The organism is Jiangella sp. DSM 45060 (assembly GCF_900105175.1).
Taxonomy (GTDB): domain Bacteria; phylum Actinomycetota; class Actinomycetes; order Jiangellales; family Jiangellaceae; genus Jiangella.
On the sequence record NZ_LT629771.1, the window covers coordinates 908,353 to 964,640 of the forward strand.

The 56,288-nt window shown below is 73.3% G+C and carries 51 protein-coding genes (2 of these 51 only partly in view); 29 read left to right on the top strand and 22 right to left on the bottom strand.

Annotated elements, in window-relative coordinates:
* The 4 genes from BLU82_RS04070 to BLU82_RS04085 all read right to left on the bottom strand — a co-directional run.
* Positions 1-255, bottom strand: the 5' portion of a protein-coding gene (locus BLU82_RS04070; protein WP_092615951.1) for a carbohydrate ABC transporter permease. It extends 678 nt beyond the left edge of the window; the window shows 255 of its 933 coding nt (coding positions 1-255); the start codon lies at positions 253-255; the stop codon falls past the left edge of the window.
* Positions 239-1,117: a carbohydrate ABC transporter permease gene (locus BLU82_RS04075; protein ID WP_092615954.1), complete on the bottom strand. Its 879-nt coding sequence runs from the start codon at positions 1,115-1,117 to the stop codon at positions 239-241. The genes BLU82_RS04070 and BLU82_RS04075 overlap by 17 nt, the downstream gene beginning before the upstream one ends.
* A gap of 33 nt (positions 1,118-1,150) precedes the next feature.
* On the bottom strand, positions 1,151-2,494 hold the full coding sequence (locus BLU82_RS04080; protein ID WP_092615957.1) for an ABC transporter substrate-binding protein: 1,344 nt from the start codon (positions 2,492-2,494) through the stop codon (positions 1,151-1,153).
* A gap of 69 nt (positions 2,495-2,563) precedes the next feature.
* Positions 2,564-3,535: a dihydrodipicolinate synthase family protein gene (locus BLU82_RS04085; RefSeq protein ID WP_092615960.1), complete on the bottom strand. Its 972-nt coding sequence runs from the start codon at positions 3,533-3,535 to the stop codon at positions 2,564-2,566.
* A 133-nt stretch (positions 3,536-3,668) separates the two neighbouring features.
* Between BLU82_RS04085 and BLU82_RS04090 the strand changes: the two genes are divergently transcribed.
* Positions 3,669-4,103: a VOC family protein gene (locus BLU82_RS04090; protein ID WP_092615963.1), complete on the top strand. Its 435-nt coding sequence runs from the start codon at positions 3,669-3,671 to the stop codon at positions 4,101-4,103.
* 21 nt (positions 4,104-4,124) lie between these two features.
* On the opposite strand, the gene BLU82_RS04095 is transcribed toward BLU82_RS04090, so the two are convergent.
* The 7 genes from BLU82_RS04095 to BLU82_RS04125 form a co-directional block, all read right to left on the bottom strand.
* On the bottom strand, positions 4,125-4,856 hold the full coding sequence (locus BLU82_RS04095; RefSeq protein ID WP_092615966.1) for an amidohydrolase family protein: 732 nt from the start codon (positions 4,854-4,856) through the stop codon (positions 4,125-4,127).
* Positions 4,853-5,734 (bottom strand): amidohydrolase family protein, encoded by an 882-nt coding sequence (locus tag BLU82_RS04100; RefSeq protein WP_092615969.1) that lies wholly within the window; start codon positions 5,732-5,734, stop codon positions 4,853-4,855. Before BLU82_RS04100 ends, BLU82_RS04095 begins: the two co-directional genes overlap by 4 nt.
* The gene (locus BLU82_RS04105; protein ID WP_092615972.1) at positions 5,731-6,834 is read right to left on the bottom strand and encodes a mandelate racemase/muconate lactonizing enzyme family protein; all 1,104 of its coding nucleotides are present in this window, start codon (positions 6,832-6,834) and stop codon (positions 5,731-5,733) included. Before BLU82_RS04105 ends, BLU82_RS04100 begins: the two co-directional genes overlap by 4 nt.
* Positions 6,831-7,589, bottom strand: coding sequence for an amidohydrolase family protein (locus tag BLU82_RS04110; protein ID WP_092615975.1), 759 nt, complete (start codon positions 7,587-7,589; stop codon positions 6,831-6,833). The genes BLU82_RS04105 and BLU82_RS04110 overlap by 4 nt, the downstream gene beginning before the upstream one ends.
* 7 nt (positions 7,590-7,596) lie before the next feature.
* A complete protein-coding gene (locus BLU82_RS04115; protein ID WP_092615978.1) occupies positions 7,597-8,325 on the bottom strand; it encodes a creatininase family protein in 729 nt (242 codons plus the stop codon).
* Positions 8,322-9,308, bottom strand: coding sequence for a Gfo/Idh/MocA family protein (locus BLU82_RS04120; RefSeq protein WP_092615981.1), 987 nt, complete (start codon positions 9,306-9,308; stop codon positions 8,322-8,324). Before BLU82_RS04120 ends, BLU82_RS04115 begins: the two co-directional genes overlap by 4 nt.
* An 87-nt stretch (positions 9,309-9,395) precedes the next feature.
* Entirely contained in the window at positions 9,396-10,208 is an 813-nt protein-coding gene (locus BLU82_RS04125) for an IclR family transcriptional regulator (protein WP_092615984.1), read from the bottom strand.
* A gap of 103 nt (positions 10,209-10,311) precedes the next feature.
* Between BLU82_RS04125 and BLU82_RS04130 the strand changes: the two genes are divergently transcribed.
* The 3 genes from BLU82_RS04130 (at position 10,312) to BLU82_RS04140 (ending at position 15,153) form a co-directional block, all read left to right on the top strand.
* Positions 10,312-10,776: a RidA family protein gene (locus BLU82_RS04130; protein ID WP_157740555.1), complete on the top strand. Its 465-nt coding sequence runs from the start codon at positions 10,312-10,314 to the stop codon at positions 10,774-10,776.
* A gap of 99 nt (positions 10,777-10,875) precedes the next feature.
* Complete coding sequence (locus BLU82_RS04135; RefSeq protein WP_092615990.1) at positions 10,876-13,377, top strand: hypothetical protein; 2,502 nt, start codon at positions 10,876-10,878, stop codon at positions 13,375-13,377.
* A gap of 9 nt (positions 13,378-13,386) precedes the next feature.
* Positions 13,387-15,153 (top strand): FG-GAP-like repeat-containing protein, encoded by a 1,767-nt coding sequence (locus BLU82_RS04140; protein WP_092615992.1) that lies wholly within the window; start codon positions 13,387-13,389, stop codon positions 15,151-15,153.
* A gap of 73 nt (positions 15,154-15,226) precedes the next feature.
* Here BLU82_RS04140 and BLU82_RS04145 read toward each other — a convergent pair whose 3' ends face one another.
* Positions 15,227-16,498: a cellulose-binding protein gene (locus tag BLU82_RS04145; RefSeq protein ID WP_157740557.1), complete on the bottom strand. Its 1,272-nt coding sequence runs from the start codon at positions 16,496-16,498 to the stop codon at positions 15,227-15,229.
* 348 nt (positions 16,499-16,846) lie between these two features.
* Between BLU82_RS04145 and mce the strand changes: the two genes are divergently transcribed.
* From mce to BLU82_RS04170, 6 genes are all read left to right on the top strand, one after another.
* A complete protein-coding gene (mce, locus tag BLU82_RS04150) occupies positions 16,847-17,281 on the top strand; it encodes a methylmalonyl-CoA epimerase (RefSeq protein WP_092615996.1) in 435 nt (144 codons plus the stop codon).
* A 19-nt stretch (positions 17,282-17,300) separates the two neighbouring features.
* Positions 17,301-18,470, top strand: coding sequence for an acetyl-CoA C-acetyltransferase (locus BLU82_RS04155; RefSeq protein WP_092615998.1), 1,170 nt, complete (start codon positions 17,301-17,303; stop codon positions 18,468-18,470).
* A complete protein-coding gene (meaB, locus tag BLU82_RS04160; RefSeq protein ID WP_231947705.1) occupies positions 18,467-19,423 on the top strand; it encodes a methylmalonyl Co-A mutase-associated GTPase MeaB in 957 nt (318 codons plus the stop codon). The genes BLU82_RS04155 and meaB overlap by 4 nt, the downstream gene beginning before the upstream one ends.
* Before the next feature lie 104 nt (positions 19,424-19,527).
* Positions 19,528-19,680 carry a hypothetical protein gene (locus BLU82_RS33985; RefSeq protein ID WP_157574795.1) on the top strand — a complete coding sequence of 51 codons (153 nt, stop codon included), beginning with the start codon at positions 19,528-19,530 and terminating at the stop codon, positions 19,678-19,680.
* Between the two features lie 10 nt (positions 19,681-19,690).
* Positions 19,691-20,389: a PH domain-containing protein gene (locus BLU82_RS04165; RefSeq protein WP_092616000.1), complete on the top strand. Its 699-nt coding sequence runs from the start codon at positions 19,691-19,693 to the stop codon at positions 20,387-20,389.
* Positions 20,390-20,400: 11 nt separating this feature from the next.
* On the top strand, positions 20,401-20,907 hold the full coding sequence (locus BLU82_RS04170) for a MarR family winged helix-turn-helix transcriptional regulator (protein ID WP_053205122.1): 507 nt from the start codon (positions 20,401-20,403) through the stop codon (positions 20,905-20,907).
* On the opposite strand, the gene BLU82_RS04175 is transcribed toward BLU82_RS04170, so the two are convergent.
* Positions 20,897-21,487 (bottom strand): TetR/AcrR family transcriptional regulator, encoded by a 591-nt coding sequence (locus BLU82_RS04175; RefSeq protein ID WP_157740559.1) that lies wholly within the window; start codon positions 21,485-21,487, stop codon positions 20,897-20,899. The two genes, BLU82_RS04170 and BLU82_RS04175, sit on opposite strands and share 11 nt — an antisense overlap.
* A 104-nt stretch (positions 21,488-21,591) precedes the next feature.
* Here BLU82_RS04175 and BLU82_RS04180 point away from each other — a divergent pair, with 104 nt between their 5' ends.
* On the top strand, positions 21,592-22,578 hold the full coding sequence (locus tag BLU82_RS04180; RefSeq protein ID WP_092616004.1) for an ABC transporter permease: 987 nt from the start codon (positions 21,592-21,594) through the stop codon (positions 22,576-22,578).
* Positions 22,579-22,969: 391 nt separating this feature from the next.
* On the opposite strand, the gene BLU82_RS04185 is transcribed toward BLU82_RS04180, so the two are convergent.
* Entirely contained in the window at positions 22,970-23,425 is a 456-nt protein-coding gene (locus tag BLU82_RS04185) for an Rrf2 family transcriptional regulator (protein WP_092625425.1), read from the bottom strand.
* A gap of 72 nt (positions 23,426-23,497) precedes the next feature.
* Here BLU82_RS04185 and BLU82_RS04190 point away from each other — a divergent pair, with 72 nt between their 5' ends.
* The 3 genes from BLU82_RS04190 to BLU82_RS04195 all read left to right on the top strand — a co-directional run bounded on the left by BLU82_RS04190 (position 23,498) and on the right by BLU82_RS04195 (position 26,434).
* Positions 23,498-25,207, top strand: a complete 1,710-nt coding sequence (locus BLU82_RS04190) for a methylmalonyl-CoA mutase (RefSeq protein WP_092616006.1) — start codon at positions 23,498-23,500, stop codon at positions 25,205-25,207.
* A 65-nt stretch (positions 25,208-25,272) separates the two neighbouring features.
* Positions 25,273-25,449 carry a hypothetical protein gene (locus tag BLU82_RS33990; protein ID WP_157740561.1) on the top strand — a complete coding sequence of 59 codons (177 nt, stop codon included), beginning with the start codon at positions 25,273-25,275 and terminating at the stop codon, positions 25,447-25,449.
* 46 nt (positions 25,450-25,495) lie between these two features.
* Entirely contained in the window at positions 25,496-26,434 is a 939-nt protein-coding gene (locus BLU82_RS04195) for a tetratricopeptide repeat protein (RefSeq protein WP_092616009.1), read from the top strand.
* Here BLU82_RS04195 and BLU82_RS04200 read toward each other — a convergent pair.
* The gene (locus BLU82_RS04200; protein WP_092616012.1) at positions 26,431-28,560 is read right to left on the bottom strand and encodes an alpha/beta hydrolase-fold protein; all 2,130 of its coding nucleotides are present in this window, start codon (positions 28,558-28,560) and stop codon (positions 26,431-26,433) included. The two genes, BLU82_RS04195 and BLU82_RS04200, sit on opposite strands and share 4 nt — an antisense overlap.
* Before the next feature lie 671 nt (positions 28,561-29,231).
* Here BLU82_RS04200 and BLU82_RS04205 point away from each other — a divergent pair.
* The 13 genes from BLU82_RS04205 to BLU82_RS04265 all read left to right on the top strand — a co-directional run bounded on the left by BLU82_RS04205 (position 29,232) and on the right by BLU82_RS04265 (position 43,869).
* Positions 29,232-30,203 carry a LacI family DNA-binding transcriptional regulator gene (locus BLU82_RS04205; RefSeq protein WP_197682734.1) on the top strand — a complete coding sequence of 324 codons (972 nt, stop codon included), beginning with the start codon at positions 29,232-29,234 and terminating at the stop codon, positions 30,201-30,203.
* Positions 30,200-31,135 carry a carbohydrate ABC transporter permease gene (locus tag BLU82_RS04210; protein WP_092616015.1) on the top strand — a complete coding sequence of 312 codons (936 nt, stop codon included), beginning with the start codon at positions 30,200-30,202 and terminating at the stop codon, positions 31,133-31,135. Before BLU82_RS04205 ends, BLU82_RS04210 begins: the two co-directional genes overlap by 4 nt.
* A gap of 2 nt (positions 31,136-31,137) precedes the next feature.
* On the top strand, positions 31,138-31,974 hold the full coding sequence (locus BLU82_RS04215) for a carbohydrate ABC transporter permease (RefSeq protein ID WP_092616017.1): 837 nt from the start codon (positions 31,138-31,140) through the stop codon (positions 31,972-31,974).
* A 29-nt stretch (positions 31,975-32,003) separates the two neighbouring features.
* Positions 32,004-33,308 carry a sugar ABC transporter substrate-binding protein gene (locus BLU82_RS04220; protein WP_197682735.1) on the top strand — a complete coding sequence of 435 codons (1,305 nt, stop codon included), beginning with the start codon at positions 32,004-32,006 and terminating at the stop codon, positions 33,306-33,308.
* Positions 33,309-33,341: 33 nt separating this feature from the next.
* Positions 33,342-34,298: an ADP-ribosylglycohydrolase family protein gene (locus BLU82_RS04225; protein WP_092625429.1), complete on the top strand. Its 957-nt coding sequence runs from the start codon at positions 33,342-33,344 to the stop codon at positions 34,296-34,298.
* Between the two features lie 493 nt (positions 34,299-34,791).
* Positions 34,792-35,832, top strand: a complete 1,041-nt coding sequence (locus BLU82_RS04230) for an ADP-ribosylglycohydrolase family protein (RefSeq protein ID WP_092616021.1) — start codon at positions 34,792-34,794, stop codon at positions 35,830-35,832.
* Between the two features lie 35 nt (positions 35,833-35,867).
* Positions 35,868-36,974 carry an ADP-ribosylglycohydrolase family protein gene (locus tag BLU82_RS04235; protein WP_092625431.1) on the top strand — a complete coding sequence of 369 codons (1,107 nt, stop codon included), beginning with the start codon at positions 35,868-35,870 and terminating at the stop codon, positions 36,972-36,974.
* Positions 36,974-38,311 (top strand): ADP-ribosylglycohydrolase family protein, encoded by a 1,338-nt coding sequence (locus BLU82_RS04240; RefSeq protein ID WP_092616024.1) that lies wholly within the window; start codon positions 36,974-36,976, stop codon positions 38,309-38,311. The genes BLU82_RS04235 and BLU82_RS04240 overlap by 1 nt, the downstream gene beginning before the upstream one ends.
* On the top strand, positions 38,308-39,195 hold the full coding sequence (gene rbsK, locus BLU82_RS04245; RefSeq protein ID WP_092616027.1) for a ribokinase: 888 nt from the start codon (positions 38,308-38,310) through the stop codon (positions 39,193-39,195). Before BLU82_RS04240 ends, rbsK begins: the two co-directional genes overlap by 4 nt.
* Positions 39,195-41,111 (top strand): SUMF1/EgtB/PvdO family nonheme iron enzyme, encoded by a 1,917-nt coding sequence (locus tag BLU82_RS04250; protein WP_092616030.1) that lies wholly within the window; start codon positions 39,195-39,197, stop codon positions 41,109-41,111. The genes rbsK and BLU82_RS04250 overlap by 1 nt, the downstream gene beginning before the upstream one ends.
* Positions 41,108-42,295 (top strand): CaiB/BaiF CoA-transferase family protein, encoded by a 1,188-nt coding sequence (locus BLU82_RS04255; protein WP_092616033.1) that lies wholly within the window; start codon positions 41,108-41,110, stop codon positions 42,293-42,295. The genes BLU82_RS04250 and BLU82_RS04255 overlap by 4 nt, the downstream gene beginning before the upstream one ends.
* The gene (locus tag BLU82_RS04260; RefSeq protein ID WP_092616036.1) at positions 42,292-43,104 is read left to right on the top strand and encodes a CoA ester lyase; all 813 of its coding nucleotides are present in this window, start codon (positions 42,292-42,294) and stop codon (positions 43,102-43,104) included. Before BLU82_RS04255 ends, BLU82_RS04260 begins: the two co-directional genes overlap by 4 nt.
* A 9-nt stretch (positions 43,105-43,113) precedes the next feature.
* A complete protein-coding gene (locus BLU82_RS04265; RefSeq protein WP_197682736.1) occupies positions 43,114-43,869 on the top strand; it encodes a putative protein N(5)-glutamine methyltransferase in 756 nt (251 codons plus the stop codon).
* A 126-nt stretch (positions 43,870-43,995) separates the two neighbouring features.
* Here the strand turns inward: BLU82_RS04265 and BLU82_RS04270 are convergent, their stop codons facing one another.
* The 3 genes from BLU82_RS04270 to BLU82_RS04280 form a co-directional block, all read right to left on the bottom strand.
* Entirely contained in the window at positions 43,996-44,586 is a 591-nt protein-coding gene (locus BLU82_RS04270) for a TetR/AcrR family transcriptional regulator (RefSeq protein ID WP_172885527.1), read from the bottom strand.
* A gap of 22 nt (positions 44,587-44,608) precedes the next feature.
* Positions 44,609-45,487 carry an oxidoreductase gene (locus BLU82_RS04275; RefSeq protein WP_092616042.1) on the bottom strand — a complete coding sequence of 293 codons (879 nt, stop codon included), beginning with the start codon at positions 45,485-45,487 and terminating at the stop codon, positions 44,609-44,611.
* 75 nt (positions 45,488-45,562) lie between these two features.
* Positions 45,563-48,091: a M14 family zinc carboxypeptidase gene (locus tag BLU82_RS04280; RefSeq protein WP_092616045.1), complete on the bottom strand. Its 2,529-nt coding sequence runs from the start codon at positions 48,089-48,091 to the stop codon at positions 45,563-45,565.
* 238 nt (positions 48,092-48,329) lie between these two features.
* Here BLU82_RS04280 and BLU82_RS04285 point away from each other — a divergent pair, with 238 nt between their 5' ends.
* Complete coding sequence (locus BLU82_RS04285; RefSeq protein ID WP_092616049.1) at positions 48,330-51,086, top strand: S8 family serine peptidase; 2,757 nt, start codon at positions 48,330-48,332, stop codon at positions 51,084-51,086.
* A 219-nt stretch (positions 51,087-51,305) separates the two neighbouring features.
* Here BLU82_RS04285 and BLU82_RS04290 read toward each other — a convergent pair whose 3' ends face one another.
* The 4 genes from BLU82_RS04290 to BLU82_RS04305 form a co-directional block, all read right to left on the bottom strand.
* Positions 51,306-51,689 carry a hypothetical protein gene (locus BLU82_RS04290; protein WP_092616052.1) on the bottom strand — a complete coding sequence of 128 codons (384 nt, stop codon included), beginning with the start codon at positions 51,687-51,689 and terminating at the stop codon, positions 51,306-51,308.
* A gap of 190 nt (positions 51,690-51,879) precedes the next feature.
* Positions 51,880-52,086 (bottom strand): hypothetical protein, encoded by a 207-nt coding sequence (locus tag BLU82_RS04295; protein WP_092616055.1) that lies wholly within the window; start codon positions 52,084-52,086, stop codon positions 51,880-51,882.
* 17 nt (positions 52,087-52,103) lie between these two features.
* The gene (gene glgB, locus BLU82_RS04300) at positions 52,104-53,981 is read right to left on the bottom strand and encodes a 1,4-alpha-glucan branching protein GlgB (protein WP_092616058.1); all 1,878 of its coding nucleotides are present in this window, start codon (positions 53,979-53,981) and stop codon (positions 52,104-52,106) included.
* Positions 53,982-54,007: 26 nt separating this feature from the next.
* Positions 54,008-54,856: a MurR/RpiR family transcriptional regulator gene (locus tag BLU82_RS04305; protein WP_172885528.1), complete on the bottom strand. Its 849-nt coding sequence runs from the start codon at positions 54,854-54,856 to the stop codon at positions 54,008-54,010.
* A gap of 160 nt (positions 54,857-55,016) precedes the next feature.
* Between BLU82_RS04305 and BLU82_RS04310 the strand changes: the two genes are divergently transcribed.
* Positions 55,017-56,288: the 5' portion of an Ig-like domain-containing protein gene (locus tag BLU82_RS04310; protein WP_092616064.1), read on the top strand. 1,230 nt of this gene lie beyond the right edge of the window; the window shows 1,272 of its 2,502 coding nt (coding positions 1-1,272); its start codon is at positions 55,017-55,019; its stop codon lies off the right edge, out of view.

Sequence of the window (56,288 nt, forward strand, 5' to 3'; positions counted from 1 at the left end):
GCGCCAGTCCTCGGCGATCGTCCACGGGCGGGTGCCGATGAACTCGCTGTTGGTCTTCATCGACACGTTGAAGACCCAGGCGAACGCGCCCGCCGTCGAGAACGCGAACGCGCCGAGCAGCAGGTAGATGATCAGGTGGAACCGGCGGAACGGCGCGCGGTCGCTGCCGCGGCGGCCCCCGCGACGACGACGCGACGACGGCGGCGTGGGCGGGCCGGCGGACGGCGCCGGGCGGACGTCAGTACTGGAGCTCATCGCGCTTCATCACCTTGTTGACGATCTGGGTCACGACCAGCATGATCACGATGAGGGCGACGCCCATGGCGGCCGCGTAGCCGAACTCGTAGCGTTCGAACGCGACCCTGTACATCAGTGTCCCGACGATGTCGGTCGACCCGTACGGCCCGCCGTTGGTCATGATGAACACGAACGCGAACGCCTGCATCGTCTGCACGATCCACAGCACGACCAGGATGCGGAACAGGTCGCGCAGCATCGGCAGCATGACGCTGCGGAACAGCCGCCACTCGCCGGCGCCGTCGATGCGCCCGGCCTCCAGCACGTCGGGTGGCAGCCGCTCGAACCCGGCCGACAGCAGCACCACCCAGATGCCGATGCCGTGCCAGACGGTCGTGAACGCGACCGCCGGCAGCGCCGTCGACGCGTCGCCGAGCCAGGTGCGGGCCAGCGCGCCGAGGCCGAGACCCTCCAGCGCCGGGTTGATCAGCCCGAGCGTCGGGTGGTAGATGAACTTCCACATCAGCGCGACGACGGCCGCGCTCAGCACCACCGGCGCGAACACCACGAACCGGAAGAACTTCTCCCCGTGGATGCGCTGGTTCAGCGCCCACGCGATGGCGATCGCCACCGGGAACAGCATGCAGCCGCCGACCAGTGTGAACAGGAACGCGTTCTTCAGCGCGTTCACATAGCCGGGGTCGTCGAACAACCGCGTGTAGTTCTCGATGCCGACGTAGCTGGAGTTGCCCGTGCGGGTCCACTCGGTGAACGAGATGTCGATCGTGCGCACCAGCGGATAGAGGAAGAACACCCCCAGCAACAGGAGCGCGGGCAGCAGGAACGGGATGATGATGCGGCGTTGTGCGGCTCGGTGCATCGTGACTCCTCTCGTCCTGCCGCCCGCGAAACCCTAGTTGCCGTGCACCCGGCGCAGTCCCTCGTCGAGCCGCTCCAGCGTTTGCTGGGCGTCCTGCTCGCCGAAGAGGAGCCGGGCGATCTCCGGGTAGATCACGTCCATGGCCGGGCTCTGCGTGATGCCGTAGTCGCGCGGCTCCAGCGCCTCGGCCTCGGAGATGACCTGGTCGATGCCGGGGATGCCGGGCGGGCTGGGGACGTCGACGACCGCGGAGACCTCGCCGATCTCCTCCGCCCGCCGGGTCTGGGTGTCGACGCTGGTCAGCCGGCGCGACCACTCCAGCGCGAGCGGGATGTTCTCGCTCTCGGCGGCGATGGAGATCTCCTGCAGCGCCGCCATGACGGCGCCCTGGTCGCCCGCGCCGCCCTCGACGGCCGGGAACGGGACGACGCCGAGCTGGAAGTCAGGCGGGATGACGTCGGCCATCTCGCTGACCAGCCAGGTGCCCATGAGGATCATGCCGGCGTCGCCCTGGAAGAACTGCGCCTGGGCGGCGGTGAAGTCGGTGCCCTCGAAGCCGGTGAGGAACGCGCCCTGGTCGCGCAACTCCTGCAGCTTCTCCAGGCCCTCCAGGAAGCCGGGATCCTCGGTGATGTGGCCCTCGCCGCCGGTGAGCACGGCCCGCGCCTTGTCGTAGCCGACGGTGCGCAGCCACAGGTGGTCGCTCCACATGCCCATGTACGGCTCGAACAGCCCGGTGACGGCGATCGGGTCGACGCCGGCGGCCTTCAGGGCCGTGTTGGCGGCGAGGAGGTCGTCCCAGGTGCGCGGCGGCTCGATGCCGAGCTCGGTGAACAGGCCCGCGTTGTAGAACAGCACGTGCAGCGACAGCTCGGACGGGATGCCGTAGATGCCGCCGTCGGACGGGTTCTCCATGAACTCGCGGACGGTCGGGCTGAAGCGGTCCAGCCACGGCTCGCCGGTCTCGGGGTCGTCCTGCTCGAGGTACGGGCGCAGGTCGAGCAGCGCGCCGTCGTCGGCCCAGACCGTCAGCGCCGGGTTGGTGCCGTCGAACATGCCGTAGTCGACGTCGAGGGGGTCGCCGGAGCGCCAGCGCTGCTCGATGCCGGGGCGGGCGTCGGTGTTGGCGAACGTCAGGGTGACGTCGGCGCCGTCGTAGTCGGCCTCGAGGCCGTCGGCCAGCTCCCGCAGGATCGCCAGGCCCGGCGTGCCTTCGGCCGACAGCACGCCGACCTCCAGCGGGGACCCCTCGATCTCCTCGTGCCAGCTGCCCGCCTCGGGCCCGGTGTTCGCGGTGTCGTCGTCGCCGCCACCACTGCACGCGGCGAGCGCAAGGCACCCGGCGGCGAGCGGGGCGACGAATCGCATCGTCTTCATGTGCCTGCCTTCCGTGGGTAACTTCAATATTTCGAAGATAGTTGCGTCAATTCGGAGAATTTACTCCGGTCAGCCGAGATGCGGAAGCATGGCGTCGAACTCGGTGAGGAACCGGTCGACCATGCGGATCTCCTCGGCATCGAGCCGGTGACCCGGCTCGCGGCAGTACGGGTCGGCGAACAACCCGCGGCGCGCCGAGATGAGCTTCTCGGCCGCGATGATCAGCTCGGTGTCGAGCATCCAGTACGAGATGAAGGGCAGCAGGCGGCGGTGCAGCTCGTCGCCGCCCGCGTGGTCGCCGGCCTCGTAGCGGCGCCAGATCTCCACGTAGATCTCGGTGAACGAGCAGCCCGGCTGGGTGCCGACGGCGCCGCGGCGGAACGCGTCGGGCAACTGGACGCCGGCGTAGCCCTCGACCGACGGCAGCGGGGGCTCCGCGGCGGCCAGCTCGGCGATGAGCTGTCCGGGCGGGCTCGACTCCACCTTGACCAGCCGCAGGTTCGGGTGCTCTCCGGCCAGCTCGCGCAGGGTCGCCGCGTCGAGGCTGGTGCCGGTCTCCGACGGCGCGTACTGCAGCACCACCGGGGTCGGCGCGACGGCGGCCAGGACGGCGCCGACGTGCTGGTGGATCGCCCGCCGCGACGGCGACAGGTAGTGCGGCGGGAGCAGGTTGATGAGGTCCGCCCCCGCGTCGACGGCGGACCGGGCGCGCTGCGCGGCCAGCCGGGTCGCGTGGTCCTGCACGGCGACGATCGCCGCGACGTCGGCGCGGTCGCGGGTGCGCGACAGCAGCACGTCGGTCAGTTCGGCCCGCTCGCCCTCGGAGAGCTTGTGGTACTCCGAGGCGAAGCCCGGGAACATCACGCTGCTGACGCCGGTGCCCAGCACGTAGTCGACGACGCGGCCGAAGCCGGCCACGTCGACCGCGCCGTCGGCGTGGAACGGCACCTCCAGCACCGGCGAGACGCCACGCACCAGCTGTGCCGCATCGGCGGTCGTGGTGCCTCCGTCCGGTGTCGGCCGAGTGTCCAGTGCTGCCATGCCGCCCCTCCGGGTCCGCTTAAGTTTCGACATTTCGAAATCATCTTCTGAATATAGAGAGTAGTTGACGCGGGTGTGGCTGTCGAGACCGGCGGCCACCCGATCGGGCCCCGACGCCCGCTAGGGTGGGCCGATGGCATCGGTCAGGCAGGTCCAGGTCACCTTCGACTGCGCTGAGCCCGAGCGCGTCGCCCGCTTCTGGTGCGAGGTCCTGGGGTACGTCATGGCGCCGCCACCTGCCGGGTTCGCCGGCTGGGACGAGTTCAACGCCACGCTGCCGCCCGAGCAGCGCGGCGAGGCGTCGGCCTGCGTCGATCCCACCGGTGTGGGCCCGCGGCTGTTCTTCCAGCGCGTTCCCGAGGGCAAGGTCGTGAAGAACCGGGTGCACCTCGACGTGCGGGTCGGCACCGGGCTCGTGGGTGCGGAACGCCTCGCCACCCTCCAGGCCGAGTGCGACCGCCTGGTCGCGCTCGGCGCGGTACTCGTGCGCGTTCTGCCCGCCGACGAGGTGAACGAATCGTGCATCGTCATGCAGGACATCGAGGGGAACGAGTTCGATCTCGACTGAGCGGCCGCGACGGGCATGCGGCTAGCCGAGCAGGCCGGCCAGCGTGCCGCCGAGCACGGCCGCGCGGTCGTCGTCCGGGATCGGCCAGCCGGTGATCCGGGCCAGCTCCGCCTCCGGCGCCGTGTAGGGCGCGTCGGTCGAGAACACCAGCCGTCCGGCGCCGATCTCCGGGTCGCGGGCGAACTCCGAGAGCACGGTGTCCCACGGCGCGTAGCAGGTGTCGCCGTACAGATTCGGCGCGTGGCGCAGCGCCGGAGCGGCGTCGATCCAGAAGTCGGTCGCGCCGCTGCGGCCCATGACGAACGAGAGCTCCGGCCAGCGCCGGGCCAGCGACGCCAGCGGCAGCGGAACCGCGTGCGGCGGCGTCCCCGTGCGCACGTAGACGAGCCAGCCGGACTCCTGGGCGAACGCCAGCAGCGGGTCGATCAGCCCGTCCAGCAGCTCGAACCCCTGCAGGGCGGCGTCGACGGCGAGCGCGCGGGCGCCGAGGTCACGGGCCCGGGCCAGCTCGGCGACGGCGTCGGCGCCGGCCCACGGGTTGGCGACGGCGTACGCGACCAGCCGGCCGTCCGAGGCCGCGGCCGCCGCCGTCGTGAGGTCGTTGCCGGCGCGGTTGTCCCAGGCAGTGGCGTACTCGCCGGGCGCGACCAGCGCACGGTCGATGCCGAGCCGGTCCATCGTGGCCGTCAGCCCGGCGACGTCGAGCGAGGCGGACCGGCCGGGTCCGAGCCGCACGTGCGCGTCGATGATCACGAGGTCTCCTCGAGGGACAGGCCCAGCGCGCCCAGCGCGTCGGCGTGGATGATCTGCTCGATCACCTCGTCGGGGATCCGCGGCAGCGCGGTGCCCTCGGTGATCGCGTTGACCCGGCGCAGCCCGGCCATCGCCTCGCCGGTGTTGGCGATCGGGAAGTCCGAGCCGAGCAGCAGCTTGTGCGCCGCGCCCCACTCGACGGCGGCCAGCAGCGACTCGTAGCAGACCCACGGGCGCAGGTAGATCGACGAGACGTCGGCGTACACGTGCGGGTGCTTGCGGATCGTCACCACCGTCTCCTTGCCCCACGGGTGGCCCATGTGCGCCATGACGATGCGCAGCTCCGGGAAGGCCAGCGCGATCTCGTCGGTGACCAGCGGGTACGTGTAGCGCAGCGGCGCGTGCCTGATGGGGGAGGCGCCCTGGTGGAACAGGATCGGCAGCCCTTCGCGCTGGCAGTAGCCGTAGAACGCGGTGGCGCGCGGCGAGAGCGGGTCGAAGTCCTGGTAGTTCGGGCCGAGCTTGACGCCGACGAGGCCCAGCTCGCGGCACCGCTCGGCCTCGTCGACGGCGTCGGCGGCGGTCGGGTCGACGGACATGAAGCCGATGCGCCGGGCCGGGTCGGCGGCGACGAACGCCGCGGTGGACGTGTTGGTGTCCTCCGGCCGGTACGGCAGCCCGGTGGCCGCCTCGGGGTCGTCGACGGCGATGTTGAAGACGATCGAGACGTCGGCGTCGGCCATCGCCTCGTCGTAGTCGGCCCACGAGTTCGTCGTCGTGACCGGCCGGTCGGTGCGCCAGCCGGTGTAGACGCGCCGCTCGTCGTCGGGGACGGCGTCGCGGTGCGTGGGGGTGTGCGCGTGCACGTCGACGATCATCGGAACTCCCGCAGCAGGTCGTCTCGGAGGGTGACGCCGAGGCCCGGCTCGGCGCCGAGCCGCACGACGGCGCCGTCGCCGGCCAGCGGCTCGGCCAGGATGTCCTCGGCGTAGTAGTGCGCGCCGATGACGTCCGACGGGATCGCCGACAGCCGCGGCAGCGCGGCCGCGACGTGCAGCTGCGCGGCCGCGCCGAGGCCCAGCTCGCCGTTCGACCCGATCAGCACGTCCAGCCCGGCCGCGTCGGCCTGCGCCGCCATCGCGACCGCCCGGCCCGGGCCGCCGCTCTTGCCGACGTAGAGGCTGACGACGTCCGCGGCGCCCGCCTCGACGACCCGCGTGAGGTCGGCGGTGCCGAACACCGACTCGTCCGCGACGACCGGCAGCCCGAGGTCGCGCAGCGAGCGCATCCCGGCGAGGTCGTCGGGGCGCACCGGTTGCTCGGCGAAGGCGGGGCCGTACGGCGTCAGCGCGCGGATCGCCCGCGCCGCGTCGGACCGCGACCAGCCGCCGTTCGCGTCCATGCCGAGGAACGCCTGGTCGCCCACCAGGGACCGCGCGTGCGCGAACCGTTCGACGTCGCCGTCGACGCCCAGCCCGACCTTGACCTTGAAGGCACCGAACCCGGCGGCGACGGCGGCCGCGTGCGCCCGCTCGAGCTTCTCGCCGTCGCCGGACAGCGACAGCTTGACCGGCACCTCCGTCCGGTACGGCCCACCCAGCGCGACCGCGAGCGGGACGCCGAGCGTGCGCGCCCACGCGTCCCACAGCGCGATCGAGACGCCGGCCTTGGTGAACGGGTTCTGCGCGAGCGCGACGTCCATCAGCCGCTCGAGCCCTCCGACCGGCGTCAGCGGCCGGCCCACCAGCGCCGGCGCGAGGATCGTCTCGACGAAGTGCCGCGCGGTGACACCGTCCTCGCCGCTCCAGATCGGGGTGGCGCTGACCTCGCCGAAGCCCTCGACGCCGTCGCTCGTGACGACCTTCACCAGCAGGAAGTCGGAGCGGTCGTGCGCGCCGCGGGCGCCGTGGACCACGAGGTCCGGGTGTGCGGCCAGGCTGACGGCCGCCGTCTGCACGGCCGCGACGGTCGCCGTCATGCGGCGTCCAGCAGCCGCGCGGGGTTCTCGACCAGCATCGCCTGCCGCTGCTGCGGCGTGATGCCCCAGCCGTCGATCTCGCGCACCCGCGCGACCGCGTAGTCCTGGCTGGCCTTGTCGGACAGTCCGGCGTCGGTGCCGAACAGCACCTTGTGCGCCGGCGCCTCGGCCAGGATGTTCCGGGCGGCGTACGGCGGCGTGCCACAGATGCACAGGTACAGGTTCGGCGTCTCCTGGATCATCGCCAGCGCCTCACGCCACAGGTCGTGCAGGCCGCCGTGGCCGAGCACCACCGGCAGCCGCGGGTGCCGCCGGGCCAGCGCCGCGATCTGCGACGGCGTCGAGTACGGCGGGGTGCCGTCGTGGCTGAGCAGGACGCCGCCGGCGCCCTGGACGATCTCGCAGATCGGGTCCAGCGCCGGTTCGTGCAGGCTGAATCCCTGCAGCCACGGATGCAGCTTCATCCCTCGAAGGCCCAGCTCGCCGAACATCCGCTCGGTCTCGGCGACGGCGTTCCGGTCGCGCGGGGTGACGGTGCCGAAGCCGGTCAGCCGGTCCGGGTACGCGCGGACGAACGCCGCGAGGTCGTCGTTCGCGGCGGGCGTCGGGTTGAACAGGCCGTCGTGGCTGAGCACGACCGCGCGGTCGATGCCGGACGCGTCCATGAACGCGACGAACTCGTCCGCGCCGAAGGTCGCGCCGCCCAGCCAGCTGACGGTGTTCCAGGCCGGCGTGTGGGTGTGGAAGTCGATCACACGGTCCTCACAGGGTCTCGGTCAGGTCGGCGAGGCAGGCGGCCAGACCGGCGACGACTGTGTCGAGGCGCGCGGCGCCGTCGTCGGCGGTGGCCCGCTCGGGGTGGTCGGTGTAGCCGTCGATGGACGTCCAGAGCGCGGCGTCGTGGACGGTGGCGCCGGAGGTCGAGCTGATGTCGGGCAGTGGGTAGGCCCGCGGCGGGACGGGGCCGGCGGCGTCCGGGCGGACCGCGCTGACCAGGGAGGTCTCGAACTCGCCGGCGTGCCCGGGGACCGTGGCGGCGGCGTCGGCGAACCGCCAGTAGTCGACGTGCGCGACGGCCAGCCGGTGCCGGGTCGACGCGGCCGCCGCGGCGGCGTGGCAGACACCGACGTTGCCGCCGTGCCCGTTGACCAGCACCACCCGGCGCCCGCCGTCGGCCGCGACCGACCGCAGCAGGTCGAGCAGCACCGCCAGCAGTGTCTCGGGCGTCAGCGACAGCGTGCCGCCGAACGGCAGGTGGTGGTCGGACGCCCCGAACTGGAGGGTGGGCGCGAGGACGAGCGGGCGCCCGGCCCGCTCGGCGGCGAGGGTCGCGGCCCGCTCGGCCGCCGTCGCCGCCAGCAGCGCGTCGGTGCCGGTGGCGAGGTGCCGGCCGTGCTGCTCGATGGCGCCGACCGGGAGGACGACGAGCGCCTCCGGCAGCACCTCGTTCAGCGTCTCGCGCGACACGTCGGCCCAGTGGATGAGGGTCATGCGGTGACTCCTTGCGTCGCGACCTGCTCGGCGAGGGCCAGTGCGGCGAGGCCGGCGGCGAGGTCGGGGTCCGGCCGGTCCGCGGCGCCGCGGACGAGGGCGGCGAAGCGGGCCACCTGCAGGTCGAAGTCGCGGGTCGTCCGGTCGCCGGGGAACTCGGCGGTCTCCTCGCCGGCGGCGGTCGCGAGCCGCAGCGCGAACGTCGACCCGTCCAGGGTGGCCAGCCCGCGCGGCCCGAGGAAGGTCAGCTCGCACCGCGGCAGCGCGTCGGTCAACCAGCCGAACTCCACCAGCACCTGGTGCCCGCCGGGGTGCCGCAGCCGTGCGCCGGTGAGGTTCGGCGCCGGCAGGCCGGGGTCGGTGCGCAGCGACCACGCGTCGTCGACGGTGAGGGCGCCGGGTCCGAGCAGGTGCGCCAGCCAGTCGAAGACGTGCGCGCCCTCGTGCACGACCGGCGTCCCGTGCTCCAGCGTGCGCCGCATCCGGGCCAGGTGCTCGGCGTCGCCGGCCACCCGGGGCTCGTCGTACACGTGCGCGCGCACCAGCAGCGGCCCGCCGAGCACGCCGTCGTCGATCCATGTCTTGAGCCGCGCGAGCGCGGGGTCGTGCCGGTAGGTGAGGCCGATCTGCAGCCGCCCGCGCTCGGCGTCGGTGAGCGCCGAGTACACCGCGGCGGCTGCCACCGACGTCGCGACGGGCTTCTCGGCGAGGACGAACCGGCCGGCCCGCAGCGCGGCGATGGCCAGCTCCGGCGTCGCCCACGGCGGGGTCGCCAGCACGACGCCGTCCGGCCCGGCGCCCAGCGCGTCGTCCAGGCTCGCCCCGACGACCACGTCGGCGCCCACCAGGGCCTCGACCGCCTCGCGGTGGGCCGCGACCGGGTCGGCGACGGCGACCAGGCGGACGTCGGGGGAGCGCAGCAGGGCGGGCAGGTGCGCGCCACGGCCGATGTCACCGAGGCCGACCAGCGCGACCGCGACCATCCCGTCCCCCAAGTTTCGTTATATCGAAATTAGAAACGCGAATACGAAGATAAGGCACGGCGTCGCGCCCCGCAAGAGGCCGCGGCGTCAGCGCAGGTCGTCGAAGCCCAGCTTCCGCGAGACCGTCTTGCCGATCTCGACGACACCGGCGATGGCCTCTTTGCGACGCTGGCCGGTGAGGTCGCGGGAGAACCCGGTGACGCCGACGGCGCCGGCCACCAGGCCGCCGGCGTCGAAGAACGGCGCGGCGACGCAGGCGATCTCGGCCTGCTCCTCCTCGTCCTCGAGCGCGTAGCCGCGCTTGCGCACGCCGGCCAGCTCGGCGAGGAACGCCTCGCGCGTCGGCTCGGCGGCGCGCGGGCCGCGGCCCGGCGTGAGGTGGCCCAGCAGCGGCTCGAGGTCGCGCTCGGGCAGGTGGGCGGCGATGGCCTTGCCCAGCGCGGTGAGGTTGTACGGCGCCACCTTGCCGGGATAGGTGTCGAACTGGATGAACCCGGGCGTGGCCGCCTTCGCGACGTAGACCACGGAGTCGCCGGTGAGGACGCCGATGTGCACCGGCATGCCGACGAGGTCGGCGAGGTCACGCAGCTCGCGCTGCGCCACCGAGGAGAGGTCGACCTTGCGCACCAGCTGCGTGGCCAGGCCGTAGAGGCGCAGCGTCGGCCGCCAGAAGTGGCTGCGCCCGACCACCCGCCGCTGCGCGTAGCCGCGCTGCTCCAGCGTGTAGACGATGGAGGCGCACGTGGCCAGCGGGATGTTCGTGCGCTTGGCCAGCGCGGTGAGGGTCATGCCGTCGTCGGACTCGACCAGTGTCTCCAGCACGGTCAGCGCCCGCGCGACGGCCGGCGACGGTGCGCGGTCCTGGCCCGCCGTGCCCTCGTTGACGTCTTTGCCCGGCATTCGTGCTCCCTGCATCCGAGGCCCCGAGCCTACGGGATCTCACCTGTGTCACTCTATCTTCTGTTTGCCGTAGTCAAGTTCGATAGTCCGAAGGAGATGTCACGTGACCAGCGACGACCGTCACGCGTCCGCGCCCGCCGTCCCGCCGCCGGCCGGGCCGCAGCGCCCGTCCATCGCCCGCGCCCGGCAGATCGGCGACCTGCTCGCCACGTCCGGCCAGACGGCCGTCGGCCCCGGCGGCGCGCTGATCGCGTCCGGCCGGCTCGGCGACCAGGTCGACCTCGAGACCGGACGGCAGTGCGCGTGGCAGTGCGCCGCCAACGTGCTCGAGGCCGTCCGTGCCGAACTCGGCAGCTTGGAGCGGGTGGCGGAGGTCGTCAAGCTGACGGTCTTCGTGGCCAGCGCGCCGGGCTTCATCGAGCAGCACCTCGTGGCCGACGCCGCCACCGCCTACGTCCAGCACGTGCTCGGCCCGGACGCCGGCGTGCACGCCCGCTCGGCCATCGGCGTCGCCGAGCTGCCCACCGGCAGCCCGGTGGAGGTGGAGGCGCTGGTCCGCGTGCGCTGACCGCCGACCTCTTGTCGGGTTCATGGGTTCACCGCTATCGTCTCGGTTATTCAGAAGATAACTTCGAAATATCGAAAAATCAACTTCTGAGGAGACGCCGTGGCGCCACACCTGACCCGAAGAACGGCACTGACCCTCGGCGGCGCTCTCGCCGGTGGGCTGATCGCGAATCCGGGTGCGGCCGCGGCCGCACCCGGACCGGCCGTCCGGACGGCCGCAGCAGCAGCCGCCGGGCCGCACGGCTCCGGCGAGCCGACCGCCGAGGAGGCGAAGACCTGGTGGACGCCGCAGCGTCAGGTCTGGACGCCGATCGGCTGGAAGGGGCACCTCTTCCGGTTCGACCAGTTCTACAACGGCACGACGGTGTGCCAGCCGGCCATCGCGCTGCCGCCCAGCGGCGCGGCCACGCTGAAGCCGTACCTCGCGCAGTACCGCGGCATGGACTTCCAGGTCACGCCGGTCATGCCGCAGGGCGGCGGCTTCCCGCCGCTGGGCGAGGAGCCGTACTACCTGCACCGCTCCGACTTCGGTGTCGGCATCCAGGGCTGGCGTGAGGACGTCGAGACGCCGGTCCTGTGGACCGAGTGGCGCCGCCAGGAGGGCCTGGTGCTGCGTCAGTACGCGTTCGCGCACGTGCCGGGCGGGCAGCCGATCGACGAGCCCGGCGGGCCGATCTACGCGTGGCAGCGCTACGCCGTCGAGTGGGTCGACGCGCACGACAAGCCGGACACCTTCCAGTTCGTGCTGCGGCTGAGCCGCGTCTACCTGCAGCACCACATCGGGCCGCCGGAGCAGCAGGAGGCGTTCGTCACGATCCAGGCGACGCCGGCCGCCGCGCCGCTGGCCGGGTCGCTGCGCACCGACCGCATCTGGAACCCGGACGGCCGCCCGCTCACCGTCCGCGTCTACGACGAGACCGGCGCCGTCCGGATGGTCGTCGGGACGCCGGCCGGCGCCACCATCGCGCTGGTCGAGGCCGAGAACCACCCCGGCGTCTACGACCTGCGCCTCGCCGTCCCCGCGGTGGAGGGCACGCACCTCGACCTGCTGCTGCCGATGCTGGCGCAGCCGGTCGCCGACGCGGACGCCGAGTGGGCGCTGGGCTGGGACGGCGCGCTGGCCGAGTGCGAGGAGTTCTGGTCGCCGCAGCCGGAGACGGCGTCGGTCATCTCGACCGGTGAGCACCAGGTCGACCAGTTCTTCCGGCGCAGCGTCCAGCTGGCCGAGATCATCGCCGAGAAGAGCCCCGACAGTGGGCAATTCACGTTCCTCACCGGGTCGTTCGGCTACGACCTGCTGTGGAGCACGCCGACGTCGATGGTCAGCCACATGTTCCTCGACCTGCTCGGGCGGCACGAGGTGGTCGACCGCCACACCGACCTGTTCCGCGCGGCGCAGGGCGTGCGGCAGCCGCCGGGCGCGGCGTACCGCAACTTCAGCGCCGACGGGTTCTTCGCGACGCCGCTGTCGCTGCAGTCCTTCGACTGGCTCGGCGACCACGGCGCGATCCTGGAGGGCGCCGCCCGGCACGCGCTGCTCAGCCACGACGACGCGTTCCTGGAACGCTGGCTGGACCCGATCATCGCCGGCTGCGACTTCATCAAGCGGGCCTGTGAGTACACCGACCACGAGGGCGTGCCCGGGCTGATGCCGGCGGCGGCGTCCAACGACACCGGCGTCGAGCAGCAGTCGATCTGGATCCAGGTGTGGAACTACAAGGCGCTGGCCAGTTCCGTCCAGCTGCTGCGGCGGATCGGGCACCCGCGGGCGGACGAGTTCGGCGCCGTCGCCGACCGGTTCCGGACGGCGTTCGGCGACGCACTGCGGGCCGCCGCCGCGGAGGCGCCGACCTGGACCGACCCGGACGGCGACGAGCACCCCGTCCTGCCCACCAAGTTCCACGGGCCGGCCAGCCCGTGGCCGTTCCTGGAGGCGTTCGACACCGGCGCGCTGACGGCGGTGTGGGCCGGCCTGCTCCCCGCCGACGACCCGCTGATGCGCTCGTACGCCGACTTCTTCCGGGTCGGCCCGAACACCCGCCTCTTCGACCCGCACCACCACACCGCGCTCGACCGCGTCGTCCTCGACCACGAGCAGAGCAGCGGCGAGCCCTGCTACAGCTGGAACCTGTTCCACAGCTGGCAGCTCGGCGACCGCGACCGCTACCTCGAAGGCATGTACGGGCTGATCAGCGGCGCCGTCTCGCCGGACACCTACATCGCCTGCGAGCACCGCAACGCGATGTACGGGTCGCTGTTCGTGCAGCCGCTGATCACCTGGACCGCGCGGCACGCCGTCATCGACGACAGCCTGGTCGACGACGAGATCCACCTGCTGCGGCTGTGCCCGCTCGCGTGGGTGAGCGCGGAGCACGAGACCACGTTCGAGCGGATGCCGACGCTGCACGGCCCGGTGTCGTTGCGGTTCCGGCTGTCCGAGGACGGGAAGTCGCTCACCGTCAGCTACGACGGCGACTGGGCGAACCGCGGTCCGCGCCGGACGCTGCTGCACCCGCCGGCGTTGCCCGGCCTGAAGTGGGTCCTGGTCAATCGGCAGCGCTACGCCGCCGATGACGTCATCGTTCTCAAACCCGGCCGATAGGAGCTCCCGATGAGACGTTCCCTCCCGTTAGCCCTCGCCGCGGTCCTGGTCGCCGGCCTCGGCGCCGCCGCCGTGCCGTCGTCCGCCGCGCCCCGCCCGAAGCCGCACCGGGTGGCCGACCTGGACGTCGCGTGGAAGGCGCCGCTGCGCGCGCAGTCGTCGCGGACCTTCGCCGCCACCGTCCCCGGTGACGTCACCGGCGACGGCCTGGCCGACGCCGTCGTCCGCGACCCCGGCCCGGACAGCGGCAGCCTGCGCCTCTACGCCCACGACGGCAGCGCCGCCGGCACCAACCCGTGGCCGTCGTTCACCGTGACGTCCGGCGACTGGGACTTCGCCGACGTCCTGCAGCTGGCCGACGTCACCGGCGACGGGCTGCTCGACGTCGTCGCCCGCGATCCTGACGTGGGCAACGGCACGCTCTGGATCTACCCGAACGACGGCTCCGGCGGCGACGACCCGTGGCCGACGCGGGTGTCGGCCGGGCGCAACTGGAACACCTACGACCAGATCCTGCTCGGCGACGTCACCGGCGACGGCCGGCCGGACCTGCTCACCCGCGAGCCCGGCGCCGCAGCTGGCACGTTGTGGCTGCACCCGCACAACGGCGCGGCCACCGGGAACCCGTGGACCCGGCCGCGGTACTGGGCTGGCACCGGCTGGAATCTCGCCAACGTCATGACCTCGGCCGACATCACCGGCGACGGCAACGCCGACATCGTGGTGCGCGACGGCGGGGGAGCGCTCTGGGTCTACCCGCACAACGGCAACACCAGCACCAACCCGTACACCTCGCGCTACGGCGCCGGCACCGGCTGGAACCTGGCGACGCTGCTGATCACCGCCGACGCGACCGGCGACGGGCGGCCGGACGTCGTCGCGCGCAACGCCGGCGGCGGGCTGCTGGTGTACCCGCACAACGGCGCGGGCGCCGGGAGCAACCCGTACACCGTCGCCCCGTACTCCGCCGGGACCGGCTGGGACGCGTCCGACGCGCTGCTGGCCGGCGACGTCACCGGCGACGGCCGCGACGACGTGCTCGGCCGGGCGAAGGCGGGCGACCTGTGGGTCTACCCGACGGGCGCCGGCGAGCCGTGGTCGGAGCGGTTCGCGGCCGGTTCGACGTGGGCGTTCGAGAACGCGCTGCTGCTCGGCGACGTCAACGGGGACGGGCGGCCGGACCTGGTGGCGCGGGACCGCGCCGCGACCAACGGCACCCTCTGGGTCTACCCGAACACCGGCGCGACGACGTCGAACCCGTGGACGGCGCCGCGGTACTTCGGCGGGACCGGCTGGAACACCGTCACCCAGCTGGCGCTGGGCGACCTCACCGGCGACGGCTGGCCGGACATCCTGGCCCGTGACCGCCGCGGCGAACTGTGGATCTACCAGCACAACGGCAGTTCGGCGGCGGTGAACCCATGGACCGCGGGGCGCCACTGGGCCGGTAGCGGCTGGACCACCGCGACGACCCTGAAGCTGGCCGACGTCGACGGCGACGGCCGCCCCGACCTCGTCGACCACGAGCAGGACGGCACGCTGTGGGTCTACCCGACCAACGGCGCGGCGCCGATCCGGATCGGCGGCGACTGGTCGGTCGCGGACGTGCTCGCCACCGGCGACGTCACCGGTGACGGCCGTCCCGACCTCGTCAGCCGCGACGCCGCCGGCGACCTGTGGCTGCACCCGCACGACGGCTCGACGACGTCCGACCCGTGGACGACCCGCGAGCCGGCCGGCGCCGGCTTCGACTGGGCCTCGGCGCTGCTGCTCTGACCCACGCACGACGACGGCCGGCCGGCGCCCTGCCTCGAGGAGGGCGCCGACCGGCCGTCGGTGTCTGTGCCGGTTACTTGTCCGAGCCGGGGTCGTCGACCAGTTCGGCGTCGACGACGTCGTCGGACTTGCTGGAGCCGCCGACCGCGGGGGTCGGGTCGACCGGGGCCAGGCCGCCCAGCAGGCTACGCAGCTGGCTGAGGTGCGCGGTGATGCTGTCGCGCTGGCGGTTCAGCTCGGCCACCTCGCGCTTGGCAGCGGTCAGCGTGGACGTCGCCTCGGACTTGGCCTCGCCGACGGTGTTCTCGGCGTGCGCCTTGGCCTCGGCGACCAGCTGCTCGGCGTTGCGCTTGGCGCCGGCCACCAGGGCCTTGGCCTGCTCGTCGGCCTCGCGGCGGACCTTCTCGGCGCGCTCGTGCGCGGCGGCCGCACGGGCCTCGGCGTCGGTGGCGCGGTTCTCGGCGTCGTGCACCAGCTTCTGCGTCTCGGCGACGGACGCCTCGTACCGCTCGTTGATCTCGCGCTCGAGCTCTTCGCGCTTGGCGACCAGGCGCAGCTCGTGCTCGGTGTTCTCCTTCTCGGCCTTCAGCTGCGCCTCGTCGAGGATCGCCTGGGCCTTGGCGCGCATGGCCTCGGCCTCGCGCTTGGCGGTGGTGCGCTGGTCGTCGACCTCGCGCTTCGCCGTGGCGCGCAGCTCGGTGACCTCGCGCTCGGCGACCGCACGCAGACGGCTCAGCTCGCGCTCGGCCTGCGCCCGGCGCTCGCTGGTCTCGTGCTCGATGGCCGAGCGGACCTTGGCGGCCTCGCGCTTGGCGGTCTCGACGAGGTTCGAGGCCTCGCGGTTGGCGGCCGAGCGGACCTCCTCGGCCTCGATGCGGGCCTCGTCGATGAGCTCGTCGGCGGACCGCTTGGCGTTGGCCTGCAGCTCGCTGGCCTCGTTCTCGGCCGCGGTGCGCAGCTCGGTGGCGATGACCTGCGCCTCGGCGCGGGTCTCGCTGGCCTCGGCGTCGGCCTGGGCGATGAGCTCGCTGGCCTGCTCTTCGGCGAGACGCAGCAGCTGCTCGATGCGGGCGCCGAGGCCGGAGTAGGTCGGCCGCTCGACCTCGCGGAGCTCGGTGCTGGCCTCGGCCAGCTCCTGGCGGAGCCGGACGACCTGCTTGTCGAGATCGTTGGCGCGGCCGCGCGTCTGCGCGAGCGTCGCCTCCAGTTGCCGTACGTGCTGCTCGACCTGGACACGGTCGTAGCCACGCATCGCGATCGTGAACCCGCCCGTCGGCGAGCCGTCGAAGATCGACAGGCCGTCCGCGCCCGTCTCCCTGACCGCCACTTCCCTTACCTCGCTCATGTTCTCCCTCATCGGGGGTGCCACCCCGCGGGGCAGGCACACGTCATTGGTAGTCGAAATCCGTCGAGGTGCTTGCCCGGGTCTTCCCCGTCACGGACGCCGAGCCCCTCAGATAGCAACGCAGAGTACTCCGAAACTGCGTCGGTGCCGATGGCGGTGGAGCGTCCGCACACCGCGGGCTGACGGCTTCGAGGGTTCGGTGGGGGTGGTCGGGCTGGGGCATCCCTCCGGAGGTCGACATCTGGCCTCCAAGGTGGACACGTTAGTTGTCCAAATGCGAACTCACCACCGGTTGGGGCAGATCCGCCGAATTCTCGTCCGGCCGTCTCAGCGCCGTAATGTTCAGGCATGGGGCTGTTCACGACGATCGACCACGTCGGGGTGGCCGTCGCCGACCTCGACGCCGCCGTCGAGTGGTACCGCGAGCACTTCGGCATGGTGCTCGAGCACGAGGAGCGCAACGAGGAACAAGGTGTGCGCGAGGCGATGCTGCGGGTGTCCGACGGCGACGACGGGCCGCGGCTGCAACTGCTGGCGCCGCTGACACCCGACTCCGCCATCGCGCGGTTCCTCGACACCCGCGGGCCCGGCATCCAGCAGCTGGCCTACCGCGTCGACGACGTCGAGGCGGCGGCCGCGACGCTGCGTGAGCGAGGGCTGCGGCTGCTCTACGACACCGCCCGCCGCGGCACGTCCGGGTCGCTGGTGAACTTCGTGCACCCGAAGGACGCCGGCGGGGTGCTCGTCGAGTTGGTCCAGTTAGGCTCGAAGCAAGCGGAGTGACCTGAGTCGAGGAGGACGCATGGCCGTCATCGCCGGTGGAGCACGTACGCCGATCGGGAAGCTGCTGGGCTCGCTGTCCGGGTTCTCCGGCGCCAACCTCGGCGGGCTCGCCATCGAGGCGGCGCTGGCGCGCTCCGGCGTCGCTCCGAGCCAGGTCGACTACGTCATCATGGGCCAGGTGCTGCAGGCCGGCGCCGGCCAGATCCCGGCCCGCCAGGCCGCGGTCAAGGGCGGCATCCCGATGACCGTGCCCGCGCTCACCGTCAACAAGGTGTGCCTGTCCGGGCTCGACGCCATCGCGCTGGCGGCGCAGCTGATCAAGGCCGGCGAGTTCGACGTCGTCGTCGCCGGCGGCATGGAGTCCATGACGAACGCGCCGCACCTGCTGCCGAAGTCGCGGCAGGGCTACAAGTTCGGCGACGTCACGCTGCTCGACCACATGCAGTACGACGGCCTGTACGACGTCTTCACCGAGCAGGCCATGGGCGCGCTGACGGAGACGGCGAACCGCACGCTGACCCGTGAGGAGCAGGACGAGTTCGCCGCCGCGTCGCACCAGCGGGCGGCCGCCGCCTGGAAGAACGGCGTGTTCGACGACGAGGTCGTGCCGGTCGAGGTGCCGCAGCGCAAGGGCGACCCTGTCGTCTTCGGCCGCGACGAAGGCATCCGCGCCGACACCACGGCCGAGACGCTGGCCCGGCTGAAGCCGAGCTTCCGGCCCGACGGCACCATCACCGCCGGCTCGGCGTCCCAGCTGTCCGACGGCGCCGCCGCGGTTGTCGTCATGAGCGAGGAGAAGGCGGCCGAGCTGGGCGTCACGCCGCTCGCGACCATCGGCGCGCACGGCGTCGTCGCCGGCCCCGACTCCACGCTGCAGAGCCAGCCGGCCAACGCCATCCGGGCCGCGTGCGCCAAGGAGGGCATCGACCCGGCCGGCCTCGACGTCGTCGAGATCAACGAGGCGTTCGCGGCCGTCGGCATCGCCAGCACCCGCGAGCTGGGCGTCGACCCCGCGAAGGTCAACGTCAACGGCGGCGCCATCGCCATGGGCCACCCCATCGGCATGTCCGGCGCCCGGCTGGTGCTGCACCTGGCGCTCGAGCTGGGCCGTCGCGGCGGCGGCGTGGGCGCGGCGGGGCTGTGCGGAGGCGGCGGCCAGGGCGACGCGCTGGTGCTGCGGGTGCCGTGACACCGCCCCTGGCCGGGGCCGGCCTGGTCGAGCGGGCGGCCGGCGGCGACCCCCGCGCCGTCGCCCGGCTGGTCACGCTGGTCGAGAACGGCGCGCCCGACCTGCGCGAGCTGACCGCCGAGCTCGTCGCGCACGCCGGTTCCGCGGCCGTCGTCGGCATCACCGGGTCGCCCGGCGTCGGCAAGTCCACCGTCACGTCGGCGCTGGTCGGGGCGTACCGCGCGCAGGGCCTGCGGGTCGGCGTGCTGGCCGTCGACCCGTCCTCCCCGTTCACCGGCGGCGCGCTGCTCGGCGACCGCGTGCGCATGCAGGACCACGCCACCGACCGCGGCGTGTTCATCCGGTCCATGGCCACGCGCGGGCACCTCGGCGGGCTGGCGTGGGCCACACCGCAGGCGGTGCGCGTGCTCGACGCCGCCGGCTGCGACGTCGTGCTGGTCGAGACCGTCGGTGTCGGGCAGTCCGAGGTCGACGTCGCCGCGCTGGCCGACACCACACTGGTGCTGCTCGCGCCCGGCATGGGCGACGGCGTCCAGGCGGCCAAGGCCGGCATCCTCGAGGTCGGCGACGTGTTCGTCGTCAACAAGGCCGACCGCGACGGCGCCGACCAGGTCGTCCGCGACCTCCGCGGCATGGTCCGGCTGGCCGAGCGCGCGCCGGGCGACTGGCGCCAGCCGATCGTCAGCACCGTCGCCGCCCGCGGCGAGGGCATCGACGACGTCGTCGAGGCCATCGCCGCGCACCACACCTGGGCGGCCGGCAGCGGCGAGGCCGAGCGGCGCCGGGTCCGCCGCGCCCGCGACGAGATCGAGGCGATCGCCGTCACCGACCTCCGCCGCCGCTTCGCCGGGGTGCACGGCGACGAACGGCTCGACGACCTCGCCCGCGCCGTGCTGGCCGGCGAGCTGGACCCGTACGCCGCCGCGGAGAAGATCGTCGACGCCGTGTCATGATCCGGCGTGGCGCTGGGGACTTTGGCCCAACGTGAGGTACAAAGTCAGGAAGCAGCGCGCGTGGCGGGCCTCGTCCGCGTGCCCCGGTACGAAAGGATGATGCAGTGAGGAAAGCGCTCATCATCCTGGGTATCGCGTTTCTGGTGTACTTCGTGCTGACCGAGCCCGAGGGCCTGGCCGACCTGCTCGGCGAGATCGGCAACGGCATCGCCGACTTCTTCGACGCCGTGATGACCTTCTTCACCGAGTTGTTCTGAGCCCGGCGCCATGTGGACGCCCAGGAGGACGGTCGACGGGCTGACCGACGGGTTCGTCCGGTGGCTCGACCGCGTCGCCGAGGACGGCCTGATCAGGCTGTTCTGGCGCAACTTCACGTCCTGGTTCGGGCACCGGCTGGTCAAGCGCAAGCTGGTGGCCGGCGAAGAGATCGTCGCCGAGTGCAAGCACAGCGCCATCCTCTACGGCCTGCCGGCGCTGGCCGCGCTGGGCGGCGTGCTGCTGCTCGTCGTCGCGCCGTTCATGCAGGCCCGCACCGCCTGGCTGCCCCTGGCCGGCGCGGCCGGGCTGCTCGGGTACGCGCTGATCAAGTCGTTGTACATCGCCCGCGACCGCTTCGTCGTCACCGACTCCCGGGTGTTCCGCGTGTGGGGGCTGTTCTCCCTCAACGAGGCCGAGATGGAGATCGTCCGGCTGCTCGACATCACCGTCGTGCGGCCGTGGTGGCTGCGGCCGTTCCGTTCCGGCCACCTGGTGCTCGAGAACGCCGCCCAGGAACAGGGCGTGCGCGACATCCACTTCATCCCGCGGCCCAACGACGTCGCCCGGGTCATCCACGCGCTGCGGCGCGAGGCCACCGGCGCGTCGGCGCCCGCGGCCGAGGAGCCCAAGAAGAAGAACCCGCGGCGGCCGGACCATCCGCGCAACCCGGGACCGGCCACCGCCCGCCGCCGCCAGGGCGTCTACTAGGTTGGGTGCCCATGGCCGAGCCATTGGACCTGGATTTCGACCCGATCGAGCGCGCCGCGTCGATCTGGCGGGAGCGGTTCGGCCCGTCCGAGGCCATGGCCGCCGCCACGTCGATCATGCGGGTGCAGCAGCTGCTGATCGGTGAGTTCGACCGCATCTGCCGGCCCTACGGCCTCACCTTCGCCCGCTACGAGGCGCTCGTGCTGCTCAGCTTCAGCCGCACCGGTGCGCTGCCGATGGCGAAGATCGGCGAGCGGCTCATGGTGCATCCCACCAGCGTCACCAACACCATCCAGCGGCTCGAGGGCGCCGGCTTCGTCACCCGCGAACCCAACCCGCGCGACGGCCGCGGCACGCTGGCCCGCATCACGCAGTCCGGCCGCGATGCCGTCGGCCGCGTCACCACCGAGTTGATGGAGGCCGAGTTCGGCCTGCGCGCCCTCGGCGGCGACGACCGCAAGCAGGTGTTCGACATCCTGCGCGGGCTGCGCGTGGCGGCCGGCGACTTCAGCGACTGATCGCGCTGAAGCCGTCGAGGTAGTCGTCGGTGTCGATGCCGAGCAGGTGCCGCTGGGCGACGAAGCCGATCATGACGCCGTACATCGTGCGGGCGACCTGCTGGCTGTCGGCGTCGGCGGCGAGGTAGCCGGCCTCGCGCCAGCGGTCGGCCAGCTCGGCCCACAGGCCGATGATGCGGTCGGCGATGGTGGTGACGATGCCGCGGATCTCCATGTCGCGGACCGCCTCGGACCACACGTGCAGCGCCATCTTCGTGCGGTCGACCTCGCCGGCGGTGACGTGCTCGGTGATGTGGACGAGGGCGCGTCGCAACGCCTCGTCCGGCCGGGGGACCGGATCTTCGCCCAGCAGCTCCTGGAACGCGTCCTCGGCGGTGCCCGCGATGCCCTCGGCCGTCGTGCGCACGAGGTCGGCCTTGCTGGGGAAGTACCGGTACACAGCGCCGGCGGACAAGCCCGACTCGGCGAAGACGTCCTGCATGGACGTGGCGTGGAAGCCCTGGCGGCTGAAGCAGCGCCAGGCGGCTTCGAGGATCTGCAGACGCCGGGCGGCGAGGTGGGCTTCGGAGACACGGGGCATGCCCCCATCGTAAAACGAACGATCGTTCTTGACACCTCGGCGGTTCTGGGAGGAGAGTGGTGCCATTGGAGAACGGTCGTTCGTTTTAGCTTGTTGGAGGAACCATGCGCAGGGTCATCGGCATCGCGCTGGGCCTGTCCATCGCCATCGGAGTTCTGGTCACCGCGTTCGTGTGGCCAAGTTCGGAGATCGCGCCACGCGACGTGCCCATCGCCGTCGCCGGGCCACCCGAGGCGGTCGCCGCGGTGTCCGAGCAACTCGACGAGGCGGTGCCGGACGGCTTCTCGGTCGACGCCGTGTCGTCGGAGGAGGAGGCGCGGTCCGCCATCGCCGACCGGGATGTGTACGGGGCGATCGTCCTGTCGCCGTCCGGCCCGCCGTCCGTCGTGACCGCCTCCGCCGCCAGTCCCGTCGTGGCGCAACTCCTGGAGAGCGTGGCCAGGTCGATGGCGGCCTCGTCCGGGTCGTCGTCCGGGCCGGTGATCGAGGATGCCGCGCCGCTGCCGTCCGACGACGCGCGCGGCACCGGATTCAGTGCGGGCGCGCTGCCCATGGTGTTCGGTGGTATCGCGATCGGCGCCGCGATGAGCTTCGTCGTCTCCGGGGTCTGGCGCCGGGTGGCCGGTGCGACCATGGCGGCGATCGGCGGCGGAGCGATGGCCGTGCTGGTCATGCAGAGCTGGCTCGGCGTGCTCGACGGCAACTGGTTCGCGAACGCGGGTGTGTACGCGTTGATCCTCGGTGCGACCTCGTTCACGCTGATCGGCTTGAACGCGGCGCTGGGTCACCCTGGAGCGGCGCTCGGTGCCGCGGCCATGCTGCTGCTGGGCAACCCGCTGTCCGGCGTGACGTCGGCGCCGGAGCTGCTGCCGTCCGGGTGGGGGACGCTCGGCCAGTTCCTGCCGCCGGGCGCGGGTGGGACGCTGCTGCGGTCGACGGCCTTCTTCGACGGAGCGGGGGCGCTGCAGCCGGTGCTGGTGCTGTCCGGCTGGGTGGTCGTGGGCCTGCTGCTGGCGGCGGTGGGGGCGCGGCGTGGCGCCCCGGTGGCCTCCGATCCTGTTCCCGTCGGGGAGGCCACGTTCGCCAAGTAGCCTGCCGGGTTGCGCCTGCCCCCTGCTGCTCTCGATTGTCGGGGGCGCGGGCGGCCGCCTCAAGCGGACCTCTTGATGTGGCGCTTCGCGCCGGCGGAGGACCGCTTGACCCGGCCGCCCGCGCCCCCGTTTCAGCAGCGTCAGGGGGCCGGCCGGAAAATGGGCCCGGGCCTCCAGCCCTGCTGGGGTTCGGGTCCGCTGGCCGCTCACTGGTCATCGGGCGTTCCGGCTGCCGGCTCTGATGTGGGTTGCGTCGACCCCTCCCGGCCCGGGTGGGGCCCACCCTACGGGCGGGCACCGACAACGTCGCGCGCAACCGGGCGGTTCGTGTGATCATCCAGGATCCGACCACGTAGAGGGGGTCGGATGCTGGATGATCACGCGGCCGGGGTCAGCGACGGGTCCAGGAGTCGGGGCGTTTCTGCAGTTCGATGACGTGGTCCGGGAGGCGGTCGGCGATGACGTCGGCGACGGTGGTGTGCTCCAGTACCTCGCGCAGGCTGGCCCGGACCGCCACCCACACGCGGGTGAGCGGCTGCGCCGGCCCGGGATAGATGGTGTCCTCGGGCGGCATGCCGCGCACCGCGGCCAGCGGGCCCTCGGTGGCCCGGACGATGTCGGCGAGGGTGATCTCGGCCGGCGGTCTGGTGAGGCGATAACCGCCCGTGGCGCCGCGCTGGGCATCGAGGATGCCGGCCCGGCGCAGGTCGCCGAGGATGGTCTCGAGGAACTTGCCGGGGATGTCCTGCGCCTCCGCCAGCTGCTGCCGGGTGGCCGACGACGGCTGGAGGGAGGCGAGCTGGACCACCGCCCGGACGGCGTAGTCGGCGCGCGCTGTGATGTGCACGAGCCCGATCATCCCACTGCGGGTACGATGGAGCCAGTTACTAGGACGTCCAACTAAAATGGAGACCCCATCATGGATGCCCGTGAGATCGAGGACGGCCGCCGACGCTGGCAGGCCAGGCTCGACGCCGCGGTCGCGGCCGGCAAGGTCCGCGACACCGACTTCACCACGCTGTCCGGCACCGAGGTCGACCCCGTCTACGGGCCGCCCGACGGCGTCGACGATCCCCGGTTCGAGCGCATCGGCTGGCCCGGCGAGTACCCGTTCACCCGCGGCCTCTACCCCACGGGGTATCGCGGGCGGGCGTGGACGATCCGGCAGTTCGCCGGGTTCGGCAACGCGCAGCAGACCAACGAGCGCTACAAGATGATCCTGCGCTCCGGCGGCGGCGGGCTGTCCGTCGCGTTCGACATGCCGACGCTCATGGGCCGCGACTCCGACGACGCGCGCAGCCTCGGCGAGGTCGGCCACTGCGGCGTCGCCATCGACTCCGCGGCCGACATGGACGAGCTGTTCGCCGGCATCCCGCTGGGCGACGTCACCACGTCGATGACGATCAGCGGGCCGGCGGTGCCGATCTTCTGCATGTACGTCGTGGCCGCCGAGCGGCAGGGCGTCGCCGTCGGCGACCTCAACGGCACGCTGCAGACGGACATCTTCAAGGAGTACATCGCGCAGAAGGAGTGGCTGTTCGAGCCCGAGCCGCACCTGCGCCTCATCGGCGACCTCATGGAGTACTGCGCCGAGAACGTGCCCGACTACAAGCCGCTGTCGGTGTCGGGTTACCACATCCGCGAGGCCGGCTCGACGGCCGCGCAGGAGCTCGCGTTCACGCTGGCCGACGGCTTCGGCTACGTGGAGCTGGGGCTGTCGCGCGGTCTCGACGTCGACGTGTTCGCGCCCGGGCTGTCCTTCTTCTTCGACGCCCACGTCGACTTCTTCGAGGAGATCGCCAAGTTCCGCGCCGCCCGCCGCATCTGGGCGCGTTGGATGCGCGACGTCTACGGTGCGACGAGCGAGAAGGCGCAGTGGCTGCGCTTCCACACCCAGACGGCGGGCGTCTCGCTCACCGGGCAGCAGCCGTACAACAACGTCGTCCGGACGGCGGTCGAGGCGCTCGCCGCGGTGCTCGGAGGCACGAACTCGCTGCACACCAACGCCCTCGACGAGGTGCTGGCGCTGCCGACGGAGTCCGCGGCCGAGATCGCCCTGCGCACCCAGCAGGTGCTGATGGAGGAGACCGGCGTCGCCAACGTCGCCGACCCACTCGGCGGCTCGTGGTACGTCGAGGCGCTCACCGACCGCCTCGAGGCCGAGGCCGAGGCGATCTTCGACCGCATCCGCACCATGGGCGAGCGCGACCGCCGCTGGCACGACGCCTACGGCCCGATGACGGCGGGCATCCTGCGCGGCATCGAGGACGGCTGGTTCACCGGCGAGATCGCCGAGTCGGCGTTCCAGCACCAGCAGCGGGTCGAGAAGGGCGACAAACGCGTCGTCGGCGTCAACGTCCACACCGGCAGCGTCACCGGCGAGCTCGACATCCTGCGGGTGTCGCACGAGGTCGAGGACGTCCAGCGCGAGGTGCTGACGAAGCGGCGGGCGGCCCGCGACGACGCCGCCGTGCGGGCCGCGCTGGCCGCCATGGTCGAGGTCGCCCGCACCGACGCGAACATCGTCCCCGCCATGCTCGACGCCGCCCGGGCCGAGGCGACGCTGGGCGAGATCTGCGACGCGCTGCGCGCGGAATGGGGGGTGTACTCCGAGCCCGCCCGGTTCTGACGGGTGGACGGCCCGCCGGTGATCTGTCACCATGCGGGCAACAGCGCTCCGACCAGGGAGGTCGCATGTTGGTGCCGATCCTGCTGGCCGTGATGATCGCCATCCTGCTCGCGCACGCCTATCCGTTGCGCCGCCGCGTCGCCGACGAACCCGCCCGCCCGGCCGCGTCCGCGCCGCTCGTTCCGGTGCCTCGCGCGCACGCCGTCGACGCCCGTCATTGGAACAGCGCCTACTGGGACTGACGGACCCATGTGGCAGCCGGGCGGCTGATCGGTGGAGGATAGGGGGATGAGCTCGCAGAGTTTCAGCCGCCCCGGCGCCGTCGACCTGTCCGCCCTGAACGGCGGCGGGACGCCGCAGCAGGCCACGCCGGGCGCCTCCGGCGGTGGCTACGTCATCGACGTCACCGAGGAGACGTTCCAGTCCGAGGTGCTCACCCGGTCCATGTCCGTGCCCGTCGTCATCGACTTCTGGGCCACCTGGTGCGAGCCCTGCAAGACGCTCTCGCCCATCCTCGAGCGCCTGGCCGCTCAGCACGAGGGCCGGTTCGTCCTCGCCAAGATCGACGTCGACGCCAACCAGGCCATCGCGCAGGCCGCGCAGGTGCAGAGCATCCCCACCGTCGTCGCCGTGCTGCGCGGGCAGCTGGTGCCGATGTTCCAGGGCGCCATCCCCGAGGCGCAGGCCCAGCAGGTCATCGACCAGCTGCTGCAGATGGCCGTCGCCAACGGCGTCGCCGGGCGGGCCGACCCCATTCCGGGCGCCGGCGGCGCCGCCCCGGCCGAGGGTGACGACCCGGTCGAGGAAGAGCCGATCGACCCCCGGTTCGAGGCCGCCTACGACGCCATCAACGCCGGCGACTTCGACAAGGCCGCCCAGGCGTACCAGCAGGTGCTGGCCGAGGCGCCGGCCGACGCCGAGGCGAAGGCCGGACTGGCCCAGGTCGAGCTGCTGCGCCGCACGGCGGGCGCCGACCCGGCCGGGGCGCTCGCGGCCGCCGACGCCGACCCCGCCGACGTCGGCGCGCAGCTGCTGGCCGCCGACATCGAGGTCGTGTCGGGCCGGGTCGACCAGGCGTTCGACCGCCTCATCGGCACCATCCGGCGCGTCTTCGGCGACGACCGCGAGCAGGTCCGCGCCCGCGTCGTCGAGCTGTTCGACATCGTCGGCAGCGCCGACCCGCGCGTCGTCAAGGCGCGGTCGGCGCTGGCCAGCGCGCTGTTCTAGATGCTCGGCGGCAGCGGGCCGGTGAACACGTCACCGAGCCCGCGGCCGCCGCCGAACGTCAGCCCGGTGATCAGCGTGCCGGTCGCGTCGAGGTAGAGGTTCGCCTCGTCCCACTCGTCCGCGCCGTCGCGTTCCGGCGTGCCGAACTGAGTGCGCTCGCGCACCTTGCCGCGGCTGCCGAGCGTGCTGACGACGACGTCCACGCCGCCCGCGCTGACGCCGACGCGGCCGTCGGTGTGTCCGGCGACGGTGACGGTGCCGTTCGTCCCGACGTGTACGGCGGCCGCGCGGTCGTCGCCGCCGGTGCCGTCCTGGGTGATCCAGCGGGCCCTGCCCGACGACGTGACGGCGACGGCGAGCTGGTCGTTGCCGCCGGCGCTGGTGGCCCCGAGCGTCCCGCCGGTGTGGCCGACCGCGACCACGCCCTGCGTCGGCAGCGGTGCGAGCGCGCTGAACTGGTCGCTCTCGGCCGTGCCGAACTGGCTGAGCCAGTCCTGCGTCCCGGCGTCGGTGAACCGGGCCACCCACGCGTCCAGGCCACCGTGCGCCGTCGCACCGGGCATCGCCTGTGAGGTGACCCCGGCGACGTAGACGCGGCGGTCGGCGCCGATCGTGACGGCCAGCGCCTTGTCCTCGCCGGGGCCGCCGAGCTGGCGGGTCCAGAGCAGCTCGCCGTTCGCGTCGAACCGGGCCAGCAGCGCGTCCTTGTCGCCGGCGTTCGGTGTGCCGCCGACGCTGCCGCTGGTGTAGCCGGCGACGTAGAGCCCGCCGTCCGGCGCGGGGACGCTGGCGTAGGCGCGGTCGGCCGCGGCCGGGTCGCCGAATCGCGTCAGCCAGACCGTCTCGCCGGTGGCCGTGTCGCCGGCAGCCGTCTCGCCGGTGGCCGTCACCCGCGCGCCGAACGCGTCGCCGCCGGAGTAGCCGGCCGTATAGAGGTCGCCGTACGGTCCGGTGTGCAGGCCGTAGACCCGGCCGGTCTCGGCGAGCCGCAGTGTCCAGCCGTCGTCGCTGCTGAGGGCGGGTCCGGCGCCGCCCTCGTTGACCGCGGCGACGGTGCCGCCGTTCGCCGTGATCGCGACGCCGCCCGCGCGGTCGTCCCCGCCGGTGCCGGTGATGACGCCGGGCAGCGGGATCGGGTCGGTGGTGCGCAACCGCCCGGCGACGTCGGCGAGACCGTCGCGGAACGCCGGGCGCCAGACGTCCCAGTCGTGCCCGCCGTCGAGCACGCGCAGCTCAGCCGTCACACCGTCGACCCGCCTCGCCGCGTTGTACAGCCGGGCGGACTCGAAGTCGATGTCGTGCTGGGCGTCCTCGGGCGCCGGGTTCGCCCACTCGTCGTCACCGACCGCGATGAACAGGTGCGTCGGCAGTTCCGGGTCCGCCGTCTGCAGCAGGGCCGGGTAGTTGAGCTCGGTGTACCGGGCGTCGTCGAAGAGCGCGTCGCCGCGGCCGAAGCCCCCGAACTCGCGCGCCGACGAGTCGGCCGGCGGCAGCGGCACGTAGACGGCCGGGCTGAGCACCAGGCCGGCGGCGAAGACGTCCTGGTGGGCGAGGGCGTAGCGGAGCGCGCCGTAGCCGCCCATCGAGTACCCGCCGACGGCCCTTGCGTTCCGATCCGCAACGGTTCGATACGTCGCGTCGACGTGCGCCACAAGGTCGTGCGTGATCGCCGTCTCGACGGCCGCACCGCCGGTGTGCAGGGAGTCGACGTACCAGTTGCCGCGGTCGCTCCACGGCGCGTCCGGCATGACCGCGATCAGCGGCGGCACGTCGCCGTCGGCGATCAGGCGGTCGAGGTCGGCGGTCACCTGCTGCCAGGCGGCCATCGTGTCGCCGCGGCCGTGCAGCAGGTAGATCGTGGCGTACTCGTCGTCGCCGTCCTCGTAGCCGGCGGGCAGGTAGGCGGCGTACTCGACGGGGGCGCCGGCCGCGCCCGCCGGCGCCGTCCCCGTCACGACGGTGCCCTGCGCCGCGGATGCCTCGGTGGTGGCGTTGGTGGCCTGTGCCGGGCGTGCGTCCGTGGCGGTGGTGTCGGACTCCGGCTCCGATCCTGACGTCGCGACGTGCAGGGCTGCGAGCAGCAACGATGCCGCTGCTACCGCCGTCGCCCGGTTCCATGCCGCCATCCGTCGCTCCTTCGCGCCGTGGGCCGGAAACGTTTCCGTCGATGGCCGCGATGGCCGGCTGCGGCGATTCCGGGAGGTCGGCGCTACTCCAGCACGCCCTCTGCCGGGCCGTCAAGAGTCCGCCGCCGGTCCTTCGCGGCGCACTCGCTCGCCGCCGCCCACCCGGTGCGGCTCCGCCGCCGCCCGTTGATCACGGATCAACGGGGTTCAGCCTGCCTGGGGCCCCTGATTTCTCCATGATCAACTCTTGGTGTGGGACGCAAGGGGCTGGTGAGGCTGCTGTGGTCGACTGGGGCGGCGCGGGCGGGGCAGGTGAGTGGGCGGGCCAGTCGGTGGGGTGGGCTGGCGGGCAGAGTCGCCCGGAGGGTGTGTGAGTCGGCGCCGGCGCGGCGCGGGCGCGGCAGGTGCGTGGGCCCGGGCGGTGCGGGGCGGTTGAGTTGGCGTGGCGGGCGGGTGGCCCGGGTGGCGGGGTTCCGGCAGCTCGGGAGCCGCCGCGGGTCACGGGTTCGTATCGGCGACTTGACGGGACCGGGCGCGGCACGATCCAATGTCCACCACACCCCGGAAACGTTTCCCACCCGTCACCGCAGCACACTCGGAAACGGTTCCGGCCCCGATCCACGAGGAGGTGGACGCACGTGTCGCAGCGCCGTCGGCCGACGATTCATGAGGTGGCCAAGGTCGCCGGGGTCTCGATCTCCTCGGTGTCGCGCGCGCTCAACGGCAACACCTCCAACGCCGACATGGTCGCCCGGGTGAACGCCGCGGTGCGGGAGGTCGGCTACGTCCCGAGCGTGGTCGCGCAGTCGCTGAAGACGCGGCACACGGGGCAGGTCGCGTTCGCGATGGAGGACATCGGCAACGCCGCGTACCTGGAGATGGTTCGCCGCATCCAGCCGACGCTGCGGGACGAGGGCTACCGGCTGCTGCTGCACAGCACCGCCGCCGACGTCGAGGACGAGCTGGGGGTGCTGGCCAGCCTCAGCCAGAACTACGTCGACGGGCTCATCCTGTGCCCGCTGCGCGTCACCGACCGCCACGTCGAGGCGCTGCGCCAGACCGCGGTGCCTGTCGTGGTCATCGGCCTGCTGCCGGACGACGTGCCGGTCGACAACGTGCGGGCCGACTCGCGGGTGGGCGCGCAGCTGGCGGTCGAGCACCTGGCCGAGGCCGGCGCCCGCCGCATCGCGTTCATCGACGGCCCGCTCGACACCGTCCCCGGCCGGGCCCGCTACGACGGCTACCGCAGGGGGCTCGCGGCGGTGGGGCAGGAGGCGGACGACGCGCTGATCCGGTTCACGGACTTCCGGTTCGACGCCGGCCGCGAGACGGCGCGCGAGCTGCTCACCCAGCACCCCGGCATCGACGCGGTGCTGGGCGCCAACGACCTCATCGCGATGGGCGCCCTGCACGCGCTGCGCGAACTCGGCCGCGACGTCCCCGGCGACGTGCGGGTGGTCGGCATGGACGACACCCCGCTGGCCGCCACCAGCTTCCCGCCGCTGTCCAGCGTCTCCCTCGGCTCGGCCGACCGCGGCCGCATCGCCGCGGAACTGCTGCTGCGACGGCTCGACGGCGACGACGCGCCGCCCGAGCGGGTCACCGTCCCGCCGTCGCTGACCGTCCGGGAGAGCAGCCGATGAGCGCCACCGCCACCGCGCGTCGGCCCGCGACCCGGCCCACGGCGCCGAAGCGCAAGAACTTCCTCGGCCTGGACCGCGACGGGCTGCTGCTCGCCGTGCCGGCGCTGATCCCCGTCGTGCTGTTCAGCATGTACCCGCTGCTGCGCGGCATCTACCTCGGCTTCACCGACGCCGAGGCCGGACGCAACAGCGAGACGGCCTTCACCGGCTTCGAGAACTACAGCCAGCTGCTCGGCGACTCGTACTTCTGGGACTCCTTCCGCATCGGGCTGATCTGGGCGTTCGGCGTCACGATCCTGCAGTTCTTCGCCAGCCTCGGCCTCGCGTTGCTGCTCAACCAGAAGCTGCGGCTGCGCTGGCTGGCCCGCACGCTGGCGCTGGTGCCGTGGGCGATGCCGCCGGTCGTCATCGGCATCATGTGGCGGCTGGTGTACCACCCCAACGCCGGCATCCTGAACAGCACGCTCAAGGACCTCGGGATCATCGACTCCAACGTCGAGTGGCTCAGCTCGCTGTCGCTGGCGCTGCCCGCCGTCATCGTCGTCGGCGTGTGGTCCGGCATGCCGCAGACGACGGTGGTGCTGCTGGCCGGCCTGCAGAGCGTCTCCGAGGAGCTGAAGGAAGCGGCCGCGGTCGACGGCGCGGGCCCGTGGCAGCGGTTCCGCAACGTGACGTGGCCGGCGCTGCGCCCCATCGTCACGGCGATGACGACGCTCGACTTCATCTGGAACTTCAACTCCTTCAGCCTCGTGTACGTGCTCACCGAGGGCGGACCCGGCGGCTCGACCCGGCTGCCGATGCTCTTCGCGTACGAGGAGGCGTTCCGCTACGGCAACTACGGCTACGCGGCCGCGCTGGGCAACGCGATGGTGCTGGTGATCGCCGTGTTCGTCGTGATCTACCTGCGACGGCGCTACCGGGAGGAGGGCTGACGATGCGCGGCTTCCGCACGCTGGCGACGCCGGCGAAGTACGTGGCGCTGATCGCGTACCTGGTGTTCCTGGCCTTCCCGCTGCTCTGGCTGATCTCGACGGCGTTCAAGCCGCCGCAAGAGATGGCGCTGATCGATCCGACGATCATCCCGGCCGAGCCGACGCTGGACAACTTCCGGCTCGCGTTCGAGCAGCAGCCGCTGGCGCGGGCGCTGCTCAACACGTTGATCATCGCCGGCACCTCGGCGCTGGTGACGGTGCTGCTGTCGATTCCGGCGGCCTACGTGATGGCGCGCTACCGCTCGGTGGTGAGCCGGATGACGGTGCTCTGGGTGCTGCTGAGCCAGATGTTCCCATTCATTCTGGTGATCATCCCGCTCTTCCTGTTACTGCGCGACGCCGGGCTCTACGACACCCAGATCGGCCTGATCATCGTCTACGTCGTCTGGAGCATGCCGTTCGCGCTGTGGATGCTGCGCAGCTACGTCGTCGGCATCCCCGTCGAGCTGGAGGAGGCCGCCGCCATGGACGGCGCCGGCAAGCTCCGCACGCTCAAGGACATCGTCGCGCCGCTGCTGGTGCCGGGCGTGGTCGCGGCCGCGCTGTTCGCGTTCGTGTCGGCGTGGAACGAGTTCCTGTTCGCCCTGGTCCTGCTCCGCACGCCGGAGCTGCAGACCATCTCACTGACGCTGGTGAAGTTCATCGGGGCGGAGGGGGTGGCGCGGCTGGGCCCGCTGGCGGCCGCCGCGCTCGTCGCCACGATCCCGAGCCTCGTCTTCTTCGCCATCATCCAACGCCGTCTCGTCGGGGGCATGCTCGGCGGCGCGGTGAAGTCCTGACCACCCACATCACCACCCCAGGAGGGATCGTGCGCAGAGCAGCAACGATCGTGTCCGCCGGCGTCGTCAGCGCCGGCCTCGTGCTGGCCGGTTGCGGCTCCGGTGACGGAGACGGCGACGGCGCCGGGACGGGCGGCGGCGACGGCCCGGTGACGCTGACCTTCCAGAGTTTGGCCTTCCAGCCGGAGTCCATCGAGGCGAACCAGCAGATCATCGAGCAGTGGAACGCCGACAACCCCGACATCCAGGTCGAGTACCTGCAGGGCGACTGGGCCTCGGTGCAGGACCAGCTGGTGACGGCGTTCGAGGGCGGCACCGCGCCTGACCTCGTCCACTACGAGTCGTCCTACCTGCAGGACTTCGCCGACCGCGGCTGGATCCTCGACATCACCGACCTCGTCCCCGACGAGATGACCGACGACATCCTCGACGGCGCGTGGGAGGCGGTCACGTTCGACGACTCCGTCTACGCGGTGCCGTTCCTGCTCGACGCGCAGGTGATCTTCGCCAACAAGGCGCTGCTCGACGCGGCCGGCATTCCGGTGCCCGCACCGGACGACCCGTGGACGTGGGACGAGTTCGCCGACATCTCGACGCAGCTCACCGACGCCGACACGTTCGGCGTGGCGTGGACGCTGAAGGACCCGGCGAACCGGATGCTCAACCTCGCCATGAACTTCGGCGGCGCGTTCTTCGAGGAGTCCGACGGCGCCAGCACGGCGATCTTCGGCGACGCGGAGAAGGAGGCGTTCCAGCGCATCCACGACCAGCTCTACGTCGACAAGAGCGCCGCGACCGACGCCATCGGCATGGGCGGCTCCGACCCGCTGCCCGGCTTCTTCGCCGGTCAGTACGCGATGCTCCCCAAGGGCATCTGGTTCCGCCAGCAGATCATCGACCAGGCGCCCGAGGGCTTCGAGTACGTGACGATCCCGGCGCTCGAGGGCGACTCGCAGACGCAGGCGGCGGCGCCGCAGACGATCTCGATCGCGGCCGAGTCCGAGCACCCCGAGGAGGCGATGGCCTTCCTCGAGTACATGCTCAACCCGGAGAACCAGGCGCTGCTGGCCAAGGGCGACTGGATGATCCCGGCGAGCTCCGCGGCCGCCGAGGACCCCGTCCTCACCGAGACGCCCGACTGGCCCGTCGCGGCCGCGTCCGGGACGTTCCTCGAGCAGGCGCCATTCCAGCGGGTCCGCGGCTACGAGGAGTGGAAGAACAAGGTCGCCAACCCGTCGATCGAGGAGTTCTTCGCGAACTCGATCTCGCTGGACGAGCTCGGCACCCGGCTGACCGAGGACGGCAACGAGATCCTGGAGCGCTACAACCGCTGACGGCGGTGGCGCGGTGAGGGTGGAGAGGTGTCGATGAAGGACCGCGCGAGGGGGTGCCTGCTCGGGCTCGCGATCGGCGATGCCATGGGCGCCCCCGCGGAGAACCTGACGGCCGAGCAGATCGCGGCCCGCTGGGGAACCGTGACGGGGTTTCTGACCGACCGTCCGTCGGGGACCGACGACACCGAGTACGCGGCGTTCAGTGCGCTGCTGCTGCTCTCGCACGGCGCATCTCTGACCAGTGACCAGGTCGCCGACGCGTGGATCGCGGAGTTGGCCGGGCAGTCCGGCGGGTTCTCCGGCGCCGGGTTCAGCGAGCTCGGCACCATCGAGAACCTGCGGGCCGGGCTGCGGCCGCCGGCCAGCGGGCGGCACCTGCACTCGTGGAGCGACGGGCTGGCGATGCGGGCCGCGGTGCACGGCGTGTACGCGGCCGGCGACCCGGCCCTGGCCGGGCGGCTGGCCGCTGTCGACGGCGCGGTCAGCCACTCCGGCGAGGGGGTTCTGGCCGGGGTCGCGGTGGCCGCCGCGGTCGCCGTCGCGATGACGGGTTCTGCTTCGGCGGGTGAGGTCGCGGCGGCCGCGCTGGCCGCCGTCCCCGAGGATTCGTGGACGGCGCGGTCGCTGCGGTCGGCGTTGGTCCACGCAGGGGACGTGCCCGCGCTGCTGGACGCCGTCGTCGTCCGGTCGTATCCGTGGACGGACCTGGCGCCGGAGGCGGTGGCGCTCGCGTTCGGCGCGTTCTTGGCCGCCGGCGGCTCGTTCGCCGATGCGGTGACGGGCGCGGTCTCGATGGGCCGCGACGCCGACACGACGGCGGCGATCGCGGGCGCGCTGGCCGGGGCGCTCGGCGGGCTGTCCGCGGTGCCGGCGGAGTGGCGGTCGCAGATCGGGCCGGTGACCGGGCGGTGCCTGGGCGAGGTGGTGGCGGGGCTGCATCCGCTGGACCTCGCCGACCGGCTGGCCGAACACCTGGAGGACGGCTCGTGAGGGAACGGCTCGTGGGGGAACGGTTGGTGTGGACGGCGCGGACGGCGCGGACGGTGCGGGCCGGGGGCGTGCGGCGGGTGCGTGGCTCGCGGCGGGTGTGTGGCGTGCTCTGCGCGGTGGTAGGTGGACCCCTCCCGGCCCGGGTGGGGTCCACCCTAGGGGCGGGCACTGACAACGTGCTGCGTTCGCCGGCGGCGGCCGGTGGCGCGCGGAGGGCGAGTGGCTCGCGGGCCTGTGGCGCGCGATTGGTGAGTGGTGCGCGGCTGGTGAGTGATGTGCGGCGGGACGGTGGCGCGCGAGTGGTGAGTGGTGCGCGGCCGGTGTCTGGTGCGCGGCGCGAGTGTGATGCGTGGCGGGTGCGTGGCGTGCTCTGCGCGGTGGTAGGTGGACCCCTCCCGGCCCGGGTGGGGCCCACCCTAGGGGCGGGCACCGACAACGTTCGACGCGCGCGGAAGTCGCCGGCGCCGGCCCGCGGTGCACGGTGGGAGGAGACGTGAGAGGGCGGGACCGGATCGCCGGGGCGTTGGTCGGGCTCGCCATCGGCGACGCCGCGGGGTGGCCGGCGGCGCGGCACCGGGCGGTGCTGCTGCCGCCGTGGACCCGGCGGCTGCACCGCGAGCTCGACGCGTTCGCCGAGACGCAGCAGGTGACGACGCTGCCGGTGCCGTTCGCGCTGAACCAGCCGACGGCGCCGCTGCGGCTGGGCCCGTCCGATGACGCGGAGTGGGCGGCGTGGACGCTGACCCGCCTCGGCACCTCGAGCAAGACGCTGACCAGGGCCGACGTCCACGCGTACTGGCGGGCGGCGGCGACGGAGGGGACGCTGCCGCGCGGCCGGATCAGCGTCGCCACCGCGGCCGACGCGCTGCGGCGAGACGTCGACCCGCCGGTGACGGGGCACGACAACCCGCACCACTTCGACGACGCAGCGGCGGTGCGGGCGGTCGCGGCCGGGCTGGTCGCCGCCGGGCCGGCGGAGGCGGCCACCCTCGCCGGCTGGGACGCCGAGGTGACGAACGCCGGCGAGGGTGTGGACGCGGCGCGGGTGGTCGCCGCGACGATCGCGCGGCTGATCCGCGGCGAACCGCTGGCCACCGCCTGGGCGAGAGCCGCGGAACACCTGACGCCGGACACCCTGCTCACCGACAATCTGACGCGAGCAACGCGGCGAACGGCCGACGCGACCAGCGCCGCCGACGCCGTCCCGCTACTGGACGAGCCGGCCGGTCACGTCTACAGCTACGGCGTCGCCGCGGCGCAGACGCTGCCGGTCGCCGTCGCGCTGGCGCTGGCCGCCGAGCGCGGCGGGGAACCTCCCATCGCCGCGATCACCGCCGTCGCCTGCCTGCCCGCGACCGCCGACAGCGCGCCCGCGCTGACCGGCGCGCTCACCGGGGCGGCCCGCGGCATGAGCGCGCTACCCACCACGTGGGCCGAGCGGTGCCGGCGACTCGCCGGGTGCTGCGCGGCCGAACTGGCCGGACTCGACCTGGTCGAGCTGGCAGGCTCCATCGAGGAAAGGACACCAGCGTGACCACTGACGCACTCATCGACACCGCGGTCGGATGCATGACGGGAGCCGCCGTCGGCGACGCGCTCGGTGGTGCGACGGAGGGCTGGTCGCCGCAGCAGATCCGGGACCGGTGGGGCGGCTGGGTCGAGGGCATCGTGCCGCCGTACTACGAGGACTGGCGCACGGCGCGGCCCATCGCGCCGTACCACAAGGGCGACGGCCACGTCACCGACGACACCCTGATGACGCACCTGGTGGTCGACGTGTACGAGCAGGCCGGGGCGCACCTGACGGCGTACGACGTCGCCGAGCGGCTGGTGCCGCTGATGATCGGCCGCAAGGTCTGGATCCCCGAGCTCGAGGCCGAGGCGCTGCCGCTGCAGCGGGTCTTCCTGGCGGAGAAGTTCATGGCGCTGCGGCTGCACTGGGGCCACGCCGACCCGCGCGAGGCCGGCGTCGGCAACGCGGTGAACTGCGGCGCGGCCATGTACATCGCGCCGATCGGCATCGTCAACGCCGCCGACCCGGACGCCGCCTACGCCGAGGCCATCGACGTCGCCGGCGCGCACCAGTCGTCGTACGGGCGCGAGGCGGCCGGCGTCATGGCCGCCTGCGTGGCCGCGGCCGCGGCGCCCGGTGCGACGGTCGACGACGTACTGGCGGCGGCGGTGCGGCTGGCGAAGGACGGGACGAAGGCCGGGATCGAGGCGGTGCTGGAGACGGCGGCGTCGATCGGGCACTGGAGCGAGGCGGTCGAGTCGGGCAAGCTGCGCGCCGCCGTCGCCCCGTACGACACCGTCGGCGACGACTACCGCAACCAGGGCCTCGGCGCCCGCCGCCCGAGCCGCGTGCACACCATCGAGGAACTGCCGGTCGCGCTGGGCTTCCTCGCGATCGCCGGGGGCGACTGGCACGACGCCGTCATCGGCGGCGTCAACTACGGCCGCGACTCCGACTCGATCGCGTCGATGGCCGGCGCCATCGCCGGCGCGCTGGGCGGCGCGGCGGCCGTCCCGGCCGAGCTGGTCGGCGCGGTCGCGACCGCCAGCCGGGTAGACCTCACCGGGCCGGGCGAGCGACTGGCGGCGGTGACGGCGCGGGTGCGAGCGTCCGACGCGGCCCGGCGGGCGGCCGTCGACGAGGCGTTCGGCGGGCTGGCCTGATGCGGCTCACCTGGATCCAGCCCGAGGACCTGGTCGGGCACGCGTTCGCCCAGGCCGACGAGGACGGCGTCGACGTCGCCGACCTGCGGGCCCGGTGGACGGCGGCCGGCGGCGACGACGCGCCGGTGCGGTCGGGCGCCTCCGAGGCCCCCGCGCCGCCGGAGCTGCGGACACTGGCCGCCGAGCTGCTGGACGAGCTCGACGCACGGCCGTCGCCCCACGACGCGGCCGAGCCGACCGCCCTGGACGACCTGCGCGCGGGCTGGCCGTCGGCCGCGCCCCGCGAAACCGCCGACGCCGGCCGCGTCCACGGCGCCTGGCTGGGCCGCGCCGCCGGCTGCCTGCTCGGCAAGCCGGTGGAGAAGATCTCGCGGGCCGGGATCCGGGAGATCCTCGAGGCGACCGGCCGCTGGCCGCTCGACGACTGGTTCACCGCCGTCGGCCTGCCCGACGACGTCGCCGCCCGCCACCCGTGGAACCGCCGCAGCGCGACGACCAGCCTGGCCGAGAACATCGACGGCATGCCCGAGGACGACGACCTCAACTTCCCGATGCTCAACCTCGCGCTGCTGGAGACCCACGGCGCCGGCTTCACCACCGAGGACGTCGCCCAGAGCTGGCTGGCCGAACTGCCCGCCGGACGGGTGTTCACCGCCGAGCGGGTCGCCTACCGCAACCTGCTGCTCGGGCACCTGCCGCCGGCCACCGCGACGGTGCGCAACCCGTTCCGCGACTGGATCGGCGCGCAGATCCGCGGCGACGTGTTCGGCTGGGCCCGCCCCGGCGACCCCGCTGGCGCGGCCGAACTGGCCTGGCGCGACGCCGTCGTCAGCCACACCCGCAACGGCGTGTACGGCGAGCTGTTCGCGGCCGCGGCGTGCGCGGCGTCGCTGGTCGCGGCGACGGTGGACGAGGTGATCGATGCCGGCCTGTCCGTCGTCCCCGAGCAGTCGCGCTACGCCGAAGCGGTCCGGTTCGCCCGCGAGACCGCCGCGACGGTACCGGACTGGGAGGCCGTCGTCGACGCGATCGAGGCACGCTACGGGCACCTGCACTGGGTGCACGTGCTGAACAACGCCGCGCTGGTGGTGGCCGCGCTGGTGCACGGCGGCGGCGACTACGAGCGATCCATCACCGCCGTCGTCAGCGGCGGCTGGGACACCGACTCCAACGGCGCCACCGTCGGCTCGATCGTCGGCGGGCTGACCGGCGTGGCCGCTCTGCCGCAGCGATGGACCGCGCCGTTGCGCAACCGCGTCGGCACCACGCTGGCCGGCTTCGACGGCATCGGCTTCGACGAGCTCGCCCGCAGGACGATGGCGGTGAGCGCCCGATGATCGTCGTCCTGGGCAGCGCGAACATGGACCTCGTCGCGACCGTCGACCGCGCGCCGGGCCGCGGCGAGACCGTCACCGGCCGCGACTTCAGCACCGTCCCCGGTGGCAAGGGCGCGAACCAGGCGCTGGCGGCCGCGCGGGCCGGCGGCGACGTCGCGTTCCTCGGCGCCGTGGGCGACGACGACTTCGGCCGGCGCATCACGGCGCTGCTGGCCGATGCCGGGATCGACGTGTCCGGGCTGGCGGTGGCCGACCGGCCGACCGGGACCGCGCACATCACCGTCGACGCGACCGGCGACAACTCCATCGTCGTGGTGCCGGGCGCGAACGGGACGGTGACGGAGCTGACCGACGCGCACCGGGCCGCCGTCGACGCCGCGGACCTGCTGATGCTGCAGCTGGAGCTCCCGTTGCCGCTGGTCACCGCAGCAGCGCGCCATGCGCGGGACCGCGGCGTGCGGGTGGTGCTGACCCCGGCGCCCGCGGTGCCGCTGCCGGCGGACCTGCTGGCCGCGGTCGACGTCCTGGTGCCGAACGAGCACGAGGCGGCGCTGCTGGCCGGCGTCGCGGATCCGGTCGAGGCGGCCCGGTCGCTGGCGGCGGGCGGCGGCGACGTCGTCGTGACGCTCGGGGCGCGCGGTGCGCTGCGGGTCCGGGCGGGCGAGGAGACGCGGGTGCCCGCGTTCCAGGTCGAGGCGGTCGACACGACGGCGGCCGGCGACACCTTCGCCGGGGTGCTCGCCGTCGGCCTGGCCGAGGGCCTGGACTGGGCCGGAGCGCTGCGACGGGCGTCGGCGGCGGCCGCGCTGTCGGTGCGGCGGCCGGGCGCGTCGTCGTCGATGCCGGACCGGGCCGAGATCGACGCGTTCCTGGCGGAGGCCTGATGTTCACCCCGTACGTGCCCCGCCCGATCGACCGTCCCGCGACGGTGCCGCTGGACCCGGACGCCGACCTGTCGATGCTGGACGAGGCGAAGATCTTCGCCGCGCCGGACGACCCGGCGGACTGGCCGGCCTGGCGGGCGGCGCTCAAGCGCTGGCGCTCGGAGGCGCGCGAGCGCGTCGGGTATGACGGCTCTCGCTACGACGTGGAGCGGACCGACGGCTTCGTCGTCGCGCTGGCCTGGCTCTGGGACGAGCTGCTGTACGACCACGCGACCGGCGGGTTCGACGTCGACGGCTACCTGGCCGCGGCGACGCGCGAGTTCGGCGGCCTCGACGGTGTCGTGCTCTGGCACGCGTACCCGAACGAGGGCATCGACGAGCGCGACCAGTTCGCCTTCTTCGACGTGCCCGAGCTGCCGTCCGTCGTCGCCGCCTTCCAGGCCGCCGGGGTGCGGGTGTTCGTGTCGTACTACCCGTGGGAGCGGTCCGACCCACAACAGGTCGTCGCACTGGTCGAGCGGCTGGGCGCCGACGGCGTCTTCCTGGACAGCTCGAAGGAGGGCTCGGCCGAGGTCCGGGCCGGGCTGGACGCGCTGCGGCCGGAGTTGTCGATGGAGGGCGAGTCGCGGCTGCCGCTGGCCCGCGTGCACGACCACACGATGTCGTGGGCGCAGTGGTTCGCCGACTCGCCGGTGCCGGGCGTGCTGCGCGCGACCTGGTTCGAACGGCGGCACGTGCTGCACCACACCCGCCGCTGGAACCACAGTCACCTGGACGAGCTGCAGTCGGCCTGGCTGAACGGCTCCGGCGTGCTGGTGTGGGAGACGGTGTTCGGCGTCTGGGTGGGCTGGAGCGCGCGGGACCGGTCGCTGCTGCGCTCGATGCGACGGGTGCAGCGCGACTACCGCGACTGGCTGCAGGCCGAGGACTGGACGCCGCTGGCCGACCACCCCGGCGGCGGCGCCCCGGTGTACGCGTCGCGGTGGGTGCACGACGGCGTCGGATTGTGGACCGTGGTCAACCGGAGCGACACCGACTGGTCCGGGCCATGGCTGGCGGTCGACGTGCCGGGCCCGTTCACCGAGCTCACGACCGGTGCGGTGCTGTCGGTGACGAAGGACGACGACGGGCGGACGGTGATCGGCGGCCGGCTTCCGGCCGGCGGCGTCGCGGCGGTGCTGGCGGCGGACGTCGCGCCGGGCTCCGTCGCCGTGTCGCCGGACACGACGTTCCCGCGCCGGCCGGCCGTCCGCGTCCCCGCGGCGGGGCTGACCGTCGCCGAGACGCCGCCCGGCCTGGCCCGGGTGGACGGCGGCCGCTACGACCTCGTCGTCCGGTACCGGATCCGCGAGACCGGCCTCTACGACGAGGCCCCGTACGTCGACGAGTGGAAGCCGCTGCCGCCCCGGCTGCACGCCGACGGCACCGCGCACCGCCGCGCCGAGCTCGCGCCGTTCGCCGTCGGCCGGACCGAGGTGACCAACGACGAGTTCGCCGCGTTCCTCGCCGCCACCGGCTACCGGCCGCGGCGCCCGGAGCGGTTCCTGGCGCACTGGGATGAGCGGCGCGGCGCGGACCCCGTCACGTACGTCGACCTCGCCGACGCCCGCGCGTACGCCGCGTGGGCCGGGCGGCGGCTGCCGACCGAGGACGAGTGGCAGGTCGCGGCCGAGGCCGGGCTGCTGGAGCGCGGCACGCCCGCCGTCTGGAACCTCACCGAGAGCGAGCACACCGACGGCCGCACCCGGTTCGTCGTGCTCAAGGGCGGCTCCGACTGGGCGCCGACCGGCTCGGACTGGTACTTCGACGGCGGCCGCCGCGCGCCGGACTTCTCGGCGAAGTACCTGCTCATGGGCGCGGGGCTGGACCGCTCGCCGTCCGTCGGGTTCCGCTGCGCGGTCGGGGTGACGGCGTGAGCGGGCCGCTGGCGGGACTGCGCGTCGTCGACGCCGCGACGCTGTTCGCCGGGCCGATCGCCGCGATGCACCTGGGCGACATGGGCGCCGACGTCGTCAAGGTCGAGCACCCGCGCCGCCCGGACCCGTCCCGCGGGCACGGGCCGGCGAAGGACGGCCAGAACCTGTGGTGGAAGACGCTCGGCCGGAACAAGCAGACGATGACGCTGGACCTGTCGCACGAGCGCGGCCAGGAGGTGTTCCGGCGGCTGGCCCGCGAGTCGGACGTCGTCATCGAGAACTTCCGGCCGGACACGCTGGAGCGGTGGAACCTCGGCTACGACGTCCTCGCCGAGGAGAACCCGGGGCTGATCCTGGCGCGGGTCACCGGGTTCGGGCAGGTCGGCCCGTACCGGCGGCGGCCCGGGTTCGGCACGCTGGCCGAGGCGATGAGCGGGTTCGCCGCGATGACCGGCGAGCCCGACGGCCCGCCGACGCTGCCGCCGTTCGGGCTGGCCGACGGCATCACGGCGCTGGCGACGGCGTTCGCGGTCACGTCCGCGCTGCACGCCCGGGCGGCGAGCGGGCGCGGCCAGGTCGTCGACCTCGCGATCGTCGAGCCGATGCTGTCCGTGCTCGGGCCGCAGCTCACCCGGTGGGACCAGCTCGGGACGGTGCAGCCGCGCACCGGCAACCGGTCGGCGAACAACGCGCCGCGCAACACCTACCGCACCTCCGACGGCCGCTGGGTCGCGGTGTCGACCAGCTCGCAGAGCATCGCCGAGCGGGTCATGCGGCTGGTCGGGCGGCCCGAGGTCGTCGACGAGCCGTGGTTCGCGACCGGCGCCGGCCGGGCGGCGCACGTCGAGGAGCTGGACGCCGCCGTCGGGGCGTGGGTGGCGAAGCGGTCCCGGGACGAGGTGGTCGCGGAGTTCGAGGCCGCCGAGGCCGCGGTCGCGCCCGTCTACGACGCGTCTGACATCGTCGCCGACCCGCAGCTGGACGCGCTGGGGACCGTGCTGCGGCTGCCCGACGACGACCTCGGCGAGGTCGCGATGCAGAACGTGCTGTTCCGGCTCTCCGAGACGCCCGGGACGGTGCGGTGGACCGGGCGGGCGCACGGCGCCGACACGTCCGCCGTCCTGGCCGAACTGGGGTACTCGGCCGACGACATCGCGTCGCTGCGGGCGGAGGGCGTCGTATGAACCTGACGCTGCTCTACGTGCCCGCCGACCGGCCGGACCGCGCGGCGAAGGCGCTCGCGTCGGCGGCCGACGTGGTGATCCTCGACCTGGAGGACGCGGTGGCGCCGTCGGCGAAGGCGGCCGCCCGGGCGTCGGCCGCGGCGGTGCTGGCGGAGGCCGGCCCGGACCGGGCCGTGCAGGTGCGCGTCAACGCGCCCTCGACGCCGTGGGGCGGCGACGACCTCGCCATGGTCGCCGCGCTGCCGCCGTCGGTGGGGGTGCGGGTGCCGAAGGTGGCGTCCGCGGCGGACGTCGCGGCCGTGCGGTCGGTGGCCGGGCCGCGGCCGGTGCACGTGCTGCTGGAGACGGCGGCCGGGGTCGAGGCGGCGTACGCCGTCGCGTCGGCGCCCGGCGTGGCGTCGATCGGGCTGGGCGAGGCCGACCTCGCCTCCGACCTGGGCGTTTCCGGCCCGGACGGGCTGGCGTGGTGCCGGCAGCGGCTGGTGGTCGCGGCGCGGGCGGCCGGGCTGGCGCCGCCGGCGATGGCCGTCTGGACCGACCTGCGCGACGACGACGGGCTGGCCGCGTCGTGCCGGGCCGGGCGCGCGCTCGGCTTCGTCGGGCGGGCCGCGATCCACCCCAAGCAGCTACCCGTCATCGAGGCCGCCTTCCGCCCGTCGCCGGACGAGGTCGCCCACGCGGCCGAGGTGGTCGCCGCGGTCGAGGCCGCGGCGGCCTCCGGCTCCGGCGTCGCCGTCCTCGCCGGCGGCCGCTTCGTCGACGTCGCCATGGTCGACCAGGCCCGCCGGGTGCTCGCCCTCGCCGACTAGGGTGGCGGTGTGCTGGACGACGGCGTCGTCGCGCGGTTGCGTGGCGCGGGGTGTGTGTTCGCGGAGGACGAGGCGCGGCTGATCACCGAGACCGCGCGCACCCCGGCCGAGGCCGAGGCGATGGTGGCCCGGCGGGTCGCGGGCGAGCCGCTCGAGCACGTGCTGGGCTGGGCCGCGTTCGCCGGGCTGCGCGTCGCCGTCGGGCCGGGGGTGTTCGTGCCGCGGCACCGCAGCGAGCTGCTGGTCGGCCTCGCGCGGGAGCGGGTGCGGCCGGGCGCGGTGGTGGTCGACCTCGGGTGCGGGACGGGGGCGCTGGGGCTCGCCGTGGTGCACGGGATCGACGGCGTGGAGCTGCACGCGGCCGACGTCGACCCGGACGCGGTCGCGTACGCCCGCCGCAACGTCGAACCGGCCGGCCACGTCCACCAGGGCGACCTCTACGACGCCCTGCCGGGGGAGCTGCGGGGCCGGGTGGACGTGCTGCTGGCCAGCCCGCCGTACGTGCCGACCGCGGCCATCGCGCTGATGCCGCCCGAGGCCCGCGACCACGAGCCGCGCACCGCCCTCGACGGCGGCGGCGACGGGCTCGACCTCGCCCGCCGCATCGCCGCCGGGGCGCCGGACTGGCTGCGCGCCGGCAGCGGCGTCCTGCTGATCGAGCTGAGCGCCGCCCAGGCGCCGGCCGCCGCCGACGCCGTCACCGCGGCCGGGCTGAGCGCGCGGCAGCACCACGACGACGACGCGGCCGTCGTGACCGGGCGCTGAGGGCCGGCCGGGTTCGAGCGAGCGGCGTTGTCGGTGCCCGCCCGTAGGGTGGGTGCCCTCCCAGCCGGGCGGGTACCGAACCGGCGGTCCGACGGAGCTCGGGCAGGTCACCGGCGGGCGCGTGGGTCAGCGTGGCCAGCCGGCCGCCAGCGCCCGAGCCGCCACGCGGGCCTGCTCCGCCGCCGTCTCGGCCGCGGTCTCGTCGTCGCCCCAGGCGCCGTCCAGGAGCAGCGTCGCGTATCCCTGAGCGGTCGCCGCCACGGCGAGCGCGAGCGGCTCGCCGTCCCGGCCGAGCAGCTCGGCGGCCGGCGCCACGAACGCCGCCACGATCGGCTCGGCCGCCCGCTGCAGGTCCGGGTGCGCCGCCTTGTCCAGTCCGGACGACACCAGCGTCCGGAACAGCGCCCGGTGGCCGTCGGCGAACCGGACGTACGCGCCCGCCGCCGCGGCCAGCCGATCGGCGGGCGGCCCGCCCTCGGGCGTCGCCCGCAGCGCCGCCGTCAGGAACCCGGCCGCCCGGATCGCCGCCGCCGCGAGCAGTTCGTCGCGGTCGGCGAAGTGCCGGTACGGCGCCGCGGAGGTGACGCCGACCCGGCGCGCCGCCTCGGAGATCGAGAAGCCGTGCAGGCCGCGTTCGGCGATCAGCTCGACGGTGGCGTCGACCATCGCCTCGCGCAGGCCGCCGTGGTGGTAGCCCTTCCTCGTCCGTTCCGGCACGCGCATCAGCGTAGGCGGCCGCTCAGGCGAGCAGACGCACGCCGGTCAGTTGCTCCGACACCGACCACAGCCGGGCCGCAGCCTCGGGGTCGTGCGACTGCGGGCTGGTCGACACGAACCCGGGCCGCCCGCGGGACTGCGCGAACCCGGTCGGCCCGACGCACTCGCCGCCGCGGACGGACGGATCCAGCGCCGCGAACACCGTCGGCTTCGCCCCGGCGGCCGCCGGCTGCGCCGCCACGTACGCCAGCCGCAGCCACCACGGAGGTCGCTCGCCGCCGACCGCCGGGCCGGTCGACGTCAGGTTCGACCTCGCCACGCCCGGATGGCAGGCGACGGAGACGACGTCCAGGCCGGCTCGCTTCGCCCGGCGGTCCAGCTCGTACGCGAACAGCAGGTTGGCCAGTTTCGACCGCCCGTACGCCGTCCACCGGTTGTAGCCGCGGTCGAGGGCCAGGTCGTCGAAGGCGAGCGCGTTGCGCCGGTGCCCGCCGCTGCTGACGGTGACGACTCGGGCGTCCGGCGCAAGCAATGGCCACAGCAGCCCGGTCAGCGCGAAGTGGCCCAGGTGGTTGACGCCGAAGTGCAGCTCGAAGCCGTCGGTCGTGAGGCGCCGTGGCGCCGCCATGATGCCGGCGTTGTTGATCAGCAGGTCGACGTGGTCGAACCGGCTGGCCGCCGCGGCCGCGAACGCTCGCACGGACGCGAGGTCGGCGAGGTCGAGCTCCAGCGCCTCGGCGGACCCGGGCAGCTCGGCGGCCACGGCCTCCGCCTTCGCGCGGTTGCGGCAGGCCAGGACGGTGTGGGCGCCGGCGGCGGCGAAGGCGCGGGCGGCCTCGAGGCCGATGCCGCTGTTGCCGCCGGTGACGACGGCGACTCGTCCGGAGAGGGAGGAAGGCATGTAAGAGACTCTAACATCGGCTCGAAGAGACGGGGAGTCGCCACCTCCGCAGCGCGGCGGCGACTCCCCGCGGGACTACTGCCAGAGCGCGTTCGCGACCTGCGGGAACAGCCCTTCCGGATGCGAGCGGTAGAGCGGCTCGGTGGCGAACAGCGTGACGTCGGCGCCGCCGGCCACGCCGCTGACGACGACCGGCTGACCGGCGACGGCCTCGTGCCCGATCCAGTGACCGGCCAGGAAGAAGCCCTCGCCGCCGAGGCTCTGGTCGACGCGCACGCCCGCGCCGAGGCCGGTGAAGTGCTGCGGGTTGCTGACGAACGACGACGGCGACGCCGTGCCGGTGACGGGCGAGGCGGGGTCGTTCGTCACCGCGACGATGCCGTTGGCGGAGTTCCACTCGCGCGGGTCGACCAGCCCGACGTCGAGGAGCCCGGCGCGGTCGCTGAACGTCCAGCCGCCGGCGCCGCGCCCGACGATCGTGCCGCCGGCCGCGCGCCAGGCCGCGAACGCCGCCTGCCGCTCCGCGTCCAGCTGCCGCGGGTCGAACCCGGTGGTCGAGACGTACAGGGCGTCGAAGTCGGCGAACGCGTACGTCCCGGCGTTGAACCCGGCCGCATTGACGTTCGTCGTGGCGAAGCCCATGCGGGCCAGCGCGTGCAGCTCGTCGGCCGGCGCGCTGGTGCCGACGGACGCGACGTCCACCGGGACGGCGCCCCGAAGGGCCGCCGCGCCGACCGCGGAGAACGCGATGCCGTACGTCGCCGCCGCGTCCTCGACGAGCGAGCGGGCCGAGCCGGGCACCGCGAAGACCCCGGACGCCGTCCGCCGCACCGGGACGCCGGCGTCGACGAACGCGTTCACCGCGCGGATCCCGGCCAGCGTGCCGGCGGCGAACCCGTAGTGCGCCGGCCGCCCCGGCGGCACGTACCCCGTCGGCGCCACGGCCGAGATCGCCGATAGCGCGCGGGCGTCCAGCGACGACCCGGCGGGCACCGTCGCGACGTCCGCGCCCCACAGGTACGCCTGGCTCCACGCCGAGATGTCGTACATGGTGGGGAAGTTCGTCGTGACGTCGCGGCCGACGTCGAGGATCGTGCTGGCCAGGCCGCGCTTGGCCTGGTGCAGGTCGACGACGTAGGAGCCGGCCGGGTAGGTGGCGTCGCCGGCGGTGAACGGCCGCCGCGCCTGGTGCACCTCGACGTCGTTGTCGAGGAGGAACTGCGCCAGTCGCGCGGCGGCCGCGTCTCCGCGCCGCTCGGCCGGAATGACGTAGGCCCGCGGGTAGTCCTGCAGGAACGTCTTCCCGTTGTCGCCGAGCGCGAGCGACAGGGCGAGGTCGTCGTCGATCGGCCGCGACGACTCGCCGGCCTCGCCGCGCCGGAAGATCTCCAGCTGGTCGGCGAGCAGGCTCATCCGGTTCTCGTGCGCCCACGCGAAGTTCGCCTCGATGGTGGCGCGCGAGACGGCGGTGTTGACGCGGGTGTACTCGTGCCGGGTCTGCACCGGCAGGCGCGGATCGCGCGGGTCCAGCGGGATCTCGACGGTGTGCCCGACGGCACCGTGCAGCATCGCGTACATCGGCGTGAAGATCGGCGGCCAGTCGTCCCAGCCGTCGGTCTGGTTGCGGAATGGGATGTTCACCTCGGTCACCAGCGGCTCGCCGAGCGCGAGCACCGCCTCCTCCATGGCCAGGCCGTTGCGGATGGCCTGCCGGATGTAGAGGTCGTACTCGTAGTTCTCGCCGTGTGGCCCGGTGGTCGGTTCGATCAGCGTCGTGTCGGTGTAGCCGTGCTCGTCCAGCATGGTCAGCGGGTCGTAGCGGATCAGCTGGGCGCGGACGGCGCGCGACTCGGGCTGCGAGGCCGTGATGTAGTCGCGGTTGATGTCGAACCCGTTGCCGTTGGCGCGGGTGCCGGCGACGCGGCCGTCCGGGTTGTTCGTGACGACCATCGCGATGACGTGCTGGTCGAGCAGCTCGGTGACCTCGGGGTCGGGCGAGAACGCCAGCTCGTCGAGCACCTGCAGCGTCGCGTCGGTGCCCTCCCACTCGTTGCCGTGGATGTTGCTGTTGACGAACAGCGGCGACTTCCAGTCGTCGTACTCGCCGGCCTCCATGGCGGCGATGGCGGCGTCGGGGTCGGCGCTGCGCAGGTCGGACAGCCGCTGCCACTCCGCCCACTCGGCGTCGCTCATCGGGGTGGTGACGACGACGAGGTGCAGGTCGCGGCCGAGCGCGGACTGCCCGATGATCTCGACGCTGACGCGCTCGCTCTCCTGCAGCGCCCGCAGCGCCGGCGCGATGGCGTGGTACGGCGTCAGGTTCAGCGGGATCGACGCGTCGCCGGGGTTCTCCGGCACGTCGACGATGACGTCGTCGTGCGGCTGCCCGGGCAGCTGGGTCGGAGCGGCGGCGAGCGTCGACAGCAGCGTCGCCGCGTCCGTCGTGCCGAGCGACGGCGTCAGCTCCGACGCCTGCGTGCGGTCCTCGGGGGTGCGCTGCGCCGGGGCCAGGGCGCCGTCGTCGGGAGCGGCCGGGGCGGACAGCGCCACCGACACCGTCAGCACGAGTCCGGCGAGGCCGGCGGGCAGCGAGCGAGTCCACATGAGGCGGCCCCTTGGGACGTGGCGGGCTGAGGGTCTGGTCATCCTGTCGTCTCCCGGCAGGCGGTGACAAGAGCTGCGGGGAGCGGGATCCGTGGTGATTTCTCCTGATTCAGAGTGACAAGGCGGGCCGACTTGCCGTCAAAGCTTCCAATCGAGGCGATATCGGCCATAGGTTACGGGGCAACCCCGTCCGACCGGCGGGGCCTTGTCATGCCGTACGACTGAACGAGGAGCGCCGATGACACGACCATCGAGAGCGCCGGGGAGGCGGGCCGTCACCCGGCGCGCCGGACTCGCCGCGACCGCCGCGGTGGCGCTGGCCGCCGGGACGCTCGGCACCGTCGCCGCCGGCACCGCTGCGCCCGCGAGCGACGGCTACCTCGGCACCCTCGCCGAGCTGGCCGGGCTGCCCGAGCCCAGCGACGAGCTGACGCACGAGCCGACCGGCGCGTGGTTCGTCGAGCTGACCGCGAAGCCGGTCGCCGACGGCGGCAGCAGCGCCACGGCGCAGCGCCAGCAGGACCGCGTCCTCGCCGAGGCCGACGCGCTGGGCGCCGACGTGGAGGTCCGCTACACCTACGACCGGCTGTGGAACGGCCTGTCGGTCACGGCGTCCGACGCCGACATCAGCCGGCTGGCCGGCTCGGCCGAGGTCGCCGCGGTGTACCCCGTCGTCACCGTCGACGCGCCCGACCCGGCGACGTCCGAGCCCGCCATGGACTCCGCGCTCGGCATGACCGGCGCCGACATCGCGCAGAGCGAGCTGGGCTTCACCGGCGACGGCCTCAGGGTCGGCATCGTCGACACCGGCATCGACATCGACCACCCGGATCTCGGTGGCGGCGGTACGCCCGGTGAGACGGCGTTCCCGACCGGCCGCGTCGTGGCCGGCTACGACTTCGTCGGCGACGACTACAACGCCGACGACACCTCCGCCGCCTACCAGCCCGTCCCCAGCCCCGACGACAACCCGGACGACTGCAATGGACACGGCAGTCACGTCGCCGGCATCGTCGGCGCGAGCGGCGACAGCGCGGCCGGCGGCGTCACCGGTGTGGCGCCGGACGTCGAGTTCGGCGCGTACCGGGTGTTCGGCTGCGGCGGCTCGACGACGTCCGACATCATCCTGGCCGCGCTCGAGCGGGCGCACGCCGACGACATGGACGTCGTCAACATGAGCCTCGGCGCCGGCTTCGTCACCTGGCCGGAGTACCCGACGGCGACGGCCAGCGACGCGCTGGTCGACGACGGCGTCGTGGTGGTCGCCTCGATCGGCAACAACGGCACGTCCGGCACCTGGTCCGCGGGAGCGCCGGGTGTCGGCGACAAGGTCATCGGCGTCGCGTCGTTCGACAACACCGAGTACGACGCGCGCATGTTCACCGTCAGCCCGGACGGCCGCGAGGTCGGCTACGCCGAGGCGAGCGGCGCGCCCAGCGCACCGACGTCCGGCGACGTCCCGCTGTCGCGCACCGGCACGCCCGACTCCACCCAGGACGGGTGCACGGCGGCCGGGGCGCTGCCCGACCTGACCGGCACCGTCGCGCTGATCGAGCGGGGCACCTGCCCGTTCTACGAGAAGGCGCACAACGCCCAGCAGGCCGGCGCGTCCGCCGTCGTCCTCTACAACAACGTGCCCGGCGCGTTCGCGCCGACGGTGGCGCCGCCGACCCCGGCCGACCCGCCGATCACCATCCCCGTCGTCGCCGTCGACCAGGAGACCGGCATCGAGCTGGACGGTCGCATCGCCGCCGGCGCCACGACGCTGACCTGGACCGACGAAACCACCACCGTCGAGAACTCGACCGGCGGGCTGATCTCGTCGTTCAGCTCCTACGGCATGGCGTCGGACCTGTCGCTGAAGCCGGACCTCGGCGCTCCGGGCGGGCTGATCCGTTCGACCTACCCGCTCGAGGGCGACGGCTACGCCGTCATCTCCGGCACCTCGATGGCGTCGCCGCACGTCGCCGGCGCGGTCGCGCTGCTGCTGCAGGCGCACCCGTCGCTCAGCCCCGAGGAGGTCCGCGACGTGCTGCAGAACAGCGCCGACCCGGCCGACTGGTCGCTGGTGCCGGGCGCCGGGTACGTCGAGCCGGCGCACCGTCAGGGCGCGGGCATGCTCGACATCGACGACGCGATCCTCGCGCCGGTCGCGGTGGCACCGGGCAAGCTGTCGCTCGGTGAGAGCGAGGCCGGCCCGGCTGTGCGCACGCTCACGCTGACGAACGACGGCGACGAGGACGTGACGTACGAGCTGTCGCACGCCGACGGCATCACCACGGCGGGCGCGCCGAACAACCCGGAGTTCTTCGAAGGTGGCGCTTCCGTCGCGTTCTCGGCGCCGTCGGTGACGGTGCCGGCCGGTTCGTCCGCGACGGTGGACGTGACGGTGACCGCGCCGGCCGAGCCGGACCTCGGCCAGTACGGCGGCTGGGTCGTCCTGACCCCGGCCGAGGGCCAGCCGCTGCGGGTGCCGTTCGCCGGCTTCGTCGGCGACTACCAGCAGCTGCCGGTCCTCACCGACGCCGGGTTCGGGCTGCCCGCGCTGGGCGATGTCACGGCGTGCGAGCGCTACGTCGGCGTCAACTGCACGATGGGCGGCGAGTACGACCTGCTGCCCGAGGGCGCGACGTTCTCCATGACCGAGGGCGACTACCCGGTCGTCATCGCGCACCTGGAGCACGCGGCGCAGAACGTGTCGGTGCAGCTGTTCCACGCCAAGGCCGACGGCACGGCGGGGCGCCCCTATGCGGGCGGCCGCCTGAACACCGTCCTCTCCGAGGACTTCGTCGGCCGCAGCAGCGCGGCGACCGCGTTCAACGCCTACACCTGGGACGGCATGCGTCCGCGCGGCAGCGGCACCGACCGGCGCGTCCCCGTGCCCGACGGCCGCTACGTCCTCCGCCTGACGGCCACCAAGCCGCTCGGCGACCCCGCCAACCCGGACCACGTCGAGACCTGGGACTCCCCAGCCATCGTCGTCGACCGCTCCTAGCCGGCCGGCACCGACGGGCGCCGTCACCCCTCACCCGGGGTGGCGGCGCCCGGCCGCATCCGGCGTCGGACGGCGTGGGAGGAACGCTACGTAGGCGCCGTCGTAGGCGTTGAAGAAGATGGGCGGTTCACAGGCAACCGGCCTGCGTGGGACGACTGGCAGAGCCGGACTCGATGCCTCTGGAAGGGACAGCCGGACTTCGTCCACGGAAGGGGCGAGTTAGCAGGCCGGGAAGATCTGCGCCAAGGTCAGCGCAGTACAGGCGCTCTGTACTCGGCGCTCAACGCTTCTCAGATCTTGCTCGACCCCGGTAAGGCGTTCCTCCAGACCTTCACCGGGCAGCGCCGTCGAGAAGATGTCATCGCCGACCTGAGTCTCCAAAGCCTCGATCCGCGTCAATGTGACCTGGAAGGCGTCTGTGGTCTCTTGCCGGAGTGTGTCGACCTGGCCGACCTCGGCCTTGCCGTGGCTCGACTCATCCAGGTCGTGCACGGTGGCTGACAGGTCATCGATTTGCTGTTGCTGCTCGTGAATCACGTACCCACCGGCACCGAACGCACCAGCCACCAGCAAGCATGCCAACACCACGAGTGCCCGCTTCATGACGCCCCCAGCTCATGCCGATCGACCCAAGCTAGCGGCTGGGCCGGACACATCAGAGATGTTGAACGACCCTCCCAGGTTGGCGCCGGGGAAAAGCCGCTCGTTGCGCGGAGAATGCGTCGATGCCGACGACTCGCTGAACGTCACTCTGCCCCTGACGAACGGCACCTGACCCGCAGCGAGTTGGAGGTCACCAGGAGTAGCGTTCAGGCTGGCCCGCATGCGGAGTCCAGGCGTCGACGAGGACGCCCGCGGTCATCGCCGGGCGCTCGGCGTCCTCACGGATGAGTCGCCGCACGTAGGCCGCGACCGACATGTCCTCCGCTGCGGCACGGGCGCGCAAGGTGGCATGGGTGTCCTCGGGGACGTTGCGCACATGGATGCGGCGGCCGGTCATCTGGCCATGCTGACACGTCAGTGGGTCGGCGCAGGGCGCAGCCAGAGGGTGCCCAGCGGCGGCACCCGCAGCACCGCAGACGCCGGGCGGCCGTGCCAGGGTTCGTCGACCGCGACGACCCGGCCGAGGTTGCCGACGTCCGAACCGCCGTAGAGCGCGGCGTCGGTGTTCATGACCTCCTGCCACGGCCCCGCCTGCGGCAGCCCCAGCCGGTAGCCCTCGTGCGGCCGCGCGTTGAAGTTCGCGACGCACGCCAGCACCTCCCCGTCGGGGCCGTGGCGCAGGAACGAGAGCACGTTGCCGGTAGCGTCGTTGGCGTCGATCCACTCGAAGCCGGCCGGGTCGGAGTCGAGCGCCCACAGCTCCGGCGCGGCCCGGTACGCCGCGTTGAGGTCGGTGACCAGCCGCTGCACCCCCGCGTGCCCCGGCCGCTCCAGCAGCCACCACTCGAGCTCGCGGCCCTCGGCCCACTCGGACTCCTGGGCCAGTTCACCACCCATGAACAGCAGCTGCTTGCCCGGGTGCGCCCACATGTAGGCGTAGAACGCGCGCAGCGTGGCCAGCTGCTGCCACCGGTCGCCGGGCAGCTTGCCGAGCAGCGACCCCTTGCCGTGCACGACCTCGTCGTGGGAGAGGGGGAGGACGAAGTTCTCGCTGAACGCGTACATCATCGAGAACGTCAGCTGATGGTGGTGGTACTGCCGGTGGATCGGGTCGCGCGACAGGTACGCCAGCGAGTCGTGCATCCAGCCCATGTTCCACTTCAGCCCGAACCCGAGGCCGCCGAGATGGGTGGGACGGGTGACGCCGGGCCAGGCGGTGGACTCTTCGGCGACGGACACGATGCCGGGCACCGACCGGTACGCCGTGGCGTTGGTCTCCTGCAGGAACGCGATGGCGTCGAGGTTCTCGCGGCCGCCGTGCACGTTGGGCAGCCACGCCCCCTCGGCGCGGGAGTAGTCGAGGTACAGCATGGACGCGACGGCGTCGACGCGCAGGCCGTCGATGTGGTACTCGGTCAGCCAGTAGAGGGCGTTGGCGACGAGGAAGTTGCGCACCTCGGGGCGGCCGAAGTCGAAGACGTACGTGCCCCAGTCGGGGTGCTCGCCGCGGCGGGGGTCGGCGTGCTCGTAGAGCGGCGTGCCGTCGAACCGGGCCAGCGCCCAGTCGTCGCGGGGGAAGTGCGCCGGCACCCAGTCGAGCAGCACGCCGATGCCGGCCTGGTGCAGGGTGTCGACGAGGAACTTGAAGTCGTCGGGGTGGCCGAACCGGGCCGTCGGCGCGTAGTACGACGTCACCTGGTAGCCCCACGAGCCGCCGAACGGGTGCTCGGCGACGGGCAGGAACTCGACGTGGGTGAAGCCCAGCTCGGTGACGTACTCCGCCAGCTCGACGGCCAGCTCACGGTACGAGCGACCGCGCCGCCACGACCCCAGGTGCACCTCGTACACCGACATCGGGTGCGCGTGCGCCGACGCGGGCCGCCGGGCCAGCCACGCCTCGTCGTTCCACGCGTGGCGCGACTCGTGCACGATCGACGCCTGCGCGGGCGGCACCTCGGTGCGGAACGCCATGGGGTCGGCCTTGTCGCGCCAGTGGCCGTCGGCGCCATGCACCTTGAACTTGTACAGCGCGCCGTCGCCGACGCCCGGCACGAACAGCCCCCACACGCCGCCGCTCAGGCGCGTCATGCTGTGCCGGCCGCCGTCCCAGCCGTTGAACTCGCCGGCCACCTGGACCAGCCGCGCGTTCGGCGCCCACACGGTGAACGCGGTGCCCGCGATGCCGTCGATGGTGACGACCCGGGCGCCCAGCACCTCCCAGAGCCGCTCGTGCCGGCCCTCACCGATGAGGTGGAGGTCGACCTCGCCCAGGAGCCGCTCTGCGCCGATCATCCGCCGAGCCTATCGGCCGCAGCGGTTCAGTAGAGGCGACCCATGATCACCTCGGACACGCGGGCCGCGGCGAGCTCGGCGGCCGGCCCGAGCCGTTCCAAGCAGCCACGCATCAGGATCTCGAGGACGAACACCTGCACCAGGACGGAGTCGAGGGTGCCGATGGTGCCCTCGCTCGCGACCTGGAGCACGATGTCGGAGAGCTTGGCGACCGGCGAGCGCGACGCGTTGGTCACCGAGATCACGGTCGCGCCCTGAGCGTGCGCCAGGCGGACGCAGGCCGTGACGTCCTTCGCGCTGCCGGTCCGGCTGAACGCCAGCACGACGTCCGACGAGTCGAGCAGCGCCGTGGCGCCGAGCAGCACGTGGAGGTCGGCGTGCGACTCGGCCCGGACCCCGATGCCGAGCAGGTGGTGCGCGGCGGCCTGCGCGGCGATCCCGGAGGCTCCGAGCCCGACGCAGACGACCCGGCGTGCCGCGCTGATGGCGTCGGCCGCGCGATCCACCTTGGCCGGATCGAGTAGCCGTGCCGTACGGTTCAGCAGGTCCGCGCTGGTCGAGGCGGCGAGCTCGATGCCGTTCTCGGCGCTGCCGCCCGCGCTGGCCTCCTCGGCGGCGAGCTCGCGGGCGATGCGGATGCGCAGGTCCTGGTAGCCCTTGAACTGCAGCCGGCGGCAGTAGCGGCTGATCGTCGCCTCGCTGACGCCGGCGCGATCGGCGAGCTCGGTGATCGACATGCTGATGGCGTCGTCGGGCGATCTGGTGAGCACGTCGGTGATCTTGCGCTCGGCCGCCGACATCGACGGCAGGCGGTCGGCGAGGAACGCGAGCTGACGTGGGCCGCGGGAGGTGGCTGCGGGGCCGGCAGATGCCATGGGACTGAGTATAGAGCGAAAATTTTCTTCATCTCCCATTTGAAGTGATGACGAACTTGCCTCTTGACACGGTCTGCGGCGGTGTGGAGACTTGCCGCATTCGCGCTGGTCCGAAGCGGGCCGCCACCCACAACCCCCGTGCCACGAAGGCAGGTCGCCGATGAGTTCGCATCGCCTACGCGCCTACCGCCGCGCCGTCATCCCGGTGATCATCGGGCTGCTGGCAGCACTCCTGCCGGGAGCCGGCGTGACCACGCCGGCGCACGCGGAGGAGGAGGTCGTCCTCAGTGACGGCTTCGAAGCCGGCAACGACTGGACGCTCTACAGCAACGGAACCGGCCCGACGTTCGACCTCGTCGCCGACCCCGTCCGCAGCGGGTCCGCGGCGCTGACGATGGGCGCGGGCGCGAACCCCGGCCAGAGCGAGATCGGCGTCGCGGCGATCCGGTCCGGCCTGTCCGTCGCCGAGAACTCCAGCGTGCTGTCGTTCTGGTACTACGCGGGCGGCGACGCGACCTACCGGGGCCTGTCGGTCGAACTGCACACGCCGGCCAAGGTCTACAGCACGCTGCTGCCCGACGTCGTGCGGCTGGGCGCCTGGCAGCAGGTCAGCGTCCGGTTCACCGACGTCGCACCGGAGCTGGCCGGAGCGACGATCACCACGGTCGTGATCAAGGCGATCACCGACCCCGCCGCCGGCCGGTCCTCGTTCACCCTCGACGACGTCGAGGTGCGCAACGGCGTCCCGGTCGTGGTGCCGGCGCCCGAGCTGCTGGCGGCGAGTCCCGCACCCGGCGCCACCGCCGTCGGCCGCGACCGGGTGGTCACCGTCTTCTTCGACCAGCCGCTGGACCCGGCCTCGGTCGTCGACCAGAACGTCACCGTCGTGCGGGGCCGGAGCGCCCAGCCGGTCGCCGGAGCGGTGCGCCACCTGTCCGGCGCCCGGGCGGTCGTCTTCGTCCCGGACCGCCCGCTGCTGCCCGGCACGACCTACACGGTGCGCGTCGACGGCATCCGCAGCCTCGGCGGCCCCGCTCTCGCGGCGCCGGTGACGACGACGTTCGCCACCGGCTCCCGGATGACGTCGGCCGAGCAGTCCTTCGCTGACGATCTCACCGAGATCGGCGACTGGCGGCTTTACACCAACGCCGCGGGGGCAGCCACCCAGACCCTCACCGCCGACCCGGCGCTCGCGCCCGGTCAGGCGCTCACCGCGAGTGCGTCGGACCCCGCACAGCCGTTCGTGCTCTCGCACATCCACCCGCTCCCGGTGGTCGACGAGAACAGCGTGATCAGCTTCTCCTACTTCGTCACCGGCACCGCCGCGCCCGCGGAGCTCCAGGTCATGCTCACCTCGTCCGACGGACGGAGCAAGCAGGTCAGCCTGGCCGCCGGCGAGGTGCGCACCGGCGAGTGGGCCACGGTGAGCGTG

Bases quoted from the DNA above. Each gene is read 5' to 3' on its own strand.
- BLU82_RS04155 (WP_092615998.1), top strand. From the start codon at position 17,301: ATGGCCGTCATCGCCGGTGGAGCACGTACGCCGATCGGGAAGCTGCTG.
- BLU82_RS04280 (WP_092616045.1), bottom strand. From the start codon at position 48,091: ATGTGGACTCGCTCGCTGCCCGCCGGCCTCGCCGGACTCGTGCTGACG.
- mce (WP_092615996.1), top strand. From the start codon at position 16,847: ATGGGGCTGTTCACGACGATCGACCACGTCGGGGTGGCCGTCGCCGAC.
- BLU82_RS04190 (WP_092616006.1), top strand. From the start codon at position 23,498: ATGGATGCCCGTGAGATCGAGGACGGCCGCCGACGCTGGCAGGCCAGG.
- BLU82_RS04285 (WP_092616049.1), top strand. From the start codon at position 48,330: ATGACACGACCATCGAGAGCGCCGGGGAGGCGGGCCGTCACCCGGCGC.
- BLU82_RS04165 (WP_092616000.1), top strand. From the start codon at position 19,691: ATGTGGACGCCCAGGAGGACGGTCGACGGGCTGACCGACGGGTTCGTC.
- BLU82_RS04200 (WP_092616012.1), bottom strand. From the start codon at position 28,560: ATGGCGGCATGGAACCGGGCGACGGCGGTAGCAGCGGCATCGTTGCTG.
- rbsK (WP_092616027.1), top strand. From the start codon at position 38,308: ATGATCGTCGTCCTGGGCAGCGCGAACATGGACCTCGTCGCGACCGTC.
- BLU82_RS04250 (WP_092616030.1), top strand. From the start codon at position 39,195: ATGTTCACCCCGTACGTGCCCCGCCCGATCGACCGTCCCGCGACGGTG.
- BLU82_RS04295 (WP_092616055.1), bottom strand. From the start codon at position 52,086: ATGACCGGCCGCCGCATCCATGTGCGCAACGTCCCCGAGGACACCCAT.
- BLU82_RS04260 (WP_092616036.1), top strand. From the start codon at position 42,292: ATGAACCTGACGCTGCTCTACGTGCCCGCCGACCGGCCGGACCGCGCG.
- BLU82_RS04105 (WP_092615972.1), bottom strand. From the start codon at position 6,834: ATGACGGCGACCGTCGCGGCCGTGCAGACGGCGGCCGTCAGCCTGGCC.
- BLU82_RS04215 (WP_092616017.1), top strand. From the start codon at position 31,138: ATGCGCGGCTTCCGCACGCTGGCGACGCCGGCGAAGTACGTGGCGCTG.
- glgB (WP_092616058.1), bottom strand. From the start codon at position 53,981: ATGATCGGCGCAGAGCGGCTCCTGGGCGAGGTCGACCTCCACCTCATC.
- BLU82_RS04125 (WP_092615984.1), bottom strand. From the start codon at position 10,208: ATGCCGGGCAAAGACGTCAACGAGGGCACGGCGGGCCAGGACCGCGCA.
- BLU82_RS04225 (WP_092625429.1), top strand. From the start codon at position 33,342: ATGAAGGACCGCGCGAGGGGGTGCCTGCTCGGGCTCGCGATCGGCGAT.
- BLU82_RS04235 (WP_092625431.1), top strand. From the start codon at position 35,868: ATGACGGGAGCCGCCGTCGGCGACGCGCTCGGTGGTGCGACGGAGGGC.
- BLU82_RS04195 (WP_092616009.1), top strand. From the start codon at position 25,496: ATGAGCTCGCAGAGTTTCAGCCGCCCCGGCGCCGTCGACCTGTCCGCC.
- BLU82_RS04115 (WP_092615978.1), bottom strand. From the start codon at position 8,325: ATGACCCTCATCCACTGGGCCGACGTGTCGCGCGAGACGCTGAACGAG.
- BLU82_RS04140 (WP_092615992.1), top strand. From the start codon at position 13,387: ATGAGACGTTCCCTCCCGTTAGCCCTCGCCGCGGTCCTGGTCGCCGGC.
- BLU82_RS04275 (WP_092616042.1), bottom strand. From the start codon at position 45,487: ATGCCTTCCTCCCTCTCCGGACGAGTCGCCGTCGTCACCGGCGGCAAC.
- BLU82_RS04170 (WP_053205122.1), top strand. From the start codon at position 20,401: ATGGCCGAGCCATTGGACCTGGATTTCGACCCGATCGAGCGCGCCGCG.
- BLU82_RS04290 (WP_092616052.1), bottom strand. From the start codon at position 51,689: ATGAAGCGGGCACTCGTGGTGTTGGCATGCTTGCTGGTGGCTGGTGCG.
- BLU82_RS04240 (WP_092616024.1), top strand. From the start codon at position 36,974: ATGCGGCTCACCTGGATCCAGCCCGAGGACCTGGTCGGGCACGCGTTC.
- BLU82_RS04085 (WP_092615960.1), bottom strand. From the start codon at position 3,535: ATGGCAGCACTGGACACTCGGCCGACACCGGACGGAGGCACCACGACC.
- BLU82_RS04210 (WP_092616015.1), top strand. From the start codon at position 30,200: ATGAGCGCCACCGCCACCGCGCGTCGGCCCGCGACCCGGCCCACGGCG.
- BLU82_RS33990 (WP_157740561.1), top strand. From the start codon at position 25,273: ATGTTGGTGCCGATCCTGCTGGCCGTGATGATCGCCATCCTGCTCGCG.
- BLU82_RS04090 (WP_092615963.1), top strand. From the start codon at position 3,669: ATGGCATCGGTCAGGCAGGTCCAGGTCACCTTCGACTGCGCTGAGCCC.
- BLU82_RS04175 (WP_157740559.1), bottom strand. From the start codon at position 21,487: ATGCCCCGTGTCTCCGAAGCCCACCTCGCCGCCCGGCGTCTGCAGATC.
- BLU82_RS04180 (WP_092616004.1), top strand. From the start codon at position 21,592: ATGCGCAGGGTCATCGGCATCGCGCTGGGCCTGTCCATCGCCATCGGA.
- BLU82_RS04120 (WP_092615981.1), bottom strand. From the start codon at position 9,308: ATGGTCGCGGTCGCGCTGGTCGGCCTCGGTGACATCGGCCGTGGCGCG.
- BLU82_RS04305 (WP_172885528.1), bottom strand. From the start codon at position 54,856: ATGGCATCTGCCGGCCCCGCAGCCACCTCCCGCGGCCCACGTCAGCTC.
- BLU82_RS04145 (WP_157740557.1), bottom strand. From the start codon at position 16,498: ATGAGCGAGGTAAGGGAAGTGGCGGTCAGGGAGACGGGCGCGGACGGC.
- BLU82_RS04080 (WP_092615957.1), bottom strand. From the start codon at position 2,494: ATGAAGACGATGCGATTCGTCGCCCCGCTCGCCGCCGGGTGCCTTGCG.
- BLU82_RS04075 (WP_092615954.1), bottom strand. From the start codon at position 1,117: ATGCACCGAGCCGCACAACGCCGCATCATCATCCCGTTCCTGCTGCCC.
- BLU82_RS04100 (WP_092615969.1), bottom strand. From the start codon at position 5,734: ATGATCGTCGACGTGCACGCGCACACCCCCACGCACCGCGACGCCGTC.